Annotated in this window: 52 protein-coding genes; 15 read left to right on the forward strand and 37 right to left on the reverse strand. The window is 71.5% G+C overall.

Translation table 11 applies throughout. The annotated features are described in order from the left end of the window. The 3 genes from Adu01nite_RS01235 to Adu01nite_RS01245 form a co-directional block, all read left to right on the forward strand. Nucleotides 1-205, forward strand: a 205-nt coding sequence (locus tag Adu01nite_RS01235; RefSeq protein ID WP_203724330.1) for a hypothetical protein, incomplete at its 5' end; no start/stop codon positions are given. Further along, entirely contained in the window at nt 189-440 is a 252-nt protein-coding gene (locus tag Adu01nite_RS01240) for a hypothetical protein (RefSeq protein ID WP_239132043.1), read from the forward strand. The genes Adu01nite_RS01235 and Adu01nite_RS01240, both read left to right, overlap by 17 nt. Before the next feature lie 353 nt (nt 441-793). Next, complete coding sequence (locus Adu01nite_RS01245; protein WP_203724331.1) at nt 794-1,198, forward strand: winged helix-turn-helix domain-containing protein; 405 nt, start codon at nt 794-796, stop codon at nt 1,196-1,198. 258 nt (nt 1,199-1,456) lie between these two features. On the opposite strand, the gene Adu01nite_RS01250 is transcribed toward Adu01nite_RS01245, so the two are convergent. Beyond that, the gene (locus Adu01nite_RS01250; protein WP_203724332.1) at nt 1,457-1,945 is read right to left on the reverse strand and encodes a DUF6636 domain-containing protein; all 489 of its coding nucleotides are present in this window, start codon (nt 1,943-1,945) and stop codon (nt 1,457-1,459) included. A gap of 104 nt (nt 1,946-2,049) precedes the next feature. Between Adu01nite_RS01250 and Adu01nite_RS01255 the strand changes: the two genes are divergently transcribed. Next, entirely contained in the window at nt 2,050-2,985 is a 936-nt protein-coding gene (locus tag Adu01nite_RS01255) for a tyrosine recombinase XerC (protein ID WP_203724333.1), read from the forward strand. Nucleotides 2,986-3,002: 17 nt separating this feature from the next. After that, a complete protein-coding gene (locus Adu01nite_RS01260; RefSeq protein WP_203724334.1) occupies nt 3,003-4,190 on the forward strand; it encodes an aminotransferase class V-fold PLP-dependent enzyme in 1,188 nt (395 codons plus the stop codon). On the opposite strand, the gene Adu01nite_RS01265 is transcribed toward Adu01nite_RS01260, so the two are convergent. From Adu01nite_RS01265 to proS, 13 genes are all read right to left on the reverse strand, one after another. Next, nucleotides 4,181-4,690 (reverse strand): M23 family metallopeptidase, encoded by a 510-nt coding sequence (locus Adu01nite_RS01265; protein WP_203724335.1) that lies wholly within the window; start codon nt 4,688-4,690, stop codon nt 4,181-4,183. The genes Adu01nite_RS01260 and Adu01nite_RS01265 overlap by 10 nt on opposite strands. A 92-nt stretch (nt 4,691-4,782) precedes the next feature. Next, nucleotides 4,783-5,106, reverse strand: a complete 324-nt coding sequence (locus Adu01nite_RS01270; protein ID WP_127497241.1) for a DUF2469 domain-containing protein — start codon at nt 5,104-5,106, stop codon at nt 4,783-4,785. Next, complete coding sequence (locus Adu01nite_RS01275; RefSeq protein WP_203724336.1) at nt 5,103-5,999, reverse strand: ribonuclease HII; 897 nt, start codon at nt 5,997-5,999, stop codon at nt 5,103-5,105. The genes Adu01nite_RS01270 and Adu01nite_RS01275 overlap by 4 nt, the downstream gene beginning before the upstream one ends. Next, nucleotides 5,999-6,457, reverse strand: a complete 459-nt coding sequence (locus Adu01nite_RS01280) for an NUDIX hydrolase (protein ID WP_203724337.1) — start codon at nt 6,455-6,457, stop codon at nt 5,999-6,001. The genes Adu01nite_RS01275 and Adu01nite_RS01280 overlap by 1 nt, the downstream gene beginning before the upstream one ends. Before the next feature lie 45 nt (nt 6,458-6,502). Further along, on the reverse strand, nt 6,503-7,150 hold the full coding sequence (gene lepB / locus Adu01nite_RS01285; RefSeq protein WP_203724338.1) for a signal peptidase I: 648 nt from the start codon (nt 7,148-7,150) through the stop codon (nt 6,503-6,505). Then, nucleotides 7,147-8,040 (reverse strand): signal peptidase I, encoded by an 894-nt coding sequence (gene lepB, locus Adu01nite_RS01290; protein WP_203724339.1) that lies wholly within the window; start codon nt 8,038-8,040, stop codon nt 7,147-7,149. Before lepB (Adu01nite_RS01290) ends, lepB (Adu01nite_RS01285) begins: the two co-directional genes overlap by 4 nt. A 155-nt stretch (nt 8,041-8,195) precedes the next feature. Next, nucleotides 8,196-8,552, reverse strand: a complete 357-nt coding sequence (gene rplS, locus Adu01nite_RS01295) for a 50S ribosomal protein L19 (protein ID WP_203724340.1) — start codon at nt 8,550-8,552, stop codon at nt 8,196-8,198. Between the two features lie 121 nt (nt 8,553-8,673). Then, entirely contained in the window at nt 8,674-9,432 is a 759-nt protein-coding gene (gene trmD, locus Adu01nite_RS01300) for a tRNA (guanosine(37)-N1)-methyltransferase TrmD (protein WP_203724341.1), read from the reverse strand. Nucleotides 9,433-9,434: 2 nt separating this feature from the next. Continuing rightward, nucleotides 9,435-9,995: a ribosome maturation factor RimM gene (rimM, locus tag Adu01nite_RS01305; protein WP_203724441.1), complete on the reverse strand. Its 561-nt coding sequence runs from the start codon at nt 9,993-9,995 to the stop codon at nt 9,435-9,437. 6 nt (nt 9,996-10,001) lie between these two features. Continuing rightward, complete coding sequence (locus tag Adu01nite_RS01310; RefSeq protein ID WP_203724342.1) at nt 10,002-10,259, reverse strand: RNA-binding protein; 258 nt, start codon at nt 10,257-10,259, stop codon at nt 10,002-10,004. Further along, nucleotides 10,237-10,773 carry a 30S ribosomal protein S16 gene (rpsP, locus tag Adu01nite_RS01315; protein ID WP_203724343.1) on the reverse strand — a complete coding sequence of 179 codons (537 nt, stop codon included), beginning with the start codon at nt 10,771-10,773 and terminating at the stop codon, nt 10,237-10,239. The genes Adu01nite_RS01310 and rpsP overlap by 23 nt, the downstream gene beginning before the upstream one ends. A 310-nt stretch (nt 10,774-11,083) precedes the next feature. Then, nucleotides 11,084-11,737 carry a ribonuclease FAU-1 family protein gene (locus Adu01nite_RS01320; protein WP_203724344.1) on the reverse strand — a complete coding sequence of 218 codons (654 nt, stop codon included), beginning with the start codon at nt 11,735-11,737 and terminating at the stop codon, nt 11,084-11,086. Nucleotides 11,738-11,753: 16 nt separating this feature from the next. Beyond that, entirely contained in the window at nt 11,754-13,160 is a 1,407-nt protein-coding gene (gene proS / locus Adu01nite_RS01325) for a proline--tRNA ligase (RefSeq protein WP_203724345.1), read from the reverse strand. A gap of 79 nt (nt 13,161-13,239) precedes the next feature. Here proS and Adu01nite_RS01330 point away from each other — a divergent pair, with 79 nt between their 5' ends. Together Adu01nite_RS01330 and Adu01nite_RS01335 are read left to right on the forward strand one after the other, a co-directional pair. Next, nucleotides 13,240-13,731 carry a SigE family RNA polymerase sigma factor gene (locus Adu01nite_RS01330; RefSeq protein WP_203724346.1) on the forward strand — a complete coding sequence of 164 codons (492 nt, stop codon included), beginning with the start codon at nt 13,240-13,242 and terminating at the stop codon, nt 13,729-13,731. Beyond that, complete coding sequence (locus tag Adu01nite_RS01335; RefSeq protein ID WP_203724347.1) at nt 13,721-15,166, forward strand: outer membrane protein assembly factor BamB family protein; 1,446 nt, start codon at nt 13,721-13,723, stop codon at nt 15,164-15,166. Before Adu01nite_RS01330 ends, Adu01nite_RS01335 begins: the two co-directional genes overlap by 11 nt. A 21-nt stretch (nt 15,167-15,187) precedes the next feature. Here the strand turns inward: Adu01nite_RS01335 and Adu01nite_RS01340 are convergent, their stop codons facing one another. The 5 genes from Adu01nite_RS01340 to Adu01nite_RS01360 form a co-directional block, all read right to left on the reverse strand. Further along, the gene (locus Adu01nite_RS01340; RefSeq protein ID WP_203724348.1) at nt 15,188-16,264 is read right to left on the reverse strand and encodes an amidohydrolase family protein; all 1,077 of its coding nucleotides are present in this window, start codon (nt 16,262-16,264) and stop codon (nt 15,188-15,190) included. Nucleotides 16,265-16,289: 25 nt separating this feature from the next. Continuing rightward, a complete protein-coding gene (locus tag Adu01nite_RS01345; RefSeq protein ID WP_203724349.1) occupies nt 16,290-16,880 on the reverse strand; it encodes a Uma2 family endonuclease in 591 nt (196 codons plus the stop codon). Between the two features lie 22 nt (nt 16,881-16,902). Next, complete coding sequence (locus tag Adu01nite_RS01350; RefSeq protein WP_203724350.1) at nt 16,903-17,487, reverse strand: Uma2 family endonuclease; 585 nt, start codon at nt 17,485-17,487, stop codon at nt 16,903-16,905. A gap of 61 nt (nt 17,488-17,548) precedes the next feature. Next, complete coding sequence (ffh, locus tag Adu01nite_RS01355) at nt 17,549-19,108, reverse strand: signal recognition particle protein (protein ID WP_203724351.1); 1,560 nt, start codon at nt 19,106-19,108, stop codon at nt 17,549-17,551. An 84-nt stretch (nt 19,109-19,192) separates the two neighbouring features. After that, complete coding sequence (locus tag Adu01nite_RS01360; protein WP_203724352.1) at nt 19,193-19,420, reverse strand: hypothetical protein; 228 nt, start codon at nt 19,418-19,420, stop codon at nt 19,193-19,195. A gap of 339 nt (nt 19,421-19,759) precedes the next feature. Here Adu01nite_RS01360 and Adu01nite_RS01365 point away from each other — a divergent pair, with 339 nt between their 5' ends. Next, a complete protein-coding gene (locus Adu01nite_RS01365; RefSeq protein WP_203724353.1) occupies nt 19,760-21,559 on the forward strand; it encodes a stealth family protein in 1,800 nt (599 codons plus the stop codon). Between the two features lie 55 nt (nt 21,560-21,614). Further along, nucleotides 21,615-22,877, forward strand: coding sequence for a nucleotide sugar dehydrogenase (locus Adu01nite_RS01370; protein ID WP_203724354.1), 1,263 nt, complete (start codon nt 21,615-21,617; stop codon nt 22,875-22,877). A 39-nt stretch (nt 22,878-22,916) separates the two neighbouring features. On the opposite strand, the gene Adu01nite_RS01375 is transcribed toward Adu01nite_RS01370, so the two are convergent. From Adu01nite_RS01375 to Adu01nite_RS01385, 3 genes are read right to left on the reverse strand one after another with little or no spacing between them, the layout of a single operon-like run. Next, the gene (locus tag Adu01nite_RS01375; RefSeq protein ID WP_203724355.1) at nt 22,917-23,300 is read right to left on the reverse strand and encodes a GtrA family protein; all 384 of its coding nucleotides are present in this window, start codon (nt 23,298-23,300) and stop codon (nt 22,917-22,919) included. Beyond that, nucleotides 23,287-24,264, reverse strand: a complete 978-nt coding sequence (locus Adu01nite_RS01380) for a glycosyltransferase family 2 protein (protein ID WP_203724356.1) — start codon at nt 24,262-24,264, stop codon at nt 23,287-23,289. Before Adu01nite_RS01380 ends, Adu01nite_RS01375 begins: the two co-directional genes overlap by 14 nt. After that, nucleotides 24,261-25,814: a hypothetical protein gene (locus Adu01nite_RS01385; RefSeq protein WP_203724357.1), complete on the reverse strand. Its 1,554-nt coding sequence runs from the start codon at nt 25,812-25,814 to the stop codon at nt 24,261-24,263. The genes Adu01nite_RS01380 and Adu01nite_RS01385 overlap by 4 nt, the downstream gene beginning before the upstream one ends. 75 nt (nt 25,815-25,889) lie before the next feature. Here Adu01nite_RS01385 and Adu01nite_RS01390 point away from each other — a divergent pair, with 75 nt between their 5' ends. Next, nucleotides 25,890-27,959, forward strand: coding sequence for an acyltransferase family protein (locus Adu01nite_RS01390; RefSeq protein WP_203724358.1), 2,070 nt, complete (start codon nt 25,890-25,892; stop codon nt 27,957-27,959). Here the strand turns inward: Adu01nite_RS01390 and Adu01nite_RS01395 are convergent, their stop codons facing one another. Both Adu01nite_RS01395 and Adu01nite_RS01400 read right to left on the reverse strand, forming a co-directional pair. Then, nucleotides 27,960-28,634 carry a hypothetical protein gene (locus tag Adu01nite_RS01395; RefSeq protein WP_239132045.1) on the reverse strand — a complete coding sequence of 225 codons (675 nt, stop codon included), beginning with the start codon at nt 28,632-28,634 and terminating at the stop codon, nt 27,960-27,962. Further along, complete coding sequence (locus tag Adu01nite_RS01400; protein WP_239132046.1) at nt 28,631-30,787, reverse strand: glycosyltransferase; 2,157 nt, start codon at nt 30,785-30,787, stop codon at nt 28,631-28,633. Before Adu01nite_RS01400 ends, Adu01nite_RS01395 begins: the two co-directional genes overlap by 4 nt. A gap of 243 nt (nt 30,788-31,030) precedes the next feature. On the opposite strand from Adu01nite_RS01400, the gene Adu01nite_RS01405 reads away from it, so the two are divergent. Continuing rightward, on the forward strand, nt 31,031-31,516 hold the full coding sequence (locus Adu01nite_RS01405) for a CAP domain-containing protein (RefSeq protein ID WP_203724361.1): 486 nt from the start codon (nt 31,031-31,033) through the stop codon (nt 31,514-31,516). Nucleotides 31,517-31,528: 12 nt separating this feature from the next. Here the strand turns inward: Adu01nite_RS01405 and Adu01nite_RS01410 are convergent, their stop codons facing one another. From Adu01nite_RS01410 to Adu01nite_RS01425, 4 genes are read right to left on the reverse strand one after another with little or no spacing between them, the layout of a single operon-like run. Next, complete coding sequence (locus tag Adu01nite_RS01410; protein WP_203724362.1) at nt 31,529-32,539, reverse strand: O-methyltransferase; 1,011 nt, start codon at nt 32,537-32,539, stop codon at nt 31,529-31,531. Next, entirely contained in the window at nt 32,539-34,161 is a 1,623-nt protein-coding gene (locus Adu01nite_RS01415) for a hypothetical protein (protein ID WP_203724363.1), read from the reverse strand. The genes Adu01nite_RS01410 and Adu01nite_RS01415 overlap by 1 nt, the downstream gene beginning before the upstream one ends. Nucleotides 34,162-34,187: 26 nt before the next feature. Beyond that, nucleotides 34,188-34,805: a hypothetical protein gene (locus Adu01nite_RS01420; RefSeq protein ID WP_239132047.1), complete on the reverse strand. Its 618-nt coding sequence runs from the start codon at nt 34,803-34,805 to the stop codon at nt 34,188-34,190. Beyond that, a complete protein-coding gene (locus tag Adu01nite_RS01425) occupies nt 34,789-36,801 on the reverse strand; it encodes a glycosyltransferase (protein WP_203724364.1) in 2,013 nt (670 codons plus the stop codon). The genes Adu01nite_RS01420 and Adu01nite_RS01425 overlap by 17 nt, the downstream gene beginning before the upstream one ends. A gap of 96 nt (nt 36,802-36,897) precedes the next feature. Between Adu01nite_RS01425 and Adu01nite_RS01430 the strand changes: the two genes are divergently transcribed. Then, nucleotides 36,898-39,231: a glycosyltransferase family A protein gene (locus tag Adu01nite_RS01430; protein ID WP_203724365.1), complete on the forward strand. Its 2,334-nt coding sequence runs from the start codon at nt 36,898-36,900 to the stop codon at nt 39,229-39,231. A gap of 131 nt (nt 39,232-39,362) precedes the next feature. On the opposite strand, the gene Adu01nite_RS01435 is transcribed toward Adu01nite_RS01430, so the two are convergent. The 7 genes from Adu01nite_RS01435 to ftsY form a co-directional block, all read right to left on the reverse strand. Beyond that, on the reverse strand, nt 39,363-40,355 hold the full coding sequence (locus Adu01nite_RS01435; protein ID WP_203724366.1) for a class I SAM-dependent methyltransferase: 993 nt from the start codon (nt 40,353-40,355) through the stop codon (nt 39,363-39,365). Next, on the reverse strand, nt 40,352-42,829 hold the full coding sequence (locus Adu01nite_RS01440) for a glycosyltransferase (protein ID WP_203724367.1): 2,478 nt from the start codon (nt 42,827-42,829) through the stop codon (nt 40,352-40,354). The genes Adu01nite_RS01435 and Adu01nite_RS01440 overlap by 4 nt, the downstream gene beginning before the upstream one ends. Before the next feature lie 44 nt (nt 42,830-42,873). Further along, nucleotides 42,874-45,147 (reverse strand): [protein-PII] uridylyltransferase, encoded by a 2,274-nt coding sequence (locus Adu01nite_RS01445; protein WP_203724368.1) that lies wholly within the window; start codon nt 45,145-45,147, stop codon nt 42,874-42,876. 13 nt (nt 45,148-45,160) lie between these two features. Further along, a complete protein-coding gene (locus Adu01nite_RS01450; RefSeq protein ID WP_203724369.1) occupies nt 45,161-45,499 on the reverse strand; it encodes a P-II family nitrogen regulator in 339 nt (112 codons plus the stop codon). Nucleotides 45,500-45,534: 35 nt separating this feature from the next. Next, on the reverse strand, nt 45,535-46,899 hold the full coding sequence (locus Adu01nite_RS01455; protein WP_275414610.1) for an ammonium transporter: 1,365 nt from the start codon (nt 46,897-46,899) through the stop codon (nt 45,535-45,537). A gap of 250 nt (nt 46,900-47,149) precedes the next feature. Then, nucleotides 47,150-47,950: a phosphotransferase gene (locus Adu01nite_RS01460; protein WP_239132048.1), complete on the reverse strand. Its 801-nt coding sequence runs from the start codon at nt 47,948-47,950 to the stop codon at nt 47,150-47,152. A 33-nt stretch (nt 47,951-47,983) separates the two neighbouring features. Then, nucleotides 47,984-49,183: a signal recognition particle-docking protein FtsY gene (ftsY, locus tag Adu01nite_RS01465; protein ID WP_203724371.1), complete on the reverse strand. Its 1,200-nt coding sequence runs from the start codon at nt 49,181-49,183 to the stop codon at nt 47,984-47,986. Nucleotides 49,184-49,327: 144 nt separating this feature from the next. Here ftsY and Adu01nite_RS01470 point away from each other — a divergent pair, with 144 nt between their 5' ends. From Adu01nite_RS01470 to Adu01nite_RS47500, 3 genes are all read left to right on the forward strand, one after another. After that, entirely contained in the window at nt 49,328-51,031 is a 1,704-nt protein-coding gene (locus tag Adu01nite_RS01470; RefSeq protein ID WP_203724372.1) for an alkaline phosphatase D family protein, read from the forward strand. A gap of 78 nt (nt 51,032-51,109) precedes the next feature. After that, nucleotides 51,110-51,631, forward strand: coding sequence for a DinB family protein (locus Adu01nite_RS01475; RefSeq protein WP_203724373.1), 522 nt, complete (start codon nt 51,110-51,112; stop codon nt 51,629-51,631). Nucleotides 51,632-51,699: 68 nt separating this feature from the next. After that, on the forward strand, nt 51,700-53,241 hold the full coding sequence (locus Adu01nite_RS47500; protein ID WP_239132049.1) for an HNH endonuclease signature motif containing protein: 1,542 nt from the start codon (nt 51,700-51,702) through the stop codon (nt 53,239-53,241). Nucleotides 53,242-53,359: 118 nt separating this feature from the next. Here the strand turns inward: Adu01nite_RS47500 and Adu01nite_RS01485 are convergent, their stop codons facing one another. Together Adu01nite_RS01485 and smc are read right to left on the reverse strand one after the other, a co-directional pair. Next, nucleotides 53,360-53,977, reverse strand: a complete 618-nt coding sequence (locus Adu01nite_RS01485; protein WP_203724374.1) for an HAD family hydrolase — start codon at nt 53,975-53,977, stop codon at nt 53,360-53,362. A 5-nt stretch (nt 53,978-53,982) separates the two neighbouring features. Continuing rightward, nucleotides 53,983-57,564 carry a chromosome segregation protein SMC gene (smc, locus tag Adu01nite_RS01490; protein ID WP_203724375.1) on the reverse strand — a complete coding sequence of 1,194 codons (3,582 nt, stop codon included), beginning with the start codon at nt 57,562-57,564 and terminating at the stop codon, nt 53,983-53,985. Nucleotides 57,565-57,671: the final 107 nt, after the last annotated feature.

Raw genomic sequence — 57,671 nt, forward strand, 5'->3', positions numbered from 1 at the left:
CCGGCGGGTCCGGCGGGTCCGGCGGGTCCGGCGGGTCCGGCGGGTCCGGCGGGTCCGGCGGGTCCGGCGGGTCCGGCGGGTCGCTGAGGGCCGGGCGAGGCGGGGCTGGAGGCGCTTTGGGGTGTGGGGCATCAGCTTTACCGACAACTTCACCGCCGCCGAGGCCGGCGTGCGATTGGGGAACACCGATGACAACGATGGTTGACCGCACTGAGCACCTGCACGGACGCCCCGATTGGGACTGTCGGACCTGTCAGCAACCTTGGCCGTGCGCCAACGCCAAGGCCAACCTGCTGGTGGAGTTCCGCAAGTTTCCCTCGGTGTTGACCATCTATCTGTCTGCCCAAATGTATGACGCCATGGGCGACCTGACTTCGCACGGCGAACCGATGCCGACCGATCTCTACGATCGCTTCCTCACTTGGGCTCGGCACGCTTAGCTGCGATCGACGACGCCTTCGGCTGGCCGGCCCCACCGTCCATGTGGGACCGGTTACGCGCTGTCGTCGGCGAGCACAGTGGACACGTGGTGATCTGAGTGGGCTTCTGGTCTCCGCGCTCGGGAAGCTTTCGCCCTTCGAGGCGGTCACCGCAGGTCTCCCAATCTGCGGTGGAACGGGCGACGGTCGGACCGCGCACCAGGCGCTTTGGCGACCCTACGAGCGATCGATGACCGCCGCCCGCCCTGCCGCCCGATCTAGTCTGGGCCTTCTCGGTGCGGCAGTTGTATCATACCTACAGGGCTTCATACGTACAACACGATGGAGCATCGTGGCCACGTAAAGTGAGTGACATGATCGATCCTTCGGCGGACCGCGCGGTGTTCCGCCAATTGGCTGACCTGCTCCGCAATCAGATCGAGTCGGGCGAGCTCGGGCCCGGGGAGCCGCTGCCCAGCGAGCTGCGTCTGGCGCAGGAATACGGCATCAGCCGCACCACCGTGCGACAGGCCATCGGCCAGCTGCGCACCGAGGGCCTGGTCACGGTCGACCGGCCACGAGGGACATTCGTCCGCATCCCGGAGCCGACCGAGCTGGTGACGCTGGCGCGTGGGGATCGGGCCGGCGCCCGCATGCCCACCGACGCCGAGCGCCGGAAATATCGGCTGGGCGAGGGCGTGCCCGTGCTGGTCGTGACGGCCACCGACGGCACCGAGACCGTCCACCCCGCCGACCGCGTGCAGCTCACCCGCCCCTGACCGCGGGCGGTGCGAGGAGCACCGACGGGCCGAACGCTGAGTGGTCATGCCATCGACCCTAGGGCGGGGGTACGACAGAATCGGCCGCCCGCAGCGGCCACGCTCCGCCCGGAAAAACCACGCCGAAAGCCGGGCGTGGAAGTAAAACCCGGCAGCCGAACCGGCAGCCGAACCGGCAGCCGAACCGGCAGCCGAACCGGCAGCCGAACCGGGCAGCCGAACCGGCAGCCGAACCGGGCAGCTGAAACGGGCAGCCGTTCAGAAGAAGCTGTAGCGGGCGATCGCCATCGTGAAGCCTCGGCCCGACTTCTCGTCCTTGCAGGTCAAGCCGCTGCTTCCACTGCTGCAGAGCACATCGCCGGAGCGCAGCGCACTCCCGTACTCCAAGGTCTCGGTTGCGGAGCCCAGCAACGTGTCGCCGGTGCAGGTGAAACCGACTTTGCCCTCGGCGATGTAGATGCCGTTTCCCCAGTCGAACTCGCAGTCGGCGGGCTTCGTGGGCAGGTTCCACTTCTTCTGGCCGATGTCGCAGCGGACCTGCGAGGGAGTCAGCGAACAGAAGATGTTCTTCGACGGCGTCCGGAACATCGCCTCGTCGACCTCGGTGACAACGGCGGCGGAGGTGGGCGGGCCGCCGAAGCCGGCGTGGGCGGACGGTGTCGGTGACGGGTCTCCGCCGCCGACAAGACCGCAACCGGACAGGACGGCGCACAGGGCCGGCGCGGCGAGCACTCTGATCGATGCCATGGTGAGCCGCAGTTTAGAAGCGCCCGGCAAGGCGAGATGAAAGAGGCAGGACGGGCGGCGCGGGGGCTTGACGGGACGGGTCGTGAACGATGACCTTCGAAGTGATGGATACCCGCAGGATGCACGAAGAGCTGCCGGCCGGTCTGCGTGACGCCGTGGACGAGTTCGGGCGGCATCTGGCGCGCGTGGAGAACAGGTCGGAGCACACCGTCCGGGCGTACGTCGGGGATGTGGTCTCGCTCCTGCACCACGCCGCCGCAAGCGGCTGCACCCAGCCGAGGGATCTCGACATCGCCCTGCTGCGCGGCTGGCTGGCCGCGCGGATGCGGCAGGGTGCCGCCCGGACGTCGCAGGCCCGCCGGGCCGCCGCGGCCCGCACCTTCACGGCCTGGGCGCACCGCACCGAGCTCGCGCCGAGCGATCCGGGCACCCAGCTGGCCAGCCCGCGCGCGCACCGTGGGCTGCCGACGGTGCTGCGCGCCGATCAGGCGGCGAGCCTGGTCGAGCAGGAGAACGATCAACGGCAGGACCCGGAGGGCGTACGCGATCGGGCCGTCCTGGAACTTCTCTACGCGACCGGCGTACGCGTCAGTGAGCTCTGCGGTCTCGACCGTGCCGACGTGGACGACGCACGCCGGGTGGTCCGGGTCTTCGGCAAGGGCGCCAAGGAGCGGGCCGTCCCTTATGGGCTGCCGGCCCAACGGGCGCTGGACGACTGGCTGCGACACGGCCGCCCAGACCTGGCGAAGGCGAGCGAGCACAGCGGGGAAGCGCTCTTCCTGGGCATCAAGGGCGGTCGGCTGCAGCCGACCGTGGTCCGGCGGATCGTGCTGGCCGCCGCCCGCAACGCGGGACTGCCGCACACCAGCCCGCACGACCTGCGCCACTCGGCCGCCACCCACCTGCTGGACGGCGGCGCCGATCTGCGCGCGGTGCAGGACCTGCTGGGGCACGCCTCGCTGTCGAGCACCCAGATCTACACCCACGTCTCCACCGAGCGGCTCCGGGCCGCCTTCAAACAGGCCCACCCCCGCGCGTGACCCCGTACGATCGAAGGGTGAGCGCCGGAGATCCGCCCGCCCCCCTGCCGGGTGCCCGGCTCCTCTTCTCGCTGGACCCGGCCGTGTCCTATCTCAACCACGGCTCGTTCGGCGCCGTGCCGGTCGGGGTGCAGCGCGCCCAGCAGCGGCTGCGCGACGAGATCGAGGCAAATCCGCACAAGTTCTACACCCAGGGCATGCTCGACCGGGTCATCCACACCCGACGGCACATCGCCTCCTTCCTCGGTGCCGACCCGGACGGCAGTGCCCTGGTGCCGAACACGACGGCCGCGGTTTCCACGGTCCTGCAGTCGGTGCGGCTGGAGTCGGCCGACGAGGTGCTGCTCACCGATCATGGTTACGGCGCGGTCGCGCTGGCGGCGCGGCGTCAGTGCCGGCGGGCGGGGGCGACCGCGCGGACCGTCGCGCTGCCGCTGTCGGCGTCGGCCGGCGAGGTGGTCGGGCGGGTGCGGGCGGCCTTGCGGCCGGGCAAGACCAAGCTGTTGATCATCGATCAGATCGCGTCGGCCACGGCGGCGATCTTTCCGGTCCGCGAGATCGCCGCGGCCGCCCGCGAGCATGAGATCCCGGTGCTGGTCGACGCCGCGCACGTGCCGGGCATGCTGCCGGTCGACGTGTCCGACGTCGGCGCCGATTTCTGGGTGGGCAACCTGCACAAGTGGGCGTTCGCGCCGCGCGGCACGGCCCTGCTCGCGGTCGCGCCGGCCTGGCGCCGCAAGATCGAGCCGCTGATCGTGTCGTGGGAGCAGGAGCAGGGCTTTCCGATGTCGGTGGAGTACCACGGCACGGTCGACTACACGCCCTGGCTGGCCGCCCCGGCCGGACTGTTCACGCTGCGCACGCTCGGCTGGGAGGCGGTGCGGGCGCACAACGCGGCGCTGGTCGCCTACGGTCAGCGGGTGGTCGGCGCCGCCCTCGGGGTGGCGCCGGACGAGCTGCCGCAGCCGGCCGACCCGGAGGTCGCGATGCGGGTGATCCCGCTGCCGTCCGGCCTGGCGTCGACCGCGCCGGAGGCGATCGCCCTGCGCCTGCACATCTCCGACAAGCTGGCCACCGAGACCGCGGTGAACGCCTGGGGCGGCCGCGGCCTGCTCCGGCTGAGCGCCCAGGTCTACAACCGCCCGGACGAGTACGACCGCCTGGCCGAGCGCCTCCCGCCGCTGCTGGCCGGCTATCAACGCTGAACCGAACGCTGAGCACCGTCGAGGGGCAGCAGGCGGACCCGGCCGAGGCCCAGCAGCGCCAGCGGATCCAGATAGACCCGGCCGCGCAGCAGACCCCAGTGCAGGCAGGCCGTCTCGGAACAGCCGGGATGGCCGCCATCCAGCAGTCCTAGCTGATCACCAGTGGCGACCTGATCGCCGACCGCGACGCTCGCGGCCACCGGCTGGTAGGTGGTCCGCAGCCCGCCGGCGTGGGAAACGCTGACGACCCCGACCCCGGCCACCACCCCGACGAAGCTGACCCGCCCGGCACCCGCCGACCGGACGACCGCGCCCGGCGGCGCACCGAGATCAACACCGCGGTGCCCGGGCAGCCACCGCTGGGGTGGCAGGTCGAACCGCCGGGTGACCTGGGCCGGCGTGACCGGCCACGCGAACGGCGCCGGCAACGCAGCAGCGGGAGCTTCGAGAAACGTGGGCAGAAGACCCAGGACAGCAACGAAAAGAAGGGTGAAGGGCATGGCCAACACCCTGGCGGAACGTCAGGAACCTTGCCGCCGGCCCGGTGGACGGCGGCTCATTGTGGATAACTCCCCCGAACGGGGTTGATCTGCTAGCTGCCGAAGCCCGGCTCGTCCGGTAACGAGATGTCCGGCTTCTCCAGCTCCTCCACGTTCACGTCCTTGAACGTCATCACCCGAACGTTCTTGACGAACCGGGCCGGACGGTACATGTCCCACACCCAGGCGTCGTGCATCTCGACCTCGAAATACACCTCGCCGTCCGAGTTACGCACGTGCAGGTCGACCTGGTTGGCCAGGTAGAACCGGCGCTCCGTCTCCACCACGTAGGAAAACTGGCGGACGATGTCGCGGTACTCCCGGTAGAGCTGCAGCTCCATCTCGGTCTCGTACTTCTCGAGATCCTCTGCGCTCATCGATTCTCGCCCTCCATGGCCTCATCTTCCCCCACCATCGGCGACGGCTGAGGCTGGTCGCCCGACGCCACGCCGACGGTACCCTCAGCAGCGTCGTTCAGCACCGGTAGCTCGGCTGTTGATGCATCAAACAGCAGCGGCTGAGCCCCGTCAAAAGCGCTATCCACAGCGCCGTCCACAACCCCGTCGAAAAGAGTCGCGGCCGGCAGCACCGCGGGACGCCGGGCCCGGGGCGGCCGGTTGCCCCGGCCGGACGCGGCGGCCACGTTCACGTACGAGAAGCGGTGCTCGGCACACGGACCGTGCCGCAGCAGGGCGGCGCTGTGCTCGTCGGTGATGTATCCCTTATGCACGGCGAAGCCGTACCCCGGGAATCGGTCTTCCATCTCCACCATGATCCGGTCCCGGGTGACCTTGGCAAGCACGCTGGCCGCAGCCACGCAGGCGGCGACCCGATCGCCCTTCCACACGGCGAGGCCGGGCACGCCCAGGCCGTCGACCGGGAAGCCGTCGGTCAACACGTACTCCGGGGAGGTGTCCAGCGACGCGAGCGCGCGGCGCATCGCCGCGAGATTGCACACGTGCAGCCCGCGGGAATCGACCTCGGTGGCCGGGATGATCATGACGGACCAGGCGAGGGCCCGGTCGACGACCTCGGCGTAGACGCGTTCGCGGGCGGCCGGGGTCAGCAGCTTGGAGTCGGCCAGGCCGGGAACCTCGCCGCGGCGGCCCTCGGGCAGGATGGCCGCGGCCGCCACCAGCGGGCCCGCACAGGCGCCACGGCCGGCCTCGTCGGCTCCGGCCACGTTACGGAAGCCACGGCGCTGCAGCGCCCGCTCGAGGGCGTAGAGACCGCCTTCGCGGCGGACGACGGTGCGCGGGGGTGCCAGCATCAGCGGCCCGCCTCCGTCACTCGGCGGAGCAGGGTCGCCAGCGAGCCCGGGAAGATCTGCTCGTGGCTGGCCTCGATCTCGAGAGCCGACCACCACCGGTGCTCGGTGATGGTCTGCTGCTCGTTGGCGTCCATGCCGGCCGTGTCGACCTGCCACTCGCTCACCCGGAGCAGGAAGAAGTCCTGATCCTGCCGGTACTCCTGCCGGCGGAAGCTGAACTCGGTCACCTCGTGCCACACCGGCTCGCCCAGCTGGGCCGGCTCGACCCGCAGGCCGGTCTCCTCGGCGAGCTCGCGGGCGGCGCCCTCGGCGGGCGTCTCCCCGGCGTCGAGCCCGCCGCCGGGGGTGAACCACCAGCGCTCGCCGGGGCGGGCCGGATCGCCGCCGTACAGCAGCAGCGTGCGGCCCGCGGCATCGACGAGCAGCACGCGTGCGGCGCGGCGGTCGAGTACGGTCACGCGACCAAGCCTATTGCGCCCGGGATGGATCTTTCGAGCGGGTGTTTACTTCGCGGCCGCAGCGGCCGGAATGCCGTCGAAGCCCTTCGGCACGGAAAGCCAGGTGGCCCGCTTGACCGGCCAGAACACCGTGAAGGCGCGGCCGACCACGGAATCCTCGGGGATGGTCGCCTCGGTGACGTCGTTGGTCTCCTCGTAGTGCTCGAGGGAGTCGCCGGAGGCGGAGCGGTGGTCACCCATCACCCAGAGGCGATCGGCCGGCACGGTGATGTCGAACTTGCGGTCGGCGGCCGGGTCCTGGTTGCCGTCGGAGTCCTTGTAGATGTACGGCTCGTCCAGGGACTTGCCGTTGATCGTCAGGCGCTCCTGGGAATCGCAGCAGACGATGCGGTCCCCGGGCGTACCGATGATCCGCTTGATGAAGTCTTCCCCTTCGGCGCCGGACTGCCAGTCGGCGGGCGCCTTGAAGACGATGATCTCCCCGCGACGCGGATCGCGGAAGTCGTAGACGAGCTTGTTGACCAGCACCCGGTCCAGCACGTTGAGCGTGTGCTCCATCGACGGGCTCGGGATGTAGAAGGTCTGCAGGACGAACGCGCGCACCAGGACGGCGACGAGGATCGCCACACCCAGCAGGATGGGAAGCTCGCGCCAGAACGAACCACGGCGCTTTTCGGTCTGCTCGTCAATCACGAACGGAGCCTACGACGCCGTGTCGCAAACGGCAGTCCGGAACGCGCGGATAGCCCGGCACTTAACAGAAAGGGGACGATGAGCGCGTCGGTGGCCGGAGTCTCCCGCCGAACCGGCACCTGACCCTCGGCCGCAGCGGTCGGATGATCGACGGCATACGTCTTCCAGATGTCCGGCACCGAGAGGCTGGTGAACCGGCTGCTCGGCCAGACGATGACGAATGCCCGGCCGATGATGTTCTTGATCGGCACCGGCCCCTGGCAGCGGGCGTCCTGCGAGACCGCGCGATGGTCGCCCATGACGAACATCTCACCCGCTGGGATGGTGACCTCGGCGAACTTCCGGCTGGTGCACTGGGTCGGGTTCGGCGGCTGGTTGATGTCGCTGTTGTAGCCGTCGGCGATGTACGCCTCGTCGATGCCCACGCCGTTGACGGTGATCCGGCCCTGGGCGTCGCAGCAGGCGATCTTGTCACCCGGCAGCCCGATCACTCGTTTGATGAAGTCACGTTCCCCCGGACGGCTGACGCCGACGAGGTCGCCGATGGTGCGGCCGAGCTTGGCGGCGAAGCTGTTGCTGACCGGCTCGGACACCTCGGGCGCCCAGTTGTCGGTGCCGCGGAAGACCACGATCTCGCCGCGCACCGGGTCCCGCATGTCATAAATGACCTTGTTGACCAGCACACGGTCCTTGACCAGCAGAGTCTTCTCCATCGACCCACTGGGGATGTAGAACGCCTGCACCAGGAACGTGCGAATGAGCACGGCCAGACAGAACGCCACCACCAGTAGGAGCGGTAGCTCCTGCCAGAGCGGCATTTCCTTGCGCCGTGTCATCGCCCGCCGTCGCGCTGACGGTCGATAGCCCTGCATCGGTTCCACGCTTCGCATCTCCCGCCGCCGACCGGCCGAACCGCCCCGGATACAGCACTACCGCCCGAGTATCCCCTCGCGGAGACTTACGGGCGGTAGTACTGGAAGGGTTCACACTGATCCCATCCGCCACTGGCGCAAGCGTAGTTCGCCAATGAGCGAATCGATGAGTATCAGACGGTCTGCTTCTCGCGAAGCTCCTTGATCTTGGCCTTCTTGCCACGGAGCTCGCGCAGGTAGTAGAGCTTGGCGCGGCGCACGTCACCACGGGTAACGACCTCAATACGGTCGATCGCCGGGCTGTTGATCGGGTAGGTCCGCTCGACACCGACGCCGAAGCTGATCTTCCGAACCTTGAAGGTCTCCCGGAGGCCGGCCCCCTGGCGGGCGATAACCACGCCCTGGAAGACCTGGACGCGGGAACGGTTACCCTCGACGACTCGGGCGTGCACCTTGACGGTGTCGCCGGCCCGGAAGTCGGGAAGGTCGGTGCGCTGCGACTGGGCGTCGAGAGCGTCCAGCGTGTTCATCGCTGCATCCTCGTCGTACTAGGCGCATCGGAACTCGATGCGCGGATGGGTAATGCTGATCCCCCATTGACTCGGAGGATCCTCGCCTTCCCGCACGGCGTGAAGGAAAACGGCAACCGCCCTACTCTGCCACACCCGGCGGCGTGATCTGAAATCCACCGTCGTCGAGGGCTTTCCTGTCCGCTTTGTCCAGGGAAGAAGGCGGGTAGGAGGCCATCATGTCCGGCCGCCGGGCCGCGGTTCGCAGCAGCGACTGATCCCGCCGCCATCGAGCGATCCGCCCATGATCCCCGGAGCGGAGGATGTCCGGGACCTCGCGATCGCGCCACGCGGCGGGCTTGGTGTAGACCGGTGCCTCCAGCAGGCCGGCCGCGTGCGACTCCTCGGTGAGCGAGTCCGCATTGCCGAGCACCCCGGGCAGCAGCCGCGTCACGGCCTCCATGATCACGATGACCGCGACCTCGCCGCCGAACAGCACGTAGTCGCCGAGCGACACCTCACGCACCGGCATCCGCGACGCCGCATCGTCGATGACCCGCTGGTCGATCCCCTCGTAGCGCCCGCAGGCGAAGATCAGGTGATCGAGTGCGGCGAGCTCGTGCGCGTCGGCCTGGGTGAACGGCTTACCCACCGGCGACGGCACGACCAGCGTGCCGGCCCCGACGGCGTCGAGCGCCTGCCCCCACGGCTCCGGCCGCATGACCATGCCGGGCCCGCCACCGTAGGGCGTGTCGTCCACCGTCCGGTGCACGTCGGAGGTCCAGGTGCGCAGATCGTGCACTTCGAGATCGAGAATGCCGGTGCCGCGAGCCTTGCCGATCAGCGACAGCTCGAGCGGCCCGAAATAATCAGGAAAAATGGTGATTACGTCGACGCGCATGCTCAGAGGTCCAGCAGACCCTCGGGCAGGTCGACGACGATCCTGCCGCCGGCCACGTCCACGGTCGGCACCATCTGGCTGACGAACGGAATCAACGCCGTCCCGCCGCCCGACCGGTCGAGAACGATGAGATCCGACGCGGGCGCGTGATCGATCCGGGCCACCGCGCCGAGATCTTCGCCGGCGACCGAGACCACCCGCAGCCCGACCAACTCGTGGTCGTTGAACTCGTCCGGGTCCGCCGGCGACGACACCATCGAGCTGTCGACCTGCAACAGCACGCCGCGCAGCGCCTCGGCGACGTTCCGGTCGTGCACGCCCTCGAACTGGACGATCGCACGCCCCTGATGCCACCGCACGGACTCGGCCGCGAGCGATGGCGGAACCTGATAGGCGATCCCGGGAGCCGTCGCCGGCCCGCTGCTCACCCGGCGGTCCCGGGGGACCTCCGTGGTGAACACCGAACCGGCGACGAAACGCTCTTCGGGCTCGTCCGTGCGCACCGCCACCGAGACTTCGCCCCGGACACCGTGCGGCTTACCGATCTGGCCGACTACGAGCAGCATCGGTCAGTAGGCGTCGACGATGTCGACGCGGATGCCGCGCCCACCGATCGACCCGATGACCTGCCGCAGGGCCTTGGCCGTACGCCCGCCGCGCCCGATGACCGTTCCCAGGTCCTCGGGGTGCACGCGCACCTCGAGCCGCTTGCCGCGGCGCGAGTCGACCAGCCGGACCCGGACGTCGTCCGGGTTTTCGACAATGCCCTTGACGAGGTGCTCCAGCGCAGGCCGGAGCGCCCCGTCAGTTCGCGCCGGCGCCGGCAACGGTCGTTCCCTCAGTCTGGGCAGCGCCGGCACCGGCGGGGTCCTCTGCGGTCTCCGCGGCGGCCTTCGGCTCGTCGGCCTTCGGCTCCTCAGCCTTCGGCTCGGCGGCCTTCTCAGCCTTCGGCTCGGCCTTGGCCGACTTCTTCGGCGTGGCCGGCTTGGTGTCGGCAACACCGGCGGCGGCCTTCGACTCGGCCTCGTAAACCTCGGTGCGGGACTTCTTGGGCTCGGCCATCAGCAGCGGCGGCGGAGCCGGCAGGCCCTTGAACTGCTGCCAGTCGCCCGTCTTCTCCAGGATGCGCTGCACGGCCTCGCTCGGCTGCGCGCCGACGGAGAGCCAATACTGAACGCGCTCCGACTTCACCTGGATGATCGACGGGTGTTCCTTCGGCTGGTAGATGCCGACGTACTCGATGGCGCGGCCGTCGCGCTTGGTGCGCGAGTCGGCGACGACGATGCGGTACTGCGGGTTGCGGATCTTGCCCATCCGCAGGAGCCGGATCTTTACGGCCACGGTTCTCTTCGCTCCTGAATGACTGCGTGCGTGAGGTTGAGCCGACGGCGCCCACGTGGGGATGCGGGACCGATGCCTCAGGGACTGGCAACGCGCTCAGAGTTAGAGGGCGCCTCACGCGTGCCGAATACCAGCCGCCCATTCTGCCAGACCGCCGTTGCTCACGGCCAACCGGGCGGAAGATCCGGACAAAACGAAACTTCAAGATGTCGCACCTGGGTGGTGGGTGCGGACCGTCGCTCCCGCCGAGGACAGGCCGGGGCCCAGCAGAGCTGGCCCTGGCCTTTCATTCTGCGTGCGTGGGAAACCCCTACGACCGCGCCGCCAGCGGCCGGTCCCAGCCCGCGGGCAGATCGGCCGGGGTCGGCCAGGACGGGTCCGGCTGGAAATCCGTCCACGTCCCGTCGAACGGGAACTCGGCCGCCTCGATCAGCTTGATCACCTGCCGGCCCTCGGCCCAGACCGCGGCCTCGTCCGGCACCCAGTAGTCATCGGGGAGGGCAAGCCGCTCGGCGAACTCGTCCTCGTCCTTCCAGGCCCAGGTCAGGTCGGGGGTGGCGACGATGTCGAGGTCCTGGTCGATCACGTCGATGCCGGCCACGTCGCCGTCGTCCCAGCGGACCGCGGACTCCTCGAGGTTGACGTAGTAGTTCTTGAAGTCGCCCTCGTCGGTGCGGAAGAACCAGACCGAATGGTCCGCGCCGACCGGGAAGAACCGCAGCACCCCGGGCCCCTGCCAGGTGGCCGGGCGCAACTCGTACTGCTGCGTGGCCCACTCGGCGAACGGCATGTCGCGGGGGCCGCGGCCGTCGGTGGACCGCTCGACCGCGATGGTCGAACCCCGGGCCAGCCAGACGAGCAGGCCTCGCTCGTCGTCGGAGATCACCCGGGACGGATGCACGAAGGCGATCCGTCCCCGGTGGGTGTCCCGATGCAGAATCAGTCGGCCAGGGGCGAACGTCACGTCGGTAAAGTCTGCCTCAGTAGGAGCGGGCCAGGTAGGCGATCAAGTTCGGTTCGTCGTCGGAGTCGGGCATCGCGCCGTCCTCGCGGGTCAGGCAGCGGACCGTGACGGCCTTGCCGTTCGCTTCCTTCTCGCCGCCGTCGCCGACCGCCGCCCACGGCACCCGGGCCCACCCGGTCTGCGCGACCTCGATGGCCTCGCCCAGCGTCTTCACGTCGACCGTGCGCTCGGCGCGGAACGCCAGCGCGTCGTCGTAGAGCCGCTGCTGGTCGGCCTTCAGCGCGCTGGTCACGGCGCCCACGATGTCACCCAGCGGGGTCGGCGTCTTGCTGCCGTCGATCCGGCGGGCGATCGTCACGTTGCCGACCGCCAGGTCACGGGGGCCGACCTCGATGCGGATCGGGATGCCCTGCAACTCGGCGTCGACCGCCCGGCGGCCGAACGGGATGTCGGCGCGGTCGTCCAGCTTCACCCGTACACCGGCCGCCTTCAGCTCGTCCCGCAGCTTCGCTGCGGCCTCCACCACGCCCTCGCCGGCCTTCACCACCATGACCTGCACCTGGATCGGCGCCAGCCGCGGCGGCAGCCGCAGGCCGTTGTCGTCGCCGTGCACCATGATCAGGCCGCCCATCATCCGGGTCGACGTGCCCCAGGAGGTGGTCCAGGCGTGCTCGACGGTGCCGGACGCCGACGAGTAGGTGATGTCGAACGCCTTCGCGAAGTTCTGCCCGAGCTCGTGCGACGTGCCCATCTGCAGTGCCTTGGCGTCGCCCATCATGGCCTCGACGGTCATCGTGTTGGTGGCGCCGGCGAAGCGCTCGCCCTTGGTCTTGCGGCCCGGGATGACCGGCACGGCCAGGATCTCCTCCATGAACGCCTGGTAGACGTTCTTGTGGATGTCCCGGGCGTGCTCGCGGGCGTCGGCCTCGGTGGCGTGCGCGGTGTGCCCCTCCTGCCAGAGGAACTCGGTGGTGCGCAGGAACGTGCGCGGGCGCAGCTCCCAGCGCACGACGTTGGCCCACTGGTTGAGCAGCAGCGGCAGGTCGCGGTAGGAGTCGACCCACTTGGCCATGAACTCGCCGATGACCGTCTCGCTGGTCGGGCGCACCACCAGCGGCTCGGCGAGCTGCTTGCCGCCGGCGTGGGTGACCACGGCCAGCTCGGGCGAGAAGCCGTCCACGTGGTCGGCCTCGCGGCGCAGGTAGCTCTCCGGGATGAACAGCGGGAAGTAGGCGTTCTGCACGCCGGCTTCCTTGATCCGGGCGTCCATGTCGGCCTGCATGTGCTCCCAGATCGCATAGCCGACCGGGCGGATCACCATCGTGCCGCGCACCGGGCCGTTGTCGGCCAGCTGAGCCTTGGCGATGAGGTCCTGGTACCAGCGGGGGAAGTCTTCCGCACGAGGTGTGAGCACGCGAGCCATGAGGGTGCATCCTAGTCGCGCCCTTCCTGCAACCCGTTCGGTGGGCAGGCCGTGTCCATTGGCGAAGGGGCGGTGACGGATGGACTTCGACTCGTTCTACCGGGACACCTCCCGGCGCCTGCTGCGATACGCGTACGGGCTGACCGGGGATCCGGGCGAGGCGCAGGACCTCGTGCAGGAGGCGTACGCGCGGGCGTGGCAGCGATGGCGGCGGCTGGTCGACTACGACGAGCCGGAGGCCTGGCTGCGCCTGGTCGTGAACCGGCTGGCCACCGATCATTGGCGGCGTCTCGGGGTGCGCCGGTCCCGTCCGGCGGACCGGCCGGCGCCGATCGACCCGCCGTCCGAGGACGTCGTGCTGCTGGTCACCGCCATGCGCACGCTGCCGGCCGCGCATCGCCGGGCGCTCGCGCTGCACTACCTGCTGGACCGGTCGGTGGCCGAGATCGCCGCCGAGACCGGCGCATCCACCGGAACGGTGAAGTCCTGGCTGTCCCGCGGCCGGGCGGGTCTCGCGGCCGCGCTCGGCTCCCCCGCCGGTGTCCCGGAAGGAGCGGACCGTGCCCGCTGATCTCGACGACCTGTTCGACGCGCTCGGGCGCAGCGCCGACGCGCTCCCCCTGGCCGGCGCGGCCGACGCGAAACGGCGCGGCCGGCAGCGCACCTGGACCCAGGCCGCGGTGGCCGCGGCCGCCGCGGTGGTGCTGGTCGTGGCCGGCGTCGGCTTCGCCCTGCGCGACCCGCACCCGCGCGCGTCCCGCCCGGCGTCCACCCCGACCCCCACCGTGTTCACCACCGGTGTGCCGATCGTCGGCACGGTGTCGCTCGGCACCCGCAATATCGCCACCGGGCTGACCGCCCAGGACGGCGAGCGCGCGTATGCGGCGTGGGTGAGCCAGGACGACAACAAGCAATGGGTGATCGCCGCCGACCTCGCCTCCGGCGCCGAGTCCTGGCCGGCCCACGAGATCGCCGACCCGGACCGGTCGATCGAGCAGATCGTGGTCGTCCCGGAGGCGGTCCTGGTCGTCACGGTGACCCACAGCGGAGCGACCCCGGAGCGCGCCCTGTACGCGTTCGACCCGGCCGGCGGCGTGCCGCTGTGGAACGGCTACGTGATGGCCGGCGACTCGGTCGTCTTCACCCACCGGATGCTGGTGCGGTCGTCCCGCTCGGACGGCGCCGTCGAGGGACTCGACTGGCGCACCGGTGAGCGCCGGTGGGTGGTCCCGATGGAGGACGACCGGCCGGCCCGCACGATCGGCATGCGGACGGCCGCCGACGAGGAGCGGATCGACCGGGCCGGAGCGCGTCCCGACCTCACCGACGGCCGGGTCGTCGTGATCACGGTGGCCGGGAAGGTGCGGGTACTCGACGCCGCCACCGGCACCGCGGGCGCGGCCGCGTCGGTGCCGGTCGGCTCGGGCGACACCATGGTCGCCTACGAGGGCCGGCTGTTCAGCCACGACGAGGCCGACGACAACGGCGGGCCGCACCACATCCGGGCCACCGATCTGACCGGGGTCGGCGGGTCGGCGATCCTCGGCACCGTGCCGGACCGCTTCCTCAGCATGGCGGGCTGCGGCCCGGACCGGGTCTGCGTGGTCACCGCCCGCAAGCCGCGGTACTCCTCGACGGTGCTGACCGCGTTCGACGCGGCCAAGCGCAAGCTGCTCTGGGAGGCCCCCGACGAGTTCGGCGGCTCCGAGATCTCGTCGGCCCGCGGCCGGGTCTGGCTGGACGCGGCGGACGGCCCGGCCGCCCTGTACGACACCGACGGCACCCAGATCCTCACGGCCACGCTGTCGGCGGGCTGGCTGGACGCCGGCACGCTGCTCATCTACGCGCCGGACGGCACCGGCCGATGGTCCCGATGGTCGATCGCCAACCGCAAGATCACGCCGTTGGGGGCGCCGCCCGGCAAAATGCTCGGCTTCTGCGCCTCGACGAGCTCGAGGCTGGCCTGCCCCGGCGAGGACGGCCTGCGGATCTGGGCGGTCGGCTAGCCCATCCGAAGATCGGGCCGGCTACTTGATCACTCGGCCGCGTAGGACGATCCGCTGCGGGGCCCGCACCACGCGGAGATCGACTCGGGGGTCGGCCTCGTAGACCACCAGGTCCGCGAGGCCGCCCTCGACCAGCCCCGGAAAGCCCAGCCATTCGCGCGCTTTCCAGGAGGCGGACGCGATGATGTCGGCGGCCGGGATCCCGGCCTCCTCCATGATCAGCATCTCCTCGGCGGCCAGCCCGTGCCGGATCCCGCCACCGGCGTCGGTCCCGATGTAGATCGGCACCCCGGCGTCGTGAGCGGCCCGAACCACACTCGGGAACCGATCCCGCAGCGCGATCATGTGATCGGCGTACCCGGCGAATTTCTCCCGGGCTTGATCGGCGATGGTCCCGAAGGTCCGAATGTTGATCATCGTCGGCACGAGCGCGGTCCCCCGCCGGGCCATCTCGTCGATGAGGTCGAGCGACAGCCCCGTCCCGTGCTCGACGGAGTCCACCCCCGCCTTGACCATGATCTCCACGCCCTCTTCGGAGAAGGTGTGCACGGCAGCCCGGGCCCCGGCGGCATGCGCGGCCTCGACGGCGGCGGTCATGGTCGCGGCATCCCAGGAGGGCGCGAGGTCACCGACCGCCCGGTCGATCCAGTCCCCCACGAGCTTGACCCACCCGGTCCCGGCCTTGGCCTGCGCGGTGACGGTGGCCGCAACGTCCTCGGCCGCGACCTCGATCCCGATGTCCCGCAGATAGCGCCGCGGCGGCGCCACATGCCGCCCGGCCCGGACGAGCCGCGGAATCCCGGCTTCGTCATCGAGCTCGGGATAGGGAAAGGGCGACCCGGCATCCCGAAGCGCCAGCACCCCGGCGTCCCGATCGGTGACCGCAAGCTCCCGAGCTTGATCAACGCTGGTGATCGCCTTGGCGCCATAGGCGATCCCAAGATGGCAGTGCGCATCGACAAGCCCCGGAACGACGAACCCACCGTCACTGATCGTCTCAGCCTCAGCAACAGACTCGAACGTGACCCGATCCCCCACAAGCCAGAGATCCCGAACGTCACCCTCAGGCAGAACCGCCCCACGCACATGCAACGCCATGAGTACTTCCTACCCGATCAAAGCGTCAGCCTCTGGGCCGGATCCGTTCCCAACGTTTCCTCCACCTGGTTGTCAATGCCGGAAGATCGATGGTCACCGGATACGGCTCCGTCGTCGTGAACACATCGTGGGTCGACTCGACCACGTCGAAGCGCCCCTTCCCATCCGGGCGCAGGACCATCAGCGTGAATCCAGCCGGCTCCGAACGATCCAGGAGCCAATAGTGGGGCACGCCTGCGCGGCCATAGACCGTCTCTTTGACGAACAGGTCCCGGACGTTCCAATCAGGCGGGACCACCTCGAACACGAGCACCGCGTCTGCGATAGGAACCGGGCTGCGATCACTGTGGTCCGTCTTGAGAACCACCACATCGGGACATGGCCGACTCCGGGCATCGACCTCGAGCGAGATCCGATGCACGGCAAGAAGGTCCGGCGGGCACTCCGCATCGAGCGCCTTACACACGTCCACCAGGGGAAACTGATAGACGGCCGGGCGGTCGAGAAGCGCCAGCCAGCCGTCGATCAGCTCATAGCGGGGGTATTCAGGGAGCTCTTTCCAACGGTCCACAGTCCAGCCGCCGGTCAGCAGAAGATCCGCCTGAGTAGCAGTCATGAGTCCACTGTACTCACGACTACTAGTCTCCGGAACACCTGTCGCGAAGGCGCGTCAGCGCAGGCAGATCGATGGTCACCGGATAGGGGACGTCGGTCGCGAACAGCTTGCTGGCGGTCGCGACCACGTCATAAGCGCCGCCCTCGCCCGGTCGAAACTCGGTGAGCACGACACCGTCGGCATCTCCGGGATTCAGGACCCAGTAGCTCTTCACACCCGCGGCGGCGTAGGTCTCGACCTTCGCCTTCATGTCACGGGCATGCGAGGTCGGCGAGACGATCTCGATCGCGAGCAACGCGCTCTTGATCGGGACGGGGCTCTTGGTCAGGTCGCGCTCAGGGATGACCACGACATCGGGCCGCAGCTCACTGCGGCGGTCGACGCTCAAGGACATGTCAGGCACCGGCGCATACCCAGGTGGGCAGCCGGGACGCAGCGCCAAGACGAGCTCGACGCCCAGGATCTGGTGGATTCCGGGCGGGGACGGCAAGACAAGCCTTCCGTCGATCAACTCGTAACGAAGATCCTTCGGAAGGCTCGCCAGGTCGTCGACGGTCCAGTCCTGCTTTTCATCCAGCAGGCTCGGCAGCTGTAGGGCCGCGGTCATCGGGACCTCCTCGGGGGATGTCACGAGACTACATTACCTACGACTAGGTTCGCCACCCCGCTCATTTCTTGTCGTCGTCGTCCTTGGGGGGCTTCATCAGCTTGTTGAAGTCGAGGTTGGGGAGCTTGAAGCCGCCGGCTCCGCCGCCGCCGCCCAGGGTGTTCGGGTCGAGGCCCGGCGGGAGCTGGGGCATGCCGGCCGGAAAACCGGGGGGCAGGGCGCCGCCGCCGGCGCGGGGGCGGGTGTTGCCGCCCTTCGTGCCCTTGCGCTTGTTCTTCGGGCTCTTCGTGGCCTTTCGGCGCGCGCCGGGCAGGCCCATCATGCCGGTCATCTGCTTCATCATCTTCTGCGCGTCGGCGAAGCGGTTGAGCAGCTGGTTGACGTCCATCACGGTCACGCCGGAGCCGTTCGCGATGCGGGCGCGGCGGGAGCCGTTGAGGATCTTCGGGTTGGTGCGCTCGCCCGGGGTCATCGAGCGGATGATCGCGGTGACCCGGTCGAAGTGCGAGTCGTCGAGGTCGTCGAGCTGGGCCTTCATCTGGCCCATGCCGGGCATCATGCCGAGGATGTTGGCGATCGGGCCCATCTTGCGGACCGCGATCAGCTGGTCGAGGAAGTCCTCCAGGGTGAACTGCTCGCCACCGAGCAGCTTGGAGGTCATCTTCTCTTTCTGGTCCTCGTCGAAGGCCTGCTCGGCCTGCTCGATGAGGGTCAGAACGTCGCCCATGCCGAGGATCCGGCTGGCCATCCGGTCGGGGTGGAAGAGGTCGAAATCTTCCAGCTTCTCGCCGGTGGACGCGAACAGGATCGGCTGGCCGGTGACGTGCCGGACGGAGAGGGCGGCACCACCGCGGGCGTCGCCGTCGAGCTTGGAGAGGACCACGCCGGTGATGCCGACGCCGTCGCGGAACGCCTCGGCGGTCTGCACCGCGTCCTGGCCGACCATCGCGTCGATGACGAAGATGACCTCGTCGGGGCCGACCGCGTCGCGGATGTCGCGGGCCTGCTGCATCATCTCGGCGTCGATGCCGAGGCGGCCGGCGGTGTCGACGATGACGATGTCCTTCGCCGTCCGCTTGGCGTGCTCGATCGAGTCCTTCGCGACCTGGACCGGGTCGCCGACGCCGTTGCCGGGCTGCGGGGCGTAGACGTCCACCCCGGCCCGGCCGGCCAGAACCTGCAGCTGGTTGACCGCGTTGGGGCGCTGGAGGTCGGCGGCGACCAGCAGCGGCTGGTGACCCTGGCCCTTGAGCCAGCGGGACAGCTTGCCGGCCAGCGTGGTCTTACCGGAACCCTGGAGGCCGGCCAGCATGATCACGGTGGGCGGCGTCTTGGCGAACTGCAGACGCCGGCCCTCGCCGCCGAGGACGTTGATGAGCTCCTCGTGGACGATCTTGATGATCTGCTGGGCGGGGTTGAGCGCCTGGGAGACCTCGGCGCCGCGGGCCCGCTCCTTCAGGTTGAAGACGAAGGCCTTGACCACGGGCAGCGCGACATCCGCCTCCAGCAGCGCGAGGCGGATCTCGCGCGCGGTGGCGTCGATGTCGGCATCGGTGAGCCGGCCCTTGCTCCGCAGCTTGTCGAAGATTCCGGACAGGCGGCCACTGAGAGTGTCAAACACGGCAAGGCATTCCTTTGGTCAACTCTGTCCGTTGGTCAGAAGAGGTGAGGCGATGACCGCAAGCCTAGCCGCCCGCGTTCCGCCTTACCGGTTGCGCATCCGGTACGTCTTCTGAGCCGCCTCGATGCGCTGCTGGGTGCGCGTGCCGGGCGCAAGCGACTTCTTCGCCTTGCCGTAGAGGTAGACGCCGCCCACCACGGCCAGCGCGACCAGGATCAGGTAGAACAGCGGCCCGATGATGGCGTGCACCACCCAGCCGACCACGACCACCGCTCCGACCAGAGCGAGCAGAAACGCGATTGCCTTGCCCATCGGGTCCTCCCCCGGGTGAAGCGACGACCTTTCGTCGAAGCGTCGGCCTCCACGATGCCTCAATGAAGCAAGTGTGCCCATCGGCCGTATCCCTGAGCGCACCCGTAAGGGTCGGTCCCACCCGTTTTGCCACGCCACAGTAGTCAAATCACGTATACCGGCGATATCAGGCGTCACACGGCGCAATCCACAACCGTGCATCCATGGCGAAACGGGACAAGTGTCCGCACCGATATCGACCGCAACCTGGAGTCCGGGGCCGCCGTTGAGGGTCAGTGACCGCGACGGCCGGATCCACCGGCGGTCGCATCGACGGACTCCCGGCGGAAGGACGACGGCGTGCCTATACGACGGATCCTGCGACACACGCCCTGGCCGGTCCGGCGCCGGGTGCTGGCCGGCGTGCAGCACAAGCTGCTGCAGTACGTGCCGGCCGAGCGCCGCCTGGCCGCCGCCCGGCGGGTGGTTCCGCTGGCCGGTGCGCCCGCGCGACGGCGGGTGGCGGCGCGAGTCACCGAACGGGCCACCCCGGCGGGCGTACGGCGGGAGAACCTCGACCGCGTGGTGACCGCGCTCGAGACGGCGGGTATCGACTGGTTCCGGGTCCCGGTCCATTCGGTGACCGGGTCGGCGGTGGCCGTACCGGAAAAGGACCGGAACCGGGTGATCAGCCTGCTCGAGACGCTGAGCGCGAGTGCCGCCGGGATGTTGGAGGTCGTCGGGCCGAAGGGCCGGTACGGGCGGCGTGGGCGCCGGACGGCGACCGTGCTGAGGCTGAGCCGCCCGGTGACCGACCCGGGCGGAAGCCTGGTGTTCGGGCCGGAGTACGGCTGCGAGATCGAGTTCTGGCGCGAGGTGAACGGCAACCTGGTCGGGCCGCGCAGCAATCCGGTCGCCGACGTGGTGCCGGCCGACGAGCCGGTGGCCGAGGCCAGCGAGCACGTGTACGGCTCGTTCAGCGCGCCGAGCGACCCGGCCTCCTACCGCACCCGCGAGATCTTCACGATGGTCAGCCCGGACCGGGTCGCGTTCCCGATCGACGTGGTCTACACGTGGGTGGACGGCGGCGACCCGGAGTGGCGGGAGAACAAGGCCCGGGCGATCGGCGAGAACGACTGGGTCGCCGAGGTGAGCGGGCTGGCCTGCAACGACTCGCGGTACGCGTCCCGCGACGAACTGCGCTACTCGCTGCGCGCGCTGCACGCGTTCGCGCCGTGGGTCCGGCACATCTTCCTGGTCACCGCCGACCAGGTGCCGGCCTGGCTGGACACCACCCGGCCGGATCTGACCGTGGTGAGCCACCGGGAGATCTTCGGCGACACCGGCCGGCTGCCGACCTTCAACTCGCAGGCCATCGAGTCCCGGCTGCACCGCATCCCGGGGCTGGCCGAGCACTTCCTCTACCTGAACGACGACGTCTTCCTGGCCCGGCCGGTGCCGCCGGAGATGTTCTTCACCCCGGGCGGGCTGACCCGGTTCTTCCCGTCCACGGCGCTTGTCGACTCGGCGCCGCGGCGGGACGACGACCCGCCGGCCAACTCGGCCGGGAAGAACAACCGGCGGCTGATCCAGCAGGCGTTCGGCCGGGTGCTGACCCGGAAGATGAAGCACACCCCGCACCCGTCGCGGCGCAGTGTGCTGGCCGAGATCGAGCTGCGCTTCGCCGAGCAGGTGACGGCGACCGCCGCGCACCCGTTCCGGCACCCGGAGGACGTCTCGCTGCTGTCGTCGCTGCAGCAGTACTACAGCTACCTGACCGGGCGGGCCGCCCCCGGCGAGATCAAGTACATGTACACCGACCTGGCCGACGCGGGGACACCGATGCGGCTGGCCCGGGTGCTGCACGACCGGCACCTGGACGCGTTCTGCCTGAACGACACGGACTCGACCGCCGAGTCGGCGGCCGAGCAGGCCGCCCTGCTGGGTGAGTTCCTGCCGGCCTATCTGCCGTTCCCGTCGCCGTACGAGCTGGCCACCCCGCGCGCGGCCACGGCCCGGCTGGAGTTGCCGCGTACGCCGGTGGTCGCCCGCCAGACCTCGCGCGCGGCCCAAGCCCCCGAGATGGTCCAGCCGCACCCGGACATCGCCCTGCCGGCCCAGCCCACGCCGCCGTCCGCGTCGGATTCCTCCGTCGCCTGAGACCACAACCGCAAAACCCGCTGGCTGACGCCGGCCCCAGATAGGGGGAAATTTCGTGACTTACGATGTTGTTGTGCTCGGGCTCGGGTACGTCGGGCTTCCGCTCGCCCAGCAAGCTACCCGCGCCGGCATGACCGTGCTCGGCTTCGACGTCAAGCAAAGTGTCGTCGACTCGCTCGCCGCCGGCCGGTCGCACGTCGACGATCTCAGCGACGCCGACGTGACCGAGATGCTGGCCGGCGGCTTCCGCACCACCACCGACGAGACCCTCATCGCCCGAGCGGACACCGCGGTCATCTGCGTGCCCACCCCGCTCGCCGAGGGCGACGGCCCCGACCTGCGCGCGGTCGTCGGCGCGACCGAGGCGATCGGCCGCAACCTGCGCCCGGGCATGCTGGTCGTGCTCGAGTCGACCACCTATCCGGGCACCACCGACGAGGTGGTCCGGCCGCTGCTGGAGAAGCTCTCCGGGCTGACCGCCGGCATCGACTTCCACCTGGCGTTCTCCCCGGAGCGGATCGACCCGGGCAACGAGCGGTTCGGCGCCCGCAACACCCCCAAGGTGGTCGGCGGCTACACCACCGGGTGCGCCGACCGGGTGACCGCGTTCTACGGCCGGTTCGTCGACACCGTGGTGCGCACCAAGGGCACCCGGGAGGCGGAGACCGCGAAGCTGCTGGAGAACACCTACCGGCACGTGAACATCGCACTGGTCAACGAGATGGCCCGGTTCTGCCACGAGCTGGACATCGATCTGTGGGACGTGATCCAGGCGGCCGCGACGAAGCCGTTCGGGTTCCAGGCCTTCTACCCCGGCCCGGGCGTCGGCGGCCACTGCATCCCGATCGACCCGAACTACCTGTCGCACAACGTACGCAGCAAGCTGGGCTATCCGTTCCGCTTCGTCGAGCTGGCCCAGGAGATCAACGCGACGATGCCGGACTACGTGGCCCGGCGGGCGCAGAACCTGCTGAACGTCGACGGGCAGGCGGTGCACGGCGCGACGATCCTGCTGCTCGGGGTCACCTACAAGGCGAACATCGCCGACCAGCGGGAGTCGCCGGCCACGCCGCTGGCCCGCCAGCTGGCGTCGCTGGGCGCGACCGTGCTCTACCACGACCCGCACGTGCCGTCGTGGCGCGTGGGCGACGTCGAGCTGTCCCGCATCGACGATCTGGAGGGCGCCGCCGCGTCCGCCGACCTGGTGATCCTGGTGCAGCACCACCGGGAGTACGACGCGGACCACCTGGCCGGCGTGGCGAAGCGCTTCTTCGACACCCGCGGCGTGACCACGGTCCGCGAGGCCCACCGCCTCTGAGGTTCGATCGGCACGAGGGGGCCCGGTCCGGGCCCCCTGTTAGGTTGTCCGGAACGTCCAGCGCGAGTTGAGGGTGTAGTTCAGGACCGGGATGGCGACCAGCGTCACCGCCTGGACCGCCACGAACGGCGCGTGCAGCACCTCGGTGCCGAGCCAGAGCACCACCGTGTTGAGCGTGAAAGCCGCGAGGGTCACGGTGAGGAATTTGCTGCCGGCCACGGCATGGCCGGCCTCCGACCGGAAGACCCAGGCATGTTGCAGGCCGTACGAGACCAGGATGCTCGCCACGAACCCGGCCGTCGACGCCACGACGGGCCGGACCCCCGCCGAGTTGAGCAGCAGCCCCACCCCGAAGTGGGTGGCCGCGCTGGCCCCGCCACTGAGCGCGTACCGGAACAACCGGCCGAGATCAGCGCTCGGCATGCTCGACCCGCACCAGCTGCTCGGGAACGGGCGTCGTGGCCGACTGCGCCGACTTCTCCTGCACCAGGTAGCGCGGCCGGCCGCGGACCTCCTCGTGGATCCGGGCCAGGTACTCCCCGATCACGCCCAGCCCGAGCAGGATGAACGTCCCCATCACCAGCAGCAGCAGGATGACCGTCGGGAAGCCGGCCACCGAACCGCCGCGCAGCCAGCGGACCAGCGTCTGCGCGCCGAGCAGCACCGAGAACGCGGCGAACGCGAGGCCGACCAGGGTGACCAGGTGCAGTGGCGCCGAGGTGAACGAGGTGAGCCCGTTGACGGCCAGCCGGAACAGCGAGCGGAACGTCCAGCGGGACGCGCCACCCTCGCGGTGGTCGATGTCCACCTCGATGATGCTGCGCCGGAAGCCGATCCAGCTGCTGGTGCCGCGGAAGAACGACGAGTGCTCGGGCATCTTCAGCAGCGCGTCCAGCGCGGAGCGGCTGAGCAGCCGGTAGTCGGTCGCGTTGACCAGGTCGACCTTGGTGAGGCCGGTGAACGCCCGGTTGAACAGCTTGCCGCCGAGCCGCCCGATCAGGCCCTGGCCGGTGCGGTTGCGCTTGACCGCCTCGACCACGTGCGCGCCGTCCCGCCAGCGCTGCACCATGGCCGGGATGGCCGACGGCGGATGCTGCAGGTCGGAGTCGATGACCACGACCGCGTCGCCGGCCGCGTGCTCGAGTCCGGCCAGGACGGCCGGCTCCTTGCCGAAGTTGCGGGACAGCTGGACGCCGCGCACCCGCTCGTCGGCGAGGGCGTGCTGGACGATCCGGTCCCAGGAGTCGTCGGACGAGCCGTCGTCGACCAGGACCAGCTCGTAGCGCAGGCCGGCGTCGCCGAGCACGTCGGACAGCCGGCGCACGAACCGGTCGACGCCCGGCCCCTCGTTGAAGATCGGTGCGACCACCGACACGAGCGCGCTCATCGCGGTGCCGTGCTGCAGAAGCGGCGGCCGGCCAGCTGGACCGTGGCCCGGTTGAGACTCACGTCGAAGCGCCTCACTTCTCGCTGGTTGACGGTCTGACTACGGCTGTTGTGGGCGGACGTCTGCCGGAACGCGGCGCGCAGGGCGCAGCGGCGGGCGTCGCCGGCCGGCGTCGGGTCGAAGTCGGCGACCTCCTGCGCGATCCGGTCGTGCAGGAAGGGCCACTGGCCGCGGTCGGCCCGGTCCCGGAAGTCCTTGTTGGCCGCGGTGGAGACGGTGCCGGCGAGCACCAGCACGGCCAGCGCCACCATCAGGTGGCGGCGCACGAAGACGAGCAGCAGGATGCTTCCGGCCACCGTGGTGAGCCCGCTGTCCCGCCAGCCCAGGCCGAGGTGGAACCGCTGGACCTCGGCGTTGAGCGCGGCGATCGAGGCGCCCAGGATCAGGAGCACCAGGGCGACGGCGGCGAGACCGTACGTCTGACCCTGGTCCAGCGTGGGCAGGCGGCGCAGGCCGCGGACGGCCCGCCAGGCGAGCACGGCCAGCGCGACCAGGGCGAGCAGCGGGATCGCGGCGGTCACCCGCGGGAAGCCGTGCGCGGCCTGCGGCCACATCAGTGGCGGCAGCCAGGCCAGCATCCGGCCGGGCAGGGCCGCGGGCGCCCCGACCGGCGCCAGGTCGGAGCCGCTGTAGCAGCCGCCGTCCGCGCAGCGCAGGTAGATGATCGCCCGGACCGGCAGGATCACCGGCAGGAAGCCGGCCCACAGCAGCACCAGGAACCGGGCCGACGGGCCGCGGAACGGTGAGCGCCCGAGCACGACCCGGCCACGGATCAGCACGGCCGCGGTGGCCAGCGGGACGGCGAGCAGGGCCAGTTCGTTGAACGCGGCGATGCCGGCCCCGGCCAGCACCACCAGCACGCCCGGCCGCCGGCTGCGGCAGGCCCAGGCGGCGACGGCCAGCACCAGGGCGCTGGTGGCCAGGTAGAGCGCGCCGAACAGGACGGTCGTGCTGGACCAGCCGGCCGCGACCAGGCCGGTGCCGACGGCGAACGGCAGCAGCGCCACCGGCACCGGCGGCGGCGCGCTGAACAGCCGCTCGCGCCGGGAGGTCACCGCCGCGGCGAAGACCACGGCCGCGACGGTCAGCAGGATCGCCGAGACGAACGACACCAGCCGCAGCCCGATGTTGGCGGGCAGGCCGAACAGCGCGGTGAGCGCGAAGACGACCACGTCCAGGGACCATTCGACGATCCGGCCCAGCGGCCGGAAGTTGCCCAGGTCGAGGAAGGTCGGCACGGTGCTGAACGCGTTGCGGACCAGCAGCCACGGGTTACCGGCGTAGAGGCCGCCGTTGGCGTACACGTTGAATCGGTGGTCGGCCGACGGGGTGAGCGTGACCAGCGGCGCGAGCACGATCAGCGGCACCAGGACGCACCGCAGCAGCAGCGCCCGCCAGGGCCGTTCGACCGCCGGTGGAGGGGGTGTGGACAGCGCCGACGGGTCGGCCTCCACCCGTGGTGGCGGGACGTTGACGATCTCGGCGGTCACGAATGAGCAACGACCGCGAACTACCCGAAGTTGCGACAAACGCGTCCTGGCCACGGTCGTACGCGTTGGGATCAGGTGCGCAACGTAGCCCTGCCCGCAACTCTGGATGGCCGGCCCCGCCCGCTGCCCGGCCAGCGCGACTCGCTGCCGGTCTCGGTCCTGCCGGGGGACAGGTTCCGCCCCGACATCGAGGGCCTGCGGGCCGTCGCGGTGCTGCTGGTGGTGGCCGCGCACGCGGGCATCCCGGGGCTGGCCGGCGGCTATGTCGGGGTGGACGTCTTCTTCGTCATCTCCGGCTTCCTGATCACCTCGCTGCTGCTGCGCGAGGCGGAGAGCACCGGCCGGATCTCGGTGCCGCGGTTCTACGCCCGGCGGGCGATGCGGTTGTTGCCGGCCGCCGCGGTGGTGCTGGTCGCGACGCTGGTCGCGGCCCGGCTGCTGCTGCCGCTGACCCGGCTCGGCGAGTTCGCCAAGGACGCGCTGGCCGCCACCGGGTACGTCGCCAATCTGCGGTTCGCCGAGGCCGGCACCGACTACCTGCGCGCCGACCAGTCGCCGTCGCCGTTCCAGCACTTCTGGTCGCTCGCCGTCGAGGAGCAGTTCTACCTGGTCTGGCCGCTGCTGATCCTGGCCAGCGCGTACCTCTGGAAGCGTCGCCGCCCGCTCGCCGCCGTCCTCGCCGTCCTGGTCGTGGCGTCGTTCGCGCTGAGCGTGACCGAGACGGTCCGCTCGGCGCCGTGGGCCTACTTCGGGCCGCACACCCGGGCCTGGGAGCTGGGCGCGGGCGCGCTGCTGGCCCTGGCGGCCGGCCGGATCCGCAAGAGCGCGGTGCTCGGCTGGGCGGGGCTGGCCGCGATCGTCGCCGCGGCGGTGCTCTACGACGACGCAACGGCGTACCCGGGCTGGCGTGCTCTTCTCCCGGTGGCCGGCGCCGTCGCGCTGATCGCGTCGGCCGGGGCGGGCCCGGGCCGGCCGCTCGGCATCGCGCCGTTGCAGGCGGTCGGCCGTCTCTCCTACGGCTGGTACCTGTGGCACTGGCCGGTCCTGCTGATCGTCCCGGCCCATGCCGTGTGGCAGAAAGCGCTGCTCGCGGTGGGTGCGCTCGGCCTGGCCTGGGTCACCTACCACCTCGTGGAGAACCCGCTGCGACGTCGGCGGCGCCCGGTCTGGCTCAGTCTCGGCCTCGGGGCGGCGTTCTCCGGCACGGTGGCGGCGGCCGCGGTGCTGCTGGTGCTGCTGCCGCACGGGGTGGAGTCGGCCGGGCGCCGCGCCGACCTCAGCAAGACCCTGGCCACCGCGAAGGACCCGGCGGCCGAGCTGGCCCGCACGATCGAGGCGAGCCGCGCGATGGGCCCGCTGCCGGTCAACCTCACCCCGAAGCTCAAGAAGGCGGCCCGCGACCGGCCCCGGGTGTGGGACATCGGCTGTCACGCCGACACCCCGGTCACCGTCGCGCCCACCGGCTGCGTCTTCGGCGACCCGAACGGCCGGGAGACGGTCGTGCTCTACGGCGACTCGCACGCGGCGCAGTGGTTCCCGGCGATGGAGAAGATCGCCACCGAACGGCACTGGCGGCTCGTCGACCTGACCAAGAGCTCGTGCACGGCCGCCGATCTCGCCGTCCGGCACGACACGCTGAAACGGGCGTACACCGAATGTCTGGCCTTTCATGCCTCGGCGCTCGCCCGGATCACCCGGGAGCACCCGTCGCTGGTGGTGATCGGGTCCAGCTTCAACTACGCGCCGGCCCAACCGGCCACGGATCTCGGCGGGCAGTGGCGGGCGGCCTGGGACCGCACGTTCGGCGCGCTGGAGGCGACCGGCGCCCGGGTGGCGGCGATCGCCGACACCCCGTACATGGGCGGTCCGGTTCCGGAATGTCTGGCCGATCCGGCCAACGCCGGCCACGCGGGCAACTGCACCCGCAGCCTGCGTTCGGCGCTGCGCGGTCCGGAGCAACGCGAGGTCTTCCTTGCGTACGCCGGGAGGCCGCGCACCACCGTGATCAACCCGATCACCTGGTTCTGCACCGACGTGTGCCCGGCCGTGGTCGGCAACCTGCTGGTCTACCGCGACTCCAACCACATGACGACCACCTACTCGGCCGCCCTGGCCCCGCTGCTGGCGGCCAGGCTGCCCGGTTAGTCAGCGGAGCAGGTCAGCCAGGGTCGGCAGCTGGGCCCGGTCCACCATGATCGTCCGAGCCGTGTCGTGGTCGCGGTACAGCCGGGTCAGCCGCTGCGACAGCAGGTCGTCCCAGGGCCGGTCCGGGCGGTGCTTCTCCCAGGTCGCCCGGTCCGGCAGGTATTCGAGCAGCACGCCCAGGTCGCGCAGCAGCGCGAAGGACGGGCAGTCGGTCACCACGATCGGCCGGTGGTCCGGGTTGACCAGCAGCCGCTGCTGAAGGGTCAGCACGAACTCGCGGACGGCCACGGTGTCCAGCCCGATCGCCACGTAGAGGTGGGCGGGCGGACGCTGGGCGGCGACCGGCACCTTGCGTACGCCCGCAACGCCGGCGGCATGCCGGCCGCGCAACCGGCGCAGCACCGCACGGGCGATCCGCGGTACCGTGTGCACCGGGTCCTTGACCAGCGACACCAGCCCGTACCCCAGCCGGTAGGACTCGCTGTGCTGCAGCCGCTCCAGGCGGCGGCGTTCGCGGTCGCGCTCGCGCCGCATCTCCTCCGCGTTCGCCTGTTCCTCGGCCAGCTTCACCTCGAGCGAGCGCAGCCGGCCGGCCATCGCGGCCAGCTCCCAGCGGGCCCGCTCCGGCGCCTCCAGCACGACCCGGCGGGCCGGGATCTTCACGCGTTCCGTCACGCCATCCTCCACGTGTTCGCGGGCAACCCGCTCAGCCATCCGGCCGCCGCGGCACCACCGTTGCCGAAGCCCAGCTCGCGGCACCGGTGGGCCAGCCCGGCCCGCACCTCCGGCCGCACTGCCTGGTCCAGCGCCTCTTCCAGCTCGGCCGAGGCCGGGTCCTCGACGGTCAGCGCGACCCCGGTGGCCGCGGCGAACCGGGCCCGGCCGCGCTGGTCGTCGAGGCGGGTCGCGGTGTTCGGCAGGAACACCGTGGGGATCGCGAAGCCGATCTGCTCGTGGAACGAGTTGTAGCCGGCCGCGCTGATCGTGAGGTCGAACGCCCGCAGGTAGCGGCTCACCGGGTAGATCTTGACGACCTTGGCCCCGGGCACCCGCGGCATCGGCCGGGTGGCGATCGTCGACTCGGCCAGCACCAGCTGGAAACCGTGGCCGGACAGGTGCGTGCAGATCCGCGCGATCGGCGACGCGATGTCGTTGATGTTCCCGGCGCCGAGCTGCAGCAGCACGGCCGGCCGGTCGTCCAGGTCCAGTTCCCTCTTCGCCGCCTCCCGATCGAGCAGTTCGCTCTCGTCGAGGAAGGTGATCGGGGCGACCTGGAACGCGCTCGCCCGGTCGGCGACGGTCGGGCCCTCGTCGGCGATCGCGGCGAACTCGCCCGGCTCCAGCACGTGGTCGAAGACCTTGCCCTCGGTGATCCAGTCGGCGCCGACCCCGCGCTGCCACATCGCCCTGCGCACCCAGACCCAGACGATCTCCGGGTGGTCCCGGACCGCCTCGACGATGCCGGGGTGCGGCAGGCAGTCGACCGCCACCACGGACGGCTCGTGCAGCTCGATCAGGTGGGCCAGGCGGGCCCGCAGCACCGCGGTCCAGCGGGCCAGGCCGGCGTCGAGCACCTTCCGGGACGGGATGTACTCGGTGAGGAAGCCCTCCTGGTGGGCGACCGAGGCACCGTACGACTGGGTGGCGATCACCGCCGACATGTCGCCCGGCAGTCGCCGGCCGATGGCCATCAGCCGGGAGATGTGGCCCATGCCGGCGCCGTTGTCGCTGACCATGAGGACCCGCCGCTGCTTGAGGCTCCCCGGCACCGCGGGTGCGGCCGGTGAGATCCGCGAGCGGATGCCGAAGTCGGCCAGCCGGGCCAGGTGCGACTGGTGGCCGTAGCGGCGCTCGGCGAACTCCCGGGCCCGGCTCACCACCGCCCGGTAGCGGGCCGGATCGGCATACAGCTCGGCGACCAGGCGCGGCACGTCGGCCGGGGTGCCGTAGAGCGCGGCGTCGGCGAACGTCGGCCGGAAGTGCTCGCCGATGATCACCGGGACGCCGCTGGCCATCGCCTCGAGGATGGTCCGGCCGAACGCCTCGACCAGGTCGGGGTCGTGGAAGTAGACGAAGAAGTCGATGGTCCGCAGGAACTCCTCGGGCTCCTCGGCCCCGAAGCGTACGACGTCCCAGTTGTCCGGTTTCTCGCCGAGCCGCTCCACCGCGATCTCGCCGCCGCCCAGCACCCGCACCCGCACGTCGCCGGTCACCGGGTAGGCCTGCCGGATCTCCGCCGGGTCGATCGGCCACTTCACCGGGTCGCCGCGGCCGTGCCGGCCGATCACCGGAACGTCGCCGACGAAGCCGTCCCGGTCCCGCCACCAGTGCGCGACGTCGATGATCTCGTGCCAGTCGTCCGGCGCGAGCCGGGCGTCCGGGACGACCTGACGCACCTGGTCACGGACCTGGGAGCTGATCGGCGCCCACTCCACGGTGTCGCCGAAGTAGCGGTGCACCCGATCCCGGACGGCCGCGAAGTCGTAGTAGCGGAACGGGTTGCCGACGTCGCCGGGCGCCTGGTTGATCACCATGACGGTGCGCTCGGCGGTGATCCGCGGCAGCGTGGCCAGGTCCTCGGTGAAGATCCGCGGCTGGCGCACCAGCAGCAGCTTGCAGGAGACCGGCTCGTCGTCGCGGGCCAGCGTGGCCACGCCGTCGCGGAGCAGCTCACTGATCCGTGGGCTGAACGGCAGCACGCGCGGCTGGTGGGGTGACGGCACGTGCACGAGAACGGTGGAGAGCGCGGCCTCGGCCTGCGCGTGCACCTCGGCGGCGATGCTGGCCGAGGTTCCCCCCGGATATCGGAAGTCCGAAAGGATCGCCACGTCAAAGGTGGTCCCGGGCACTGTGCTGATCTCCCTCGGTCGGAACGGCAAGGTCCCTTACCACCAACGAATTACCGGTACGCACCGTGACGGCAACCGAACCGTGGCAGTCAACCGGGCCGCAACCCACGTGCCCCGGCAAGGCAACCCCCGGGCCTTCATCGGGGCTCCAGCAGCGCCGAACTATGTCGGTGAACCCGGCGGTAGCAGCCGGGCCCACACGGCGAAAGGCAGTTCGACTCGATGCGTACCATCACCAAGCGTCTGGCCCTGATCGCGATGATCCCCGCCACCCTGCTCGGCATGGTCCTGCTCGCCGCCGCACCGGCCGAGGCCGCCGCGACCAGCGTGGTGAACCTCCAGAACGGCATCAACACCCTGATCAACCAGGAGCGCGCGGCGCACGGCTGCAAGGCGCTCACGGTCGACGCCCACCTGCTGACCGCGGCCCGCGCGCACAGCGCCTACATGGCCCAGACCGGCACCTTCAGCCACACCGGCCGCGGCGCCTCGACGTTCGACTACCGCATCAAGACCGCGGGCTACTCGAAGCCGTCGGCCGAGAACATCGCGTACGGCTACCGCAGCGCCGCCGAGGTCGTGAAGGGCTGGATGGCCAGCCCGGGTCACCGCACCAACATCCTCAACTGCGCGTCGACCCGGGTCGGCGTCGGCGCGGTCTACGCCGCCAACGGCACCCCGTACTACACCCAGGACTTCGGTTACTGAGCCTCTTCTTTTTTAGTTGCTCGGCGTGAACTGACGAACCACCCGGCGGTACGACAACACGGCATGCCGTCCGAGGGCCTCACCTTCCTGGGTGAGGCCCTCGATCATTTCCACCCAGCGTCGCAGCGCCTCCGCCTCGTCCTGCCGGTGCGCGTCGTCGAAGACCACCGTGGCCGTGTCGGCCAGCCGGTCCTCGAGCACCCGCATGGCCGGGTAGCGGGCGTCCTTGCCGGTCTTCTCCGGCGGCCCGTCGATCAGCAGCAGGTCCACCTCGTTCAGGTCGGCCACCGCCTCGGTGTCGTACCAGGGGAAGGTGCGGCCGTCGAGGACGACCGGGCACAGCGGGGCGTCGCGGACCTCGGCCACCGCGGTGAGGCCGTGCGCGGCCAGCGCGATCCGGGTCTTCTCGGCGTACGCGGCGTCGTGGTCGAGCGAGATGAGCTTGCCACCCGCCTTCTCCAGGGCGTACGCGATCCAGACCGTCGACGTGCCGCTGCCCAGCTCCAGCACCAGTTTGGGCCGCCGGGTGTGGATGATGTGCAGCAGGGCGAGCAGGTCGGTGGGGTTGAGCGCGAACCCGCCCGAGGTCGGCATCGGCGCCCGCGGCGAGAAGCCCTGGAACATCTGGATCAGCGCCTCCACCTCGCCGGTCTGTGCCCGCAGCAGCCGGTCGGTGCCGTTCGCGGTCAGCTTCTGGGAGTTGGCGAGCAACTCGGTCAGCTCCCGGTGCCGGTCGCCGGCCAGGAGCAGCATCTGCTCGACCGCCCCGAGCAGCCGGCGCTGGGTCTGGTCGAGCACGGCACGCTGCTCGCGCTGCGAGCGACGGGCCTCCCGGCCGAGCGTGGCCAGCCGGTGCAGCACCAGGATCAGCCCGGCGGTGAGCGCGACCATGACCACGGCGAGGACGGCCAGCGCCACCCCGATGTGGCCGGTGAGCGCACTGCCGCCGATCGCCGCGCCGAGAAGGGCCGCGGCGGCGAGCAGGACGGCCTGACGGCGAGTGATCTTCCGAAGCCGGCTCATCAGTTTCCTCCCGAAGCGGGTTTTGTCGCGGACGTCGGGCCGTGCGGGCAGAACGGCACGCCGGCCTCCTGCTGGGCCGCGACGTCGAACGACTGGTCGAAGCGGTACTGCGAGAACGGCACGTCGGCGAAGAGCGTGAAGAACTCGGCGCGCAGCGCGCAGCGCCGGTCCTGGCCCGCCGGCGTCGGGTCGAAGTCGGCCATCGCCTGGGCGAGCCGGTCGTCGAGCCGGGCGGCCGGGGTGTCCATCACCTCGTCCCGGAACCGTTTGTTGGCGGTGGCCGAGACGGTGGCCATCGCCGCGAACAGCAGCACCAGGCCGGCGATGAGTGCCCGGCGGCCGGGCCGGATCAGGTGCCCGAGCGCGGCCAGCAGCAGCGCGCCGGCCGGCATGGTGACCGCCGAGTCGCGCCAGCCGAATCCCCAGTTGCCGGCCGCGGCCGCCCGCTGGATCTCGGAGTTCAGCGCGCCCATGGTCGCGCCGAGCAGTACGGCGACGGCCGCGACCGCCAGCAGCACCGCGCCGGCCGGCCGGTCCACGGCGGACAGCCGGCCCAGGTCGCGCAGCGCGAGCACGGCCAGGACGAGGAGCGTGACCGCGGCGACGACGAGCACCACCCCGGAGAACCAGGGCTGGTGGCTGCCGCCGGCCGTGGCGGACTGCCACATCAGCGGCGGGAACCAGCCGAGCGCCCGGCTCGGCAGGGCGGCGAACACCTCGGGGCCGGCCGACACGTCCGAGCCGCTGTAGCAGGCCTGGATCGAGCAGTAGTGGTTGATGACCATCCGGACGGCCAGGAAGACCGGCAGGAAGCCGAGCCAGAGCAGCCCGAGCACCCGCATCGGCGCGGCGAACCAGAACCTACGGCCGGTCAGCGCCAGCACCCACCGGCCGCGGGCGAGCACGGCCACGGTGGCCAGCGGCAGCGCGAGGTAGGCGACCTCGTTGAACGAGGCGAGGGCGGCACCGGCGACGATCAGCGGCAGGATCCACCACAGCCGGATCGGGCGTTGCGGGTGGATCCGGCACAGCATCGCCGGGACGGCCAGGACCAGGGCGGCCGAGGTGAGGTAGAGGCCGGCGAAGAGCACGACCGGGCTGGCCCGGCCGGCCGCGACCAGCCCGCCGGCCACCGCGAACGGCACCACGGCGGCCAGCGTGGACGGTGGCCGCCGGAACATCCGGCCGCGCGCCACGACGCTCTCGGCCAGCAGCATCGCCACCACGCCGAGCAGGGCCGCGGCCGCGAACGACACCAGCCGGAACCCGATGTTGGCCGGGATGCCCAGGACGTCGCCGAGCACGTACGCGAACAGGTCGAGCAGCTTCTCCAGCATCCGCCCGAGCGGCCGGAAGTTGCCCATCCGCAGGTAGCTGGGCAGCGAGTCGAGCGTGTGCGGGACGATCCGCAGCGGGTCGTCGCGGAACAGGCCGCCGTGCCAGTAGATGTTGAATCGGTGGTCGGCGGTCGGTGCCATCGCCACCAACGGCGCCAGCACGACCAGCGGCGCGACGGCCGCCCGCAGCAACGCCCGCCGCCAGAGGGCACCGACCGGCGGTCCCTCGACGACGAGGCGCATCGCGACCCTCGGGGCCTCGGCTTCCAGCACTGACGCGGTCACGAAGTGCAAACGAGTCCGCGATCGTGTCAGTAACGCGATGGTTCGAGCAGTTTGGCCAGGGTAGGCGGGTCGCGCGGATCCACCACCACCGCCCGGGCCGCCCGATGGTCACGGCACAGCTGGGCCACCCGACCGGCCAGCAGCCCCTCCCACTCGCCGCTCTCGTGCTGCGACCAGGTGACCGGGTCGGGCAGGTATTCCAGGATCACGCCGGGCACCTGCAGGCCGCGCAGCGCGGGCTGATCGGTGACCACCACCGGCAGATGGTCGCCGTCCACCAGGATCCGTTGCCGCAGCGCCCGGATCAGGCCGTGCGAGGCGTCCCGGTCGAGCCCGACCGCGACGTAGACCCGGGCCGGAACCGGCCCGGGCACGGTCTTGGCGCGGGCCGGGATCGCGGTGTAGCGGCGGCGCAGCAGGCGGCGGGCGGTCCGCATCGGATCGCGGGACAGTCCGACGAGGACCCGCCCGACCCGGTACGACCGGCTGCGCCGCAACTCCCCCACCAGGTCCTGGGTGCGGTCCCGCTCGCGGACCGCGGCGTCCCGCTCGGCCTCGACCGAGCGCAGCCGGCCGGTGAGCGTGGCCACCTCCCACCGGGCCAGCGACAGATCGTCACAGTTCTGCTCAGGAATTGGCGGCACGGTTCACCTCCCGGCATTGCCCGGCGAGCCAGGTCGCCGCGTCCTCGGCGCCGTTGCCGAAGGACAGCTCGGCACAGCGCCGGATCAGCGCGTTCCGGACCGCCGGGTCGGCGAGCTTCGCCAGCTCGGTCCCGGCCGACTCGTCGTCGGTGGCGCACAGGGCCACCCCGGCCGCGGCGGCGAAGCGGGCCCGGGCCAGCTCGTCGTCGCAGGCGTCCGGGTCGGGCACGAAGACGGTCGGCACCCGGGCACCGAGCAACTCGTGGAAGTTGGTGTAGTCGGCCCGGGACACCGCCACCGTCACCTCGCCCAGGTCGGCGGCGGCCGCCTCGATCGTGCGGAAGCCGGGCAGCGCCGCCTCCACGCCCCGGCAGAGCAGCGTGTGGTCGCCCTCGCGACGGGCGAGCCGGTCGGGCAGGTCGGTGATCGGGTCCACGGTGGAGACCCCGGACCGGGCGGTCGTGGTCCAGCCCTCGTCGCCGGTCGCCGCGAACTCCCCCGGTTCGAGGATGCCGTCGAAGGCCGCGCCGCGGCCGGCCCATTCGCCGCCGGTGCCGCGCCGCCACATCGCCGGGCGCAGCCAGAGCCAGCGCGGCCGGGGGTTCTCCGCGGCCGCCTCGACGATCCCGTCGTGCGGCAGCCCGCCGACCAGCACGGCCCGCGGCCGGTAGAGCTCGACGAGATGCCCGAGCCGGGTCCGCACGAAGCCGTCCCAGCGGGCCGGCGGCGCGCCCAGCTCGGTCGCGCCGGGCAGGTATTCGGTGAGCAGGCCGGCCGCGTGCGCGTCGGCGAGGCCGGCCGAACCGGCGACCACGACCGCCTCCAGGCCGGACGGCAGCCGCCGGGCGATCGCCCGGAAGCGGGCCACGTCGTCGCCGACCAGCAGCACCCGCCGGCTCGTCCGCTCCGGGCGCAGCGGCGGGCGGAACGGCCGGCGATCGGCCTTCGGCATCACGCCGAGCGACGCGAGCCGGCCGATGTGCGAGGCGCTGCCGAACTGATCGGTGACGTACCGGCGGGCCCGCTCCACCTGGGCCTCGTAGGCGGGCCGGTCGGCGTGCAGCCGGGCGACCAGGTCGCGGACCCCGGCCGGGTCGGTGTAGAGGGCGGCGTCGCCGAAGATGGCCCGGAAGTGCGGGCCGACGATGACCGGCACCCCGCTGGCCATCGCCTCGAGGATGGTCCGGCCGAACGCTTCTTTCCAGTCCGGGTCGTGGAAGTAGACGAAGAAATCGAGACCGGCCAGGAAATCCCGGGGCGACTCGGCGCCGAACTCGACGACGTCCCAGTTGTCCGGTTGCCGGCCGAGACGGCGTACCCCGATGTCACCGCCGCCGAGGATGCGGACCTTGACCTCCGCCGAGTCCGGGTAAGCCTGCAGCAGCTCACCCGGCTCGCGGGGCCATTTCACCTCGTCCGGCCGGCCGTGCCGGCCGATGACCGGGATGTCGCCCGGCGGACGGCGGGCGACGGCCCAGTCGTCGATGTCGATGATCTCGTGCCAGTCGGTGTCCGGGAGCGTGGTGCGCGGCGCCACCCGGTGCACGTTCTCGCGCACCTGCGAGCTGATCGGCGCCCAGACGACGTCGTCGCCGAACAGCCGGGTGATCCGCTCGCGGACCTCGTCGAAGACGTAGTAGCGCTGGTCCTGCCGCTCGTCGCCGGGCGGCTGGTTGAGCACCACGAAGGTATGCCCGGCCCGCACCGCCGGCACCACGGCCGGCTCCTCGGTGAAGATCCGCGGCTGGCGGATGAGCAGCACCCGCGCGGCCACCTCGGTGCCGTCGTCGTGGGCCAGGTCGGCGAGGCCGTCGCGCAGGCAGGCCACGATCCGGGACTGGAACGGCCGGGCGTGCCGCAGGTGCGGCGACGGGACGTGGATGAGCACCGTGGACAGTCCCGCGGCGGCCTGGGCGCGGACCTCGGCGACGATGCTCGCCGAATTGCCACCTGGGTACCGGAGGTCCGACAGGATGGCGACGTCGTACAAGGTCACGGTGTCTAGAACGACAGGAACTAAGCGGGCGATACGGACAATTCACCTCGCGGCTTGGCTCGTTAAGGACTGCGAGTCAAGAAACGAGGAGACGCCATGACACCCGGACCGGATCCGCTCGCCGTCGCGGCCCTGCAGGCCCGTTCGGTGGCCGCGCGCGGGCCGCTCGCCCGCGCGGCCGGGGCGCCCTCGGCCGAAGCACTGGTCACCGGCGCACCCGCCGACCCGTGGCTGGCCGGCGAGCTGGCCCGGGTGATGGCGCTGCAGGATCTGCGCCCGGACGACCAGGCCGGCGCGCTCGCCATCCTGGCCCGGCTGCGGCGGGCCGGCACCATCGCGCCGGACCATCAAGGGCTGCACGTCCAGGTCGCGTACTCCGACGGCGACCGCTCGCTGGCCGCCACGCTGCTCGACGAGTACCCCGCCGTCGCCGAGCCGATCCGGGCCGCGGTCACGCTCGATCTGGCCAACCCGCATGCCAACGGCACCGGCGAGAAGTGGGAGGCGGGCTTCTCGGCGCTGCTGCCGCACCCGGGTGTACGGATCGGCGACGGCCCCGGCGACCCGATCGACCGCCTGGTCACCGGCGCGGCCCAGCGCACCGGCCACGCCACCCGGATCACCACCATCGTCACCACCTGGCGACCCGACCAGGGTCTGCTCACCGCGGTCCGGTCGCTGGTCGCGCAGACCTGGACCAACCACGAGATCCTGGTGATCGACGACGGCTCGCCGCCCGAGTCCGACCCGGTGCTGCGGGCGGCCGGCGCGATCGACCCCCGGGTCCGGGTGATCCGGATGGTCACCAACGGCGGCACCTACGTGGCCCGCAACGCCGGTCTGGACGCCGCCACCGGCGACTTCGTCACGTTCCAGGACTCCGACGACTGGTCGCACCCGATGCGGCTGGAGAAGCAGGTGGCGCCACTGCTCGCCGACGAGGCGATCTTCTCGACCACCTCGACCGGCATGCGGGTCACCCCCCAGCTGGTGGTGACCCGGCCCGGCATCGAGCAGACCCGGTCGTACAACCTCTCCTCGCTGATGTTCCGCCGGCAGCTCGCGCTGGACCGGGTCGGCTACCTCGACGCCGTCCGCAAGGGCGGCGACGCCGAGTACGTCGAGCGGGCCCGCGCCGTCTTCGGCGGCCGGGCCGCCACCCTGCACCTGGCCGGCCCGCCGCTGGCCCTGATCCGGCTGAGCACCGGCTCGCTGTCCAGCGCCGACTACCGGGTCGGCTGGATGCACCCGGCCCGCCGCTCCTACCTCTCCGCGTTCCAGGCCTGGCACCTGCGGATCAAGGCGGGCACCGCCGCACCCCGCGAACCCCGGGCGTTCGTGGCCCCCCGCCGGATCCGCGGCACGACCGGCGCCCGCGCCTACGACGTGCTGCTGGCCGGCGACTGGACCACCGACGGCGGGGCCGGCACGGCCGGGATCGGGCAGCTGCGCGCGCTGGACAAGCGCGGCCTGCGCGGCGCCCTGCTGCACCTGGACGAGCTGGCCAACCTGCGCCACGGGGCACGCAACCTCGACCCGCACGTCCAGGAGCTGATCAACACGGGGGACATCACCCAGGTCGAGCTCACCGACGACGTGCGGACCCGGCTGGTGGTGGCCCGCTGCGCCCGCGTGCTGCAGCACGCGCCCGACCTGGCCAGCGGCATCCGGGCGCAGCGCGTGGTGATCGAGTCGGCCGCGGTGTCCCGGTCGGCCGCGGCCGGCGCCCGCCGGCTGTTCGGCCGCCGCCCGCTCTGGGCGCCGGCCGGCCCGGACGGCCGCCGGTTGCTCACCGCCGCGCTCGCCGAGGACCCGCTCGCCGCCGGCCCACCCGGCGACCTGCTCACCGCGGTCGACCTGCCCGGAACCGTGGACGCCGGGCACTGGCGGCTCGACCGGCGCGGACCGCGCGCGGACCGGCCGGTGGTCGGCCGCCGCTGCCGGGGCGGCCGGGCCGAGTGGCGGCGGCTGCGCGACGAGCTGCCCGACTCGAGCCGGGTGGACGTGCGGCTGCTCGACGACGACGATTCGGCCGGGCGGGCGTTCGGCCGAGTCGGCACCCCGCGGGCCTGGCTGGTCTACGGCCGCGAGGAGGTCAGCCTGCGCAGCTTCCTCTACCAGGTCGACTTCTACCTGCACCTGCCCCGGCCGGAGGCGCCGGCCGACCCGGACCCGGATCTGCTCGCCGCGCTCGCGGCCGGCTGCGTGCTGCTGCTCCCCTACCGGTACGCGGCCACCTTCGGCGACGCGGCCGTCTACTGCGAGCCGGCCGAGGTGCCGGAGACGGTCCGGGCACTGCACGAGAACCAGCAGGCGCTGCGCGTTCAGGCGGCCCGGGGCCCGGAATTCGTCCGCCGGCACCACGGGCACGAGCTGTACGCCGAACGCGCCGCTCTGTTGGCAACCCAAGGGCAACCGACGCGCTCGTAAAGCGGGCGGCCCGGCAACCGATTCTTCGGGGCGTAAGACACAGACAGCCGGTCCCCCGACCGGCTAGCCGCGGGAGATTCCCCTGCCTCCCGCGGCCCGCGACCCCGCCGTCCCCCGCGGCGGGGTCGCGCTTACTTCTTGGTGGCCGCGGCCGTCGGCTGCGGCTGCGCCAGCGTGGTCCAGCGGCCCGCGAAGCGGCGCTGCTCGGTCAGCCCGAAGCCGCCCTGCCGCGGCGCGACCCGCCCGGGCACCTCGTCGACCACCACCGCCCCCGAATCGGCGAGCCGGCGGCCCAGCACGTGCAGGGCGGGCGCCACCGCCTCGGCGCCGGGTGCCGCGGTGCCGTCCACCACGAGCAGGTCGATATCGGTGAGGCCGTCCAGCGCGTCGACGTCGTACCAGTCGACTGTCCGCCCCTCCACGGTCAGCTCGGCCGGTCCGGCGTGCCGCACCTCGACCTCGGCCAGGCCGTGCTCGCGCAGCATCTGCCGGGTCACCTCGGCCCGCTTGCGGTCATGGTCGACCGCGACCAGCCGGCCGCCGGTGGCCTCCAGCGCGTAGCCGAGCCAGATCGTCGCCGGCCCGCCGCCGAGCGCCACGGTCAGGCCGGGCTGCCGGGCCGCCGCGATGGTGATCAGGCCGAGCAGGTCGGTCGGGTTGAGCGCGCCGCCGGCCGGCATCGGCGCCCGCGGTTTGACCTGCTGGAACAGCTGGAACAGCGCCTCGATCTCCTGGTTCTGCTCGCGCAGCAGGAGCTCGGCACCGCGGCCGGTGAGCCGTTCGGTGCGGGCCAGCGCCTCGGTCAGTTCCTGGTGGCGGTCGCCGGCCGCGAGCCGTTCCTTCTCCACCGAGGCGATCACCCGGCGCTGCAGCTGCTCGACGACGACCCGCAGGTCCCGGACGGCGTCCTGGGTGGTCCGGGTGGCCCCGCCGATCCGCCGGGACAGGTGGATCACCCCGGCCGTCACCGCCACCAGCAGCAGGGCGAGCAGGCTGGTGGCGAGCGCGGCCCGCCCCGCGGCGGACGCGACGACCACCCCGGCACCGACCGCTGCCATGATCCCGAGACCGGCGATCTGGCGCGCGGAGAGCGCCTTGGCCAGCTTCTTGAGCTTCGCTTTCACATCATCGGTAACGCCCTCGTCGCAGCCGCCGTTACGGGGAGCAACTCCATGATCCGTTCGACGAAAAGGGCCGGGTCGTGGGCCCGGGCCACCACCTCGCGAGCTCGCCGGCTCTGCTCGGCGTACAACGCCCGATCGGCCCGGTAGCGGTCGATCAGCGGCCCCACCTCGGACCGGCCGCAGTAGACGGCCGCGTCGCCGTAGAGGCCCGCGTAGCGCTCCGGCATCACCACCACGCAGCCCATCGCCGCTGCCTCGAGGGCCGGCCGGGAGTACCACTCGGCGCTCTCCGGTGAGGGAAAGTGCAGGTAGAAGTCGAGCTGATGGAGGAAGGGCCGGGGGTCGAGGTCGGCCGCGGAGTAACCGAGCCAGGCCCGCGGCAACGGGATGTCCGGCTCGGTGCGGGGCCGGTCGGGCAGCCGGATCCGCACATCCGCCTCCGGAAGCCGGCGACAGGCCGCGAGGGTGGCGGCGATGTCCGGCGGCCAACTGGCGGCATCGCAGAGGTCGGTGCCGGCGACCGCCGGGCCCGGTGCGGCGCCGGACCGTTCGGAAACCCAGCCGGGCGCGGCGAGCGCGGTGGGGAAGTCGCGGTCGGCGAGGGTCACACCTTCTTGCGTACGCAAGGAAAGCCGCACCCCGGCATCCTGCGGAACCCAGACGGGGTCTGTCCCGAAGAGCCGCCGTGCCGTCGCGGTGCAGGTCGCCGGCGCATAGCGATGATCGGTGCCGTCGCTGCGGACCGGCGCCCGGTCGGCCACCACGACCACCCGCCGCCCGGTGATCCGGCAGCCGGACGGCGCGAACTGCAGCACCGCCGCCTGCCGCACCAGCACCAGCGCGGCGTCGACCAGCTCGCCGGGCGCGACCCGGTCGACCTCCCCCTGATTGATCAGGTCCTGCACCGGCGCGCTGAGCGGCTGCCGCTTGAGATACACCCCGCGGGGCGACTCGAGGTGCAGCAGCGCCACCCGCATCCCGGCCGCCCGCAGCGCACCGATCTCGTCCAGCGCGGTCCGCTGCGCACTCTCCAGGAACCGCCAGTCGGCCACCATCAGCACGTCGTACTCGGCGACCTGCTCCGGATCGGCGCCGAGCAGATGCCCGGGCGCCGCGAACGGCCGGTCCGAGCCGTCGGCCGGCCGGGCCGCCGCCGCCACCCCGGCCAGGATCTGCTGGTGATAGCGCAGGTAGGCGGAGCTGTACGCGGTCCGCGCCGGATGCATCCAGTGCGGCTTGATCTCCGAGCGGGACAGCGACCCGGCCGACAGCCGGATCAGCGCGAGCGGCAGCGAGTCGAGGTGCCGCACCCGGCGCACCCCGAACGCGGCCTGGATCCGCCCGATGTACTCGCTGTCGGCGGCCTTGCGCACCCGGTCGAAGTAGCCGACCCGGGACAGCACCGCGTTGCGCCGGATCAGCAGCGACGACGGGTTGAACCGGCCGCTGCGCACCCCCGGCCGGTTGAGCAGCAGATGGTCGGTGACGGCCAGCCCGTCCGAGGTGGTGGCGACCAGCCGCCGGTCCTCGAGCATCGGCGTGACCTGCAGCTCCAGCCGGCGCGGGTGGGACCAGTCGTCGGAGTCCTGGAACGCGGCGAACTCGCCGCCGGCCGCGTCCAGCCCGGCGTTGCGGGCCGCGTAGGTGCCGGCGTTGACGGCCAGCTTCACCAGCCGGATCCGGTCGCCGAGCGCGGTCGCCGCCCGCAGCACCTCGTCGTACTCCGGCGGGGACGCGTCGTCGACGATGATGATCTCGACGTTGGCCCAGCTCTGGGCGAGGATCGACCGCACCGCGGTGAGCAGCCCGCGATCGGGACGGAACGCGGTCACCACCACCGAGACCCGGTGCGGGGTCTCGACCCGCTCGGCGGCCGGCGTGGCCAGCCGGTCGAACGGCACGCCGGCACCGTCGCCGACCACCGGGGCGGGCGCGGGCAGCAGGGCCTGAAAGTCACGCAGCCACGGCTCGACCGGCCGCTGCGCGACGAACGGGTTGAGCAGGTCGACCCGCAGCGCGCCGCGGGTCACCGGGTTCATCCGCCGATAGCCGGACAGCAGTCGTTTCGCCTGTTCCGGGCCCTGATGGGCGAGCGCCATCTGGGTGTGCAGCGCCTGGTTGGCCGGGGACACCGCGGCCGCCCCGTAGGCCCGGCGGATCAGCTCGTACAGCGCGAGCGCGTCCTCCCGGTCGCCGGGCAGCAGCTCCTGCAGCGCGATGATCTGGGCCACCGCCGACACCAGGCCGACATCGGCGGTCCGCCGGCGGCGGCGCAGCCAGCGGCGATCGCCGCGCCGGGCCGCCGCGAGCAGATCGTCGAGGTTTCCTGAATCGCCGAGCGCGGCCCGCGCCATCAGCACCCGGGAGTCAGGCGTCCGGTTGCGGGAGGCGGTGGCGGTCAGCGCCAGCCGCAGCCGCGGACCGATCGCGCGAATGTGATCATCGAGCAGACCGGATGGATGTGGCTCCCGCATGCCACGACCAACGCGCCCGGGACGAGCAGGTGACGCGGTCGATTTCAGACCGCGCCGAGCACCGCCGCCTGCACCCGGTCCCGCTCGGCCTGCTCGGTCCACGAACCGACCAGGTAGAACGCGTCCACCACGTCGCCGCCGAGGGTGGAGATGCGGGCCGCGCGGACCACCGCACCGGCCTCGTCCAGCGCCGTCGCCACCCGATAGAGCAACCCGGCCGAGTCGGCCGCGCGCAGCTCCAGCACGGCCGCGTCGGTGGCCGCGTCCCGCTGCCACACCACCCGGGGCTGGGCGGTGCCGCCGCGGGCGCTCATCGCCCGGGCCCGCACCCGCTGGGTCACCGACACGTCCCCGGCCGCGACCCGGCGCAGGTCGGCGGCGAGCGCCACCGGGTCGTACGGCGAGCCGTAGCGCGGCTGGGTGAAGAACTCGACGATGGCCCGGCCGTCGACGGTGGACGCGTTCGCGCCGACCACGTCGAGCCGGTGCATGGCCAGGCAGGCGGCGACCGCCCCGAGCAGGCCACGCCGGTCGGCGGCGGCCACCGCGACCCGGTCGCCGTCCAGGTGCACGGCCGGCAGGTCGCCCTCGAGTAGCTCCGGGTCGGGGGCCGGCGGTTCAGGCAGCTCGCCGGTGTCCAGCGCGGTGTGCACCCGGCGGACCAGCTCGGCCATCAACCGGCCCTTCCAATCCGACCAGGCGGCCGGGCCGGTGGCGTGCGAGTCGGCCAGGGCCAGCGCGTGCAGCAGGTCGAGGGTGGCGGTGTCGCCGACCTTCTCGGCCACGGTGGAAATGGTCACCGGGTCGCTCAGGTCGCGGCGGGTGGCCACGTCCGGCAGCAGCAGGTGCAGCCGGACCAGCTTCTCGATGGTGGCCACGTCGGCCGACGGCAGGCCGATCCGGGTAGCGATGTCGGCGGCGATCGGCGCGCCCACGGTGCTGTGGTCGCCGGGCAGGCCCTTGCCGACGTCGTGCAGGAACGCGCCGATCAGCAGCAGGTCGGGGCGGTCCACCTCACGGGCGTACGCGGTGGCCTCGTAGGCGGCCTGCACCAGGTGCCGGTCGAGAGTGAAGCGGTGTACCGGGTGGTGCTGCGGCAGGCTGCGCATCCGGGCCCACTCGGGCAGCCAGGCGTCGATCAGCCCGTACCGGTCGCAGGTTTCCCAGGCGGGCAGCAGGCCCGGGCCGGAGCCGAGCAGCGAGACCAGAGCGGCGCGGGCGGCGGGCGGCCACGGGGTCGGCAGCGGCGGGCAGAAGGCCGCGAGCCACTCGCTGGTGGCGCGGGCGATCGGCAGCCGCACGGTGGCGGCAGCGGCGGCCACCCGCAGCGACAGGCTCGGGTCCGGGATCGGGCCGATGGCAGTACGCGCGAGCACCAGCTCGCCGTCCTGCTCGACCACGTCCCGGGCGACCGGCCGGCGGGTGGGAGTTCCGGGGGTGTGGCCACGGCGGCGCCCGGCGCGGAGCCGGTCGGCGGCCCGCCAGGCGTCGTCGACCGCGTGCGCGATGGTCCGGGCGTCCCCGGCGACCCGGCGGAGCAGCGTGTCGCCGTCGTCGAGGTCGAGCAGTTCGGCGACCGCGCCGCGCTCCTGGGCGACCAGCCGGTCCACCCGGCGGCCGACGGCCAGGTGCAGGGCGTCGCGGGTATCGAGCAGGCGCAGCCCGGCGGCGCGGACCGCGGGGCGCATGGTGTCGGCCACCCCGGCCCGGCCGATGCCGCGCAGGATGGTCACGTCGCGCAGCCCGCCGGCCGCCTCCTTGAGGTCGCCCTCGAGCAGGAAGGCCAGCTCGCCGTGGCTCGCCCAGCGGGTGGTGGTGATCTCCTTGAGCTGCGGCATGAGCCGGACGGCGGTGCGCCGCCACTGATCGCCGGCGGCCGCGATGAGCTCACCGGAGAGGGCCGCGTCGCCGGCCACGTGCCGGGCGTCGAGCAGGCCGAGGGCGACCTTGACGTCGTCGTGCGCGACCGACAGCGCCTCCGGCAAGGTGCGCACGGAGTGGTCGAGGCCGAGCCGGGCGTCCCAGATCGGGTACCAGAGTGCGGAGGCGATCCGGTCGATCCCGGCCGTGCCGTTGTGCAGCAGCACCAGGTCGAGGTCGCTGTAGGGAGCGCAGTCACGCCGGCCGAGCCCGCCGACTGCCAGCAGGCTGACGCCGGGCAGGTGCCCGGGGAAGATAGCGGTCAGCCAAGCATCGAGCGCCGCAGCCCGATCGATCCGGGCCGCGGCGCCGATGTGCAGCTTGAGCTTCTCGTTGTCGAGCGAGCCGCCGACCGGCACCACGGGCGGGGCCGGCGGCTCACTGGACATGTTGTTCATTCAGGGCGTCAGATCAGAGCGCGTCGAGGCCGCGCTCGCCGGTACGGACCCGGACGACCTCTTCCACAGCGGTCACCCAGACCTTCCCGTCACCGATCTTGCCGGTCCGTGCCGAGGTGACGACGGCGTCGACGATCTTCTCCACGTCGATCTCGTCGGTAACCACCTCGACCTTGATCTTCGGCAGGAACTCCACCGTGTACTCGGCTCCCCGGTACACCTCGGTGTGGCCCTTCTGCCGTCCGTAGCCCTGTACCTCGCTCACGGTCAAGCCGGTCACGCCCAGCGCGTGCAGCGCTTCCTTCACCGCGTCGAGCTGGTACGGCTTGATGACCGCGGTCACCAGCTTCATGCTCAGTCCCTCTTTCGGAGCAGTCATACGGGAATCTAACCGGCAACCTTCTGGCTGACATCAGCCTTGCCGTCCGCGTCGACACCGGTCTTGAGACCGGCCATCGCGAACGCACTGCCACCGCCCGAGCCACCGGCCGGGGTGAAGTCGTAGGCCGACTCGCCGTGGTCGGCGATGTCGATGCCGCCGATCTCGGCCTCTTCGCTGACCCGGAACAGGCCGACGGCCTTGAGGACGAGCGAGAGGATGACCGCGACGCCGAACGAGAAGACGGTGACCGCGGCGCTGCCGACGAACTGGCGGCCCAGCTGGCTGAGGCCACCGCCGTAGAACAGACCGTTGTCCGCGCCGAGCACGTCGGTGATCGCACCGTTGACCTGCGTGGTGGCGAAGAAGCCGATGGAGAGGGAGCCGATCCATCCACCGACGAAGTGGACGCCGACGACGTCGAGCGAGTCGTCGTAGCCCAGCTTGTACTTCAGGCCGACGGCCAGAGCACAGACGGCACCGGCGATGATGCCGATGAGGGCGGCCGGCAGCGGGGCGACGAAGCCACAGGCCGGGGTGATGGCGACCAGACCGGCAACCGCACCGGAGGAAGCGCCGACCAGGGTCGGCTTGCCGTCGCGCAGCCACTCCACGATGACCCAGCCGAGGAGCGCAGCGGCCGTGGCGAGCTGAGTGTTCACGAAGGCGAACGCGGTGGTGCCGTCGACGGTCAGCTCGGAGCCGGCGTTGAAGCCGAACCAGCCGAACCACAGCAGGCCGGCGCCGAGGGCGACGAACGGCACGTTGTGCGGGCGCATGTTGTCCCGCGGCCAGCCGATCCGCTTACCGAGGACCACGATCACACCGAGTGCAGCCGCACCGGCGTTGATGTGCACCGCGGTACCACCGGCGAAGTCGAGCGCGTGGAGCCAGCCACCGATCCAGCCGCCGCCCCACACCCAGTGCGCGACCGGCACGTAGACGATGGTGAACCAGCCGAAGGCGAAGAGCAGCCAGCCGCCGAACTTCAGGCGGTCGGACAGCGAGCCGCTGATCAGGGCGACGGTGATGATGGCGAACATCATCTGGAACGCCATGAAGACGTACGTCGGGATGCCCGTCGTACCCCACATCTCGGTGCCCCAGCTGGTGCCCGAGCCGAAGTACTTGGTGAAGCTACCCAAGAAGTAGTTGACGTTGGTGTTGTCGTTGGCACCGAACGCGATGGTGAAACCGTAAAGGGCCCAGAGGATGGAGATGAGCCCGATACTCGAGAAGCTCATCATCATCATGTTCAACATGCCCTTGTTCCGGTTGAGGCCACCGTAGAACAGCGCCAGACCCGGGGTCATGAGCAAAACGAGCGCAGACGACAGGAGCAACCAGGCGGTATTGCCAGTGTCGATCTCCACGCTGCCTCCTCCCGAAATTTTGAGGTGTCCTCACACACGACCCACGCGGCGGCGTCGCCAGTCGGCCGGTTCGGCGCAAAGGTTTCCGGTCAGCTGTTTCACGCACGGTCTACGCGCGATTTCCGGCGCGTGACGGGTTGTTTCGTACGTGTGAAGAAACTCTCACAGCCTCACCGGCGAAACACCCTGAACTGGGACAATAGCCTCGGAATTTCGACAACCGTCTAACCGAAAGATTGTCAACAGCCGATCAACGGAGGGCGTATTCCAGGGTATGACGCTCGTAATCGAGCAGCCGCAAATCGCGCATCGGACGCCGCAGATGCCCCTTGTGCACAATGCGCACGAAGGCCGGATCACCGGCCGCGGCCATCCGCCGGATGCCCTCGACGTGGTCCACGATCCGCTTCCGGATCGTCCGCACCAGGCGGTGCCGGTCGCGCGGGATCAACCCGTACGCGTCCGCGAAGAGCCGCAGCCGCCGCGGCCGGTTGGGCCGCTTCCAGCCCAGCGTGTACGAGTCCCGGTCGCTGAACAGCGGCACCCAGGTCCACGCCGCATAGGCCACGTCGTAGATGCGCGCCCCCGGCGAGGCCAGGTCGAAGTCGATCAGGGCAAGCGTGCCGTCCGGCCGCCAGACCACGTTGTGCGGCGCGGCGTCGTGGTGGCAGATCACCTCGGTGTCCGGCGGCGGCGGCCCGAACGACCGCCACACCGCGCCCGGCGGCGGCACGAAGCCATATTGCGCGTCGTGGAACATCCGCAGCATCGTCGCGACCGTGACCAGCGCTTCCTCGGTCACCCAGTGCGGCGCCAACGGGTATTCACCGCACTCGCCGTCGAGGTAGGAGAGGACCTCCCGGCCCTTCTCGTCTATCCCCAGGGCATGCGGCGACCCGGTGAAACCGACCCGCTCAAGGTGGTTGAGCAGGCCGTGCACGGCCGGCGTCCACGGACCGGTGTTACGCCGGACGGTGTCGCCGACGCGCGAGACCGTGCTGACGTTGCCGCCGTGGAGCGGAATCTCCCGCACCGGCTCCTGCGTCACCAACGGCCTCCCCGTATCTGTCCTGAAGCTTCGAGACTAACCGTCGGAACCAAGCAACGCCTCGACGAACGCGGCCGGCTCGAACGGGGCCAGGTCGTCCGGACCCTCGCCGAGACCCACCAGCTTGACGGGAATACCCAGCTTGCGCTGCACGGCGATGACGATGCCGCCCTTCGCGGTGCCGTCGAGTTTGGTCAGCACGACACCCGTCACATCCACCACTTCCGTGAACACGCGGGCCTGCTCGAGCCCGTTCTGTCCGGTCGTGGCGTCCAGAATCAGCAGCGTCTCGTCGACCGGCCCGTGCTTCTCCACGACCCGCTTGACCTTGCCCAGCTCGTCCATGAGACCGACCTTGTTCTGCAGCCGGCCGGCCGTGTCGATCAGGACCGTGTCGATACCGGTGTCGATGCCCCGCTTGACCGCGTCGAACGCCACGCTGGCCGGGTCACCGCCCTCCGGCCCGCGCACGGTCTCGGCACCGACCCGCTCACCCCAGGTGGCCAGCTGCTCGGCGGCCGCGGCCCGGAAGGTGTCGGCCGCGCCGAACAGCACGGTCCGCCCGTCGGCGATCAGCACCCGGCCGATCTTCCCGCAGGTGGTGGTCTTGCCGGCGCCGTTGACCCCGACCACCAGCAGCACCGCCGGGCGGCCGTCGTGCGGGGCGGTCTTCAGCGAGCGGTCCATCTCGGGCTCCAGCGCCGCGGTCAGCTCCTCGGCCAGCTGGGCGCGCACCTCGGCGACCGTGCGGGTGCCGAGCACCCGGACCCGCTCCCGCAGCCGCTCGACGAGCGCCTGGGTGGCCTCCACGCCGACATCCGCACTGATCAGGCTGTCCTCGATCTCCTCCCAGGCGTCCTCGTCCAGGTGATCACGGGACAGGACGCTGAGCAGGCCGCGGCCGAGCACGCTCTGCGAACGGGCCAGCCGGGCACGCAGCCGAACCAGTCGGCCGGCGGTCGGCTCCGGCGCCTCCAGCTGCGGCTTCGCCTCCTCGACCACCGCCGCCGGCGGCTCCTCGATCAGCGGCGGCAGCCCTTCGTCGGCCTCGGCCGGAACCACCAGCGACGGTGGTTCCTCCTCGGCCGGGCGCTCGAGGGTGGCGGTCCCCGTGCCTCCCTGCGACCCACCCTGAGACGGCGGCAGCTCACGGCGGCGCATCCGCGGCACCATGAGGCCGACACCACCGGCCACCAGGACGACGAGCAGGATGACTGCGGCGACCACGTATTCCATGGCTGAAATCCTGACAGATGAGCCGTCGGCGCGTGGCGTCGGCCGGACGAGTGGCGACTTCGCCACCTCTGACGGAGGATGGGACGCCCCCGGAAGCTCTGCGTGGAAGGCTCTCCCCATGCGCCCCAACCGGATGGCGGCTCAGTGACCGCTCATCTGCTCATCGGTCCCGTCCTGCGTCGCGTGGTCGGCGACCGCGCCACCATCTGGGTGGAAACCACCGAGCCGGCCACCGTGCGGGTCGAGGCGGACGGCGGCGGCGCCGGCTCCGCGTCCACCTTTGCGGCGTACGGGCATCATTACGCGCTCGTGGTCGTCGAGGGCCTCACCCTCGGCGCGGACAGCACCTACCAGGTGCACCTGGACGACCGCCAGGTCTGGCCGGCGCCCGATTCGACGTACCCCCCGTCGTTGATCCGCACCCGCCCGGCGCCGGACGCCGAAATTCCGGAGGCCGAGGCCCCGGTCCGCCTGATCTTCGGCTCGTGCCGCGAGGCGACGCCGCACTCCAGCTCCCGCCACCTGCCGCCGGACGCGCTGGACGCCTACGCCCGCCGCCTGATGACCGACCCGAAGAACCCCGACCTGCGCCCCGACCTGATCGTCCTGCTCGGCGACCAGGTCTACGCGGACAACACCTCGGCCAAGGTCAAGCGCTTCCTGCGGCGCCGCCGGGCGGCCGGTCACCAGGGCCCCCAGGACCAGGTGGTGACGTTCGACGAGTACACGAAGCTGTACCTGGAGTCGTGGCGCGACCCGGAGATCCGCTGGCTGCTCTCCACCGTCCCCAGCGTGATGATCTTCGACGACCACGAGCTGATCGACGACTGGAACACCTCCGAGTCCTGGCGCCGCGACATGGCCGCCGAGTCGTGGTGGATCGAGCGGATCACCGGCGGCCTCGCCTCCTACTGGGTCTACCAGCACCTGGGCAACCTCAGCCCCGACGAGCTGGCCGCCGACCCGCTGTTCGAGAAGGTGGCCGCGGCCGGCGACGCCACCGTCCTGCTGCACGACTTCGGCCGCTCGGTGGACAGCGCGCTGGACGGCGAAACCACCCGCTACCAGTGGTCCTACTCCCTCGATCTGGGCCGCACCCGGCTGGTGATGCTCGACAACCGCTGCAACCGCGTCCTCACCCCCGGCGCCCGCGAGATGCTGCCGGCCCGCGAATGGGCGTGGTTCGTCGACCAGGCCCACGGCGACTACGACCACCTGGTGGTCGGTTCCTCCCTGCCCTGGCTGATGCCGCCGGCGATCCACCACCTGGAGGCGTGGAACGAACGCACCGCCGACTCCGCCAACCCGCGGGTGGCGGCCTACGCGGAGAAGATCCGCCGGGCCTTCGACCTGGAGCACTGGGCGGCTTTCAGCCGATCCTTCGCTGCGCTGGGCGAGCTCTTCCGCCGGCTGGGTGAGGGCGGTGACGGCGCCCCACCCCACCGGGTGGGAGCAGGCGGAGCGTACGCCGCCCCCGCGACGATCTCGGTGCTCTCCGGCGACGTCCACCACTCGTACGTGGCCCGGGCCGACCTCGGCGAGAGCATGCGGACCCCGGTCATGCAGCTGACCTGCTCGCCGGTGCACAACCAGGTCCCCGCGTTCATGCGCCCGCTGATGCGCTTCAGCTGGTCACGGGCCGCCGCCCGGGGCGTGCGCGGCCTGGCCCGCTCGGCCGGCGTCCGCCGCCCCGCCTGGACCTGGAAGCGCGAGGCCGGCCCGTACTTCGGCAACGCGGTCAGCACCCTGCACCTGACCGGCCGGGACGCCACCGTCACCGTCGAGGGCACCGACAAGGACGGCAACCTGTTCAACGTGGCCGAGGTCGGCTACGGCCCATCGAAATAGGCTGCGCCGTTAGAAACAGGGCTGCGCCGCTAGAAACAGGGCTGCGCCGATCGCCGGGCGGGCGGCAGGATGACCCGAATGACGACCTGGACCGCCCCCGAGGCGAAGCGCGAGAGCGAACCGTTCACCGGCCCCGAACGGGCGATGCTGCAGGGCTGGCTCGACTGGCAGCGCCAGACCCTGCTGTCCAAGTGCGCCGGCCTGACCGCCGAGCAGCTGAGGACGGCGAGCGTCGAGCCCTCCAATCTCACCCTGCTCGGCCTGGTCCGCCACATGACCGAGGTGGAGCGCAGCTGGTTCGTGGTGCGCGCGGCCGGCCACCCCAACCCCGGCGCGCACTACAGCTCCGAGGCCAACCGCGACGGCGACTTCGACGACGTGGCCGACGCCGACCCGGAGGCCAACCTGGCCGCCTTCCACGCCGAGCTCACCGCCGCCGACGAGGCCGTGGCCGACCTGTCGCTCGACCACGAGTTCACCCTCCGCGAAAACACGCTGAGCCTCCGCTGGGTCTACCTCCACATGATCGAGGAGTACGCCCGCCACAACGGCCACGCCGACCTCCTGCGCGAACGCATCGACGGCGTCACCGGCGACTGACCCGGCTCGCTCGGCCCCCTGAACTGGGCGTACGGAAAAATGTCGTACGCATGTTCTAATCTGTGGCCATGTTGGACCGACTGACCCGGAGCCGCACCGCACTCGCCGAGTGCGCGGATGCTTCGGTGTGGGCGCTGTCCGACGCCGACCTGCTCGCCTCCCTGGAGCAGGCGTGGATCGGCGTGCAGCAGCTGACCGGGGTCGCCGCACGCCTGATCCGCCAGGCCGAGGTGCGCGGCCTGCCGCGGGCCGAGGCGGCCTCCAGCACCGTGGTGTGGTTACGCCAGCGGCTGCACACGAGCCCGGCGGAGGCGCAGCGGCTCGTGCGGCTCGCCGAGGTCCTCGACGCGTCGCCCGCGCTGGATGCCGCCGTGGCCGCCGGCACCGTCTCGGCCGAACAGGCACGGGTGATCGGCTCCGCCATCGCCGATCTGCCCGACGAGGCCGGGATCGACCTCACCGCGCAGGCGGAGACGGCACTGATCGGCTACGCATCGGAGTTCGACCCGATCACGCTGAGCCGGCTCGGCACCCGCATCCTCGCGCACGTCGACCCGGAGGCAGCCGACCGCCACGACGAAGCCCTGCTGAAGCGCCAGGAGGAGCGAGCCCGCCGCGGCCGCGGATTCACCATGAGCCCGTTCGGCGACGGCCGGGTCCGGCTGTCCGGCTGGCTCGACAGCAGCGGCGCCGCGACCGTGACCGCGGCCCTGGAGCCGCTGTGCCGCCCGTCCCAGGACGCCGCCACCGACACCGACCTGGCCCGGACCCCGACACAGCGACGCGCGGATGCCCTGGTCGACGTGTGCGCCCGAGTCCTGCGAAACGACGGACAGCCAACCGGCGGCGGCGAATCAACCCACATGGTCGTCACCGTCCCGATCACCACGCTGCAGACCACCCCCGGCGCCCCCACCGAAAGCCACCCACAGCAAGACCACCCGCAGCCCGACCGCCCGCAGCCCGACCGCCCGCAATCTGACCGCCCACCGGTTGCCCCCGGCCCTCGCACCGGTCACCGACCGCCCAGCCGCGGCCCTGGAGCAGATCGCAGCCACTCGGCGCCCACCCGCAGCACACCCACCCGCAACACACCCACCCGCAACACACCCGCCCGAGCAGCCGCCGCAGGCACCGCGCCCGCCGACAGCCGCCCGGCCGATCGCAAGCGCAGCCGGGACAGCGGCTCCGGGATGCTGGACAACGGGACGCCGATCAGCCCCGCCGAGGCGCGCCTGCTGGCCTGCGATGCCCGGATCATCCCCGCCGTCCTCGGCACCGCTGGCCAGGTTCTCGACGTGGGCCGTGCCCGTCGCCTGTTCACCGGGCCGATCCGGCGCGCACTGATCCTCCGCGACCGAGGATGCTGTTTCCCCGGCTGTGATCGACCACCGAGTTGGTCAGAAGCTCACCACATCATCCCGTGGGCCGACGGTGGCGCGACCGCGTTGTCCAACGCGTGCCTGCTCTGCCGCCACCATCACCGCGCCATCCACAACACAGATTGGCAGGTCCGCCTCAACCCCGACGGCCACCCCGAATTCCTCCCGCCGCCAACGCTGGACCCACAGCGCCGCCCCCGCCGCAACGCATACCACCTACGGAGGTAGGCCGGCGCAGAACGCACAGCGAGGTCACGTCGGCTCAGAACCGGTCTCGCCAGCCCGGGAGCGGCAGATCGAGAACGGTCATGGCAGGACGAGCACGGTCACGGCAGGACGAGCACGGTCAGCTCAGATCTAGCGCCTTACGCAGGTAGGCGACATGCTCCGGCCCGCTCCACCGGTATGCCGGCAGGCTCGCGGCCCGGGCGCCGCGCACCGCGCGGTCGTCGTCGTCCACGAAGAGGACGTGCTTGGGCGCGAAGCCGATCAGCTCGCAGGCCCGCTGGTAGAACTCCGGGGCCGGCTTGTGGACCTTCTGCTCCCAGGAGCTGATCACCACATCGACCTCGCCGGCCAGGCCCAGCGCCTCCAGATCGGGGCGCAGCCGGTCGGTGGCGTTGGTGGCCAGGCCGACCTTGCGGCCGCCGGCCCGCACCTCGCGGATGAAGGCGAGCGCGTCCGGGTCGGGCTCGCCGCGGTAGGACTGCCACCGCGCCACCGCCTCGGCCGCGCGCTCAGGCTCGATCGGCAGCCGCTCGGCGACCAGGCGCATCCACTCCGCGTCGGTGATCTCGCCGACCACCGCGGGCCGGTAGATGTCCCAGGACATCGACGTCTCGAGCAGAGCGGCCGGCTTCAGGCCGTACTCGACCTCCACCGCGATCATCGGGGCCGGATCCCAGCGGCGCAGAACGCCGTCCAGGTCGATGAGCAGGGCCTGGGCGCGTTCGCGCGGCGACATGCTGGCTAGTCCTCTTCTTCCTTCTTGAGCCGTTGGCTGATCACCTGGGTCACACCGGCGCGCATGGTCACGCCGTACAGCGCGTCCGCGACCTCCATCGTGCGCTTCTGGTGCGTGATGATCAGCAGCTGGCTCTTTTCCCGCAACTGCTCGAAGAGCGTAATCAGGCGGCCGAGGTTGACGTCGTCGAGGGCGGCCTCGACCTCGTCCATGATGTAGAAGGGCGAGGGCCGGGCCCGGAAGATGGCGCACAGCATCGCCACCGCGGTGAGCGAGCGCTCACCACCGGAGAGCAGCGACAGCCGCTTGATCTTCTTACCCGGCGGCCGGGCCTCGACCTCGACACCGGTGGACAGCATGTCCTCGGGGTCGGTGAGCACGAGCCGGCCCTCACCACCCGGGAACAGCACCTGGAAGACGGTCTGGAACTCGCGCGCGGTGTCCTCGAACGCCGACGCGAACACCTCCAGGATGCGATCGTCGACGTCCTTGACCACGGTGAGCAGGTCCTTGCGGGTGGCCTTGAGGTCTTCCAACTGGTCGGAGAGGAACTTGAAGCGTTCCTCGAGCGCCGCGAACTCCTCCAGCGCCAGCGGGTTGACCTTGCCGAGCAGCTGCAGGTCGCGCTCGGCCTTGTTGGCCCGCTTCTCCTGGGTGGGCCGGTGGAACGGCGCCGGCTCAGGAACCGGCTTGTCGTCCTTCTCGGCCTGGGCGGTCTCGGCGGCGCTCGGCGGCACGAGCTGCTCCGGCCCGTATTCGGTGATCAGCGTGTCCACGTCGAGCGAGAAGTCCTCGGCCGCCTTGGCCTCGAGCTGCTCGATGCGCATCCGCTGTTCGGCGCGGGCCATCTCGTCGCGGTGCACCTCGCTGGTGAGCCGTTCCAGCTCGGCGAGCAGCCGCTTGGCGGTGGCGCGCACTTCCTGCAGCTCGGCCTCGCGCGCGGTGCGCGCCTGGGCCAGCTGGTCGCGGGAGTCGACAGCCGCGGCGAGGGACAGCTCGACCCGGAGGAGGGCGGTGGCCGCGCCTAGTGCGACCGCCTTGGCGATCTCGGCGCCGCGGGCCCGGGCGGCCCGCCGGGCCGCGGCCCGTTCCCGGGCCTGCCGTTCGGCGTTGGCCTGGCGCATCAGGGAGTCGGCCCGGCCGGCGATGGAGGAGACGCGCTCCTCGGCGGTACGCACGGCGAGGCGTACCTCCATCTCGTTCTGCCGGGCCTGGGGTACGAGGGCGGCGAGCGTGTCCCGCTCCTCGGTGGACGGTTCCTCGTCGATCGGGGTGGACTCGGCCAGATTGAGCCGTTCTTCCAGCTCGGCGAGGCGCATCAGGTCGTCCTCCCGGGCCGCCTCGGCCTTCTGCCGGGCCGCGCCGAGTCGCTCGCTCTCGGCCTTGGCCGACCGGGCGGCGGCGCCGAGCTCGGCGAGCCGGCGGGCGGCGGCGTTGCGCTCGCCCTCGGCCGCACGCTTGGCGGCGGCAGCCACGTTCACGGCTTCCTTGCGCTCGGCGACGTCGGCGCGGGCGTCGATCAGTTGCCCCTTGAGCTCGCTGATCGCTTCCTCGGCCGCGGTCCGCTTGGCCTTGGCCTCGTCGACCGCGGCCTGCACCTCGATGTAGCTGGTGGCCTTGCCGGATCCGCCGGCCGCGGCGAACGCGCCGAGCACGTCGCCGTCGGGGGTGACGGCCCGTAGTTCGGGGTTGTCGGCGACGGTGCGGGCCGCGACGGCGAGGTCGGGAACGAGGACGACGTCGCGCAGTGCCCGGTTGATAGCCGGCCGGACCTGCTCGGGGCAGTCGACCACCTCCGGCGCCCAGACGCCGCCTTCCGGCAGCTGCGGGCGCAGCGACTCGAGCGAGCCGCGCATGCCGGGCCCGGCGGGCGAGGCGACGACCAGCGCGGCGCGTCCGGCATCAGCGATCTTGAGGGTACGCATCGCCTCGATCGCCTCGTCCACGCCGGAGAGTGCGACCGCGTCCGCGAACGTGCCCAGCGCGGCGGCGATGGCCGCCTCGTGACCGGACCGGACGGTGAGCATCGAGGCGAGGCTGCCGAGCAGGCCGGGCACCTGGTCGCGCTTGGCCAGCAGGGCCCCGGCGCCGTCCTTGCGCTGCAGGCCGAGAGCAAGAGCTTCCTCGCGCGCCTTCCAGCTGGCCGCGTCCTTCTCGGCGGCCCGTTCGGCGTCGGAGAGCTCGCGCACGACGGCCGCGGCACGATCGTGACCCGCCTGAACCTCGGCGTGCCGCTCGTCCAGCTCGACGTTGTCCCGATCGGCCTCGGTGGACTCCGCGGCGACCGCGTCGACGTCGGACTGGGCGGCCTCGGCGCGGGTGAGGGCGTCGGTGTGCGCGGCGGCGAGCCGCTCGATCTCCTCGGCCGCGCTTCCGGTGCGCGCCTTGGCCGCGTTCACGTTGCCGGTCAGCTTGGCCAGGCCTTCGCGGCGATCGGCGATGGCCTTCGCGGCGGTGCGCAGTGCGCCCTCGGCCGCGGCCAGTTGCCGTTCCAGTTCCTGCCGGTTCTCGACCGCCTCGGCCAGCCGCATCTGGTCGTCGGTGAGCGCCTCGCGCAGCTCTTCTTCCTGCTCGCGCACCCGCTCGGCCTCGGCGACCAGCTGGTCGGGGTCGCGGCCGGGCCGCTCCTCGTCCGGGGTGGCGGCGAGGTGGCGCAGCCGCTCGGTGGCGAGCTGCTCGGTGGAGCGGAAGCGTTCCTGGAGGGCGGCCAGTTTGTACCAGGTGTCCTGGGCGGCCTGCAGCAGTGGCGCGTCCTCGGCGTGTGCGCGTTCGAGGTCGGCGAGCCAGCGCTGAACCTCACGGTTCTCTTCCTCGACCTGCTGCCGCCGGTCCCGCATCGCCGATTCGTCGGCGATCTCCTTGTCCAGCGTGCCGCGCAGCGTGTGCAGGTCGTCGGCGAGCAGCCGGAGCCGGGCGTCGCGCAGGTCGGCCTGGATGCCGGCGGCGCGGCGCGCCACCTCGGCCTGCTTGCCGAGCGGCTTGAGCTGACGGCGGAGCTCGGCGGTGAGGTCGGTCAACCGGTTGAGGTTGACCTGCATCGCGTCGAGCTTGCGGATCGCCTTTTCCTTGCGCTTGCGATGCTTGAGTACGCCGGCGGCCTCCTCGATGAAGGAGCGGCGGTCCTCGGGTTTGGCGTGCAGCATCGCGTCGAGCCGGCCCTGGCCGACGATGATGTGCATCTCACGGCCGATGCCGGAGTCGCTGAGCAGCTCCTGGATGTCGAGCAGCCGGCAGGCGTTGCCGTTGATCTCGTACTCGCTGGCGCCGTCGCGGAACATGCGCCGGGTGATCGAGACCTCGGTGTACTCGATCGGCAGCGCACCGTCGTTGTTGTCGATCGTCAGCGTCACCTCGGCGCGGCCCAGCGGCGCCCGGCCGGAGGTGCCGGCGAAGATGACGTCCTCCATCTTGCCGCCGCGCAGTGCCTTGGCGCCCTGCTCGCCGAGGACCCAGGCGATGGCGTCGACGACGTTGGACTTGCCGGAGCCGTTGGGGCCCACCACACAGGTGATGCCCGGCTCCAGGCGCAGCGTCGTGGCGGAGGCGAAGGACTTGAAGCCCTTGACCGTCAGGCTCTTGAGGTGCACGGATCTCCGAGGGTCGCCAAGGTTGTCAACAGGAGGATGCTTGGCAAGCAGGGTACCCGCACCGAGCTCCAGCGGCCTGTCACGCCGCGCTCAGTACGGACATAGGC

This window comes from Paractinoplanes durhamensis (assembly GCF_016862175.1).
Taxonomy (GTDB): Bacteria; Actinomycetota; Actinomycetes; order Mycobacteriales; family Micromonosporaceae; genus Actinoplanes; species Actinoplanes durhamensis.

Excerpts from the sequence above, each read along its gene's own strand:
- Adu01nite_RS01240 (WP_239132043.1), top strand. The coding sequence starts at position 189 with ATGACAACGATGGTTGACCGCACTGAGCACCTGCACGGACGCCCCGAT.
- Adu01nite_RS01245 (WP_203724331.1), top strand. The coding sequence starts at position 794 with ATGATCGATCCTTCGGCGGACCGCGCGGTGTTCCGCCAATTGGCTGAC.
- Adu01nite_RS01250 (WP_203724332.1), bottom strand. The coding sequence starts at position 1,945 with ATGGCATCGATCAGAGTGCTCGCCGCGCCGGCCCTGTGCGCCGTCCTG.
- Adu01nite_RS01255 (WP_203724333.1), top strand. The coding sequence starts at position 2,050 with ATGGATACCCGCAGGATGCACGAAGAGCTGCCGGCCGGTCTGCGTGAC.
- Adu01nite_RS01265 (WP_203724335.1), bottom strand. The coding sequence starts at position 4,690 with ATGCCCTTCACCCTTCTTTTCGTTGCTGTCCTGGGTCTTCTGCCCACG.
- Adu01nite_RS01270 (WP_127497241.1), bottom strand. The coding sequence starts at position 5,106 with ATGAGCGCAGAGGATCTCGAGAAGTACGAGACCGAGATGGAGCTGCAG.
- Adu01nite_RS01275 (WP_203724336.1), bottom strand. The coding sequence starts at position 5,999 with ATGCTGGCACCCCCGCGCACCGTCGTCCGCCGCGAAGGCGGTCTCTAC.
- lepB (WP_203724339.1), bottom strand. The coding sequence starts at position 8,040 with ATGCGAAGCGTGGAACCGATGCAGGGCTATCGACCGTCAGCGCGACGG.
- rplS (WP_203724340.1), bottom strand. The coding sequence starts at position 8,552 with ATGAACACGCTGGACGCTCTCGACGCCCAGTCGCAGCGCACCGACCTT.
- trmD (WP_203724341.1), bottom strand. The coding sequence starts at position 9,432 with ATGCGCGTCGACGTAATCACCATTTTTCCTGATTATTTCGGGCCGCTC.
- proS (WP_203724345.1), bottom strand. The coding sequence starts at position 13,160 with ATGGCTCGCGTGCTCACACCTCGTGCGGAAGACTTCCCCCGCTGGTAC.
- Adu01nite_RS01330 (WP_203724346.1), top strand. The coding sequence starts at position 13,240 with ATGGACTTCGACTCGTTCTACCGGGACACCTCCCGGCGCCTGCTGCGA.
- Adu01nite_RS01340 (WP_203724348.1), bottom strand. The coding sequence starts at position 16,264 with ATGGCGTTGCATGTGCGTGGGGCGGTTCTGCCTGAGGGTGACGTTCGG.
- Adu01nite_RS01345 (WP_203724349.1), bottom strand. The coding sequence starts at position 16,880 with ATGACTGCTACTCAGGCGGATCTTCTGCTGACCGGCGGCTGGACTGTG.
- Adu01nite_RS01350 (WP_203724350.1), bottom strand. The coding sequence starts at position 17,487 with ATGACCGCGGCCCTACAGCTGCCGAGCCTGCTGGATGAAAAGCAGGAC.
- Adu01nite_RS01360 (WP_203724352.1), bottom strand. The coding sequence starts at position 19,420 with ATGGGCAAGGCAATCGCGTTTCTGCTCGCTCTGGTCGGAGCGGTGGTC.
- Adu01nite_RS01375 (WP_203724355.1), bottom strand. The coding sequence starts at position 23,300 with ATGCCGAGCGCTGATCTCGGCCGGTTGTTCCGGTACGCGCTCAGTGGC.
- Adu01nite_RS01380 (WP_203724356.1), bottom strand. The coding sequence starts at position 24,264 with ATGAGCGCGCTCGTGTCGGTGGTCGCACCGATCTTCAACGAGGGGCCG.
- Adu01nite_RS01405 (WP_203724361.1), top strand. The coding sequence starts at position 31,031 with ATGCGTACCATCACCAAGCGTCTGGCCCTGATCGCGATGATCCCCGCC.
- Adu01nite_RS01410 (WP_203724362.1), bottom strand. The coding sequence starts at position 32,539 with ATGAGCCGGCTTCGGAAGATCACTCGCCGTCAGGCCGTCCTGCTCGCC.
- Adu01nite_RS01430 (WP_203724365.1), top strand. The coding sequence starts at position 36,898 with ATGACACCCGGACCGGATCCGCTCGCCGTCGCGGCCCTGCAGGCCCGT.
- Adu01nite_RS01440 (WP_203724367.1), bottom strand. The coding sequence starts at position 42,829 with ATGCGGGAGCCACATCCATCCGGTCTGCTCGATGATCACATTCGCGCG.
- Adu01nite_RS01445 (WP_203724368.1), bottom strand. The coding sequence starts at position 45,147 with ATGAACAACATGTCCAGTGAGCCGCCGGCCCCGCCCGTGGTGCCGGTC.
- Adu01nite_RS01450 (WP_203724369.1), bottom strand. The coding sequence starts at position 45,499 with ATGAAGCTGGTGACCGCGGTCATCAAGCCGTACCAGCTCGACGCGGTG.
- ftsY (WP_203724371.1), bottom strand. The coding sequence starts at position 49,183 with ATGGAATACGTGGTCGCCGCAGTCATCCTGCTCGTCGTCCTGGTGGCC.
- Adu01nite_RS01475 (WP_203724373.1), top strand. The coding sequence starts at position 51,110 with ATGACGACCTGGACCGCCCCCGAGGCGAAGCGCGAGAGCGAACCGTTC.
- Adu01nite_RS47500 (WP_239132049.1), top strand. The coding sequence starts at position 51,700 with ATGTTGGACCGACTGACCCGGAGCCGCACCGCACTCGCCGAGTGCGCG.
- Adu01nite_RS01485 (WP_203724374.1), bottom strand. The coding sequence starts at position 53,977 with ATGTCGCCGCGCGAACGCGCCCAGGCCCTGCTCATCGACCTGGACGGC.